General features: G+C 54.7%; 58 protein-coding genes (1 of these 58 running past the window's edge). 16 read left to right on the forward strand and 42 right to left on the reverse strand.

Annotated elements, in window-relative coordinates:
* Positions 1–238: 238 nt before the first annotated feature.
* Genes NA389_RS17025 through xapA form a run of 4 tightly spaced genes read right to left on the reverse strand, consistent with a single transcriptional unit; the run spans position 239 to position 3,536 of the window.
* Positions 239–1,123 (reverse strand): LysR family transcriptional regulator, encoded by an 885-nt coding sequence (locus tag NA389_RS17025; protein ID WP_000438884.1) that lies wholly within the window; start codon positions 1,121–1,123, stop codon positions 239–241.
* 51 nt (positions 1,124–1,174) lie between these two features.
* Positions 1,175–1,333, reverse strand: coding sequence for a XapX domain-containing protein (locus NA389_RS17030; RefSeq protein WP_001667072.1), 159 nt, complete (start codon positions 1,331–1,333; stop codon positions 1,175–1,177).
* A 58-nt stretch (positions 1,334–1,391) separates the two neighbouring features.
* Positions 1,392–2,648: a nucleoside permease gene (locus tag NA389_RS17035; protein ID WP_000513244.1), complete on the reverse strand. Its 1,257-nt coding sequence runs from the start codon at positions 2,646–2,648 to the stop codon at positions 1,392–1,394.
* Positions 2,649–2,702: 54 nt separating this feature from the next.
* A complete protein-coding gene (gene xapA, locus NA389_RS17040) occupies positions 2,703–3,536 on the reverse strand; it encodes a xanthosine phosphorylase (RefSeq protein ID WP_079917073.1) in 834 nt (277 codons plus the stop codon).
* Positions 3,537–3,791: 255 nt separating this feature from the next.
* Between xapA and NA389_RS17045 the strand changes: the two genes are divergently transcribed.
* A complete protein-coding gene (locus NA389_RS17045) occupies positions 3,792–4,553 on the forward strand; it encodes an outer membrane protein OmpK (RefSeq protein ID WP_079917072.1) in 762 nt (253 codons plus the stop codon).
* A 61-nt stretch (positions 4,554–4,614) separates the two neighbouring features.
* Here the strand turns inward: NA389_RS17045 and NA389_RS17050 are convergent, their stop codons facing one another.
* Positions 4,615–5,541, reverse strand: a complete 927-nt coding sequence (locus tag NA389_RS17050; protein ID WP_001109836.1) for a LysR family transcriptional regulator — start codon at positions 5,539–5,541, stop codon at positions 4,615–4,617.
* Between the two features lie 89 nt (positions 5,542–5,630).
* Between NA389_RS17050 and NA389_RS17055 the strand changes: the two genes are divergently transcribed.
* On the forward strand, positions 5,631–6,629 hold the full coding sequence (locus NA389_RS17055; protein WP_000765573.1) for a bile acid:sodium symporter family protein: 999 nt from the start codon (positions 5,631–5,633) through the stop codon (positions 6,627–6,629).
* On the opposite strand, the gene NA389_RS17060 is transcribed toward NA389_RS17055, so the two are convergent.
* The 3 genes from NA389_RS17060 to zipA all read right to left on the reverse strand — a co-directional run bounded on the left by NA389_RS17060 (position 6,626) and on the right by zipA (position 9,919).
* Entirely contained in the window at positions 6,626–6,844 is a 219-nt protein-coding gene (locus NA389_RS17060) for a DUF3820 family protein (RefSeq protein WP_001519708.1), read from the reverse strand. The two genes, NA389_RS17055 and NA389_RS17060, sit on opposite strands and share 4 nt — an antisense overlap.
* A gap of 1 nt (position 6,845) precedes the next feature.
* Positions 6,846–8,861: an NAD-dependent DNA ligase LigA gene (gene ligA / locus NA389_RS17065; protein WP_000433283.1), complete on the reverse strand. Its 2,016-nt coding sequence runs from the start codon at positions 8,859–8,861 to the stop codon at positions 6,846–6,848.
* 71 nt (positions 8,862–8,932) lie between these two features.
* Complete coding sequence (gene zipA / locus NA389_RS17070; protein ID WP_000983114.1) at positions 8,933–9,919, reverse strand: cell division protein ZipA; 987 nt, start codon at positions 9,917–9,919, stop codon at positions 8,933–8,935.
* 231 nt (positions 9,920–10,150) lie between these two features.
* Between zipA and cysZ the strand changes: the two genes are divergently transcribed.
* The 5 genes from cysZ to crr all read left to right on the forward strand — a co-directional run bounded on the left by cysZ (position 10,151) and on the right by crr (position 15,161).
* The gene (gene cysZ / locus NA389_RS17075) at positions 10,151–10,912 is read left to right on the forward strand and encodes a sulfate transporter CysZ (protein ID WP_000255004.1); all 762 of its coding nucleotides are present in this window, start codon (positions 10,151–10,153) and stop codon (positions 10,910–10,912) included.
* 310 nt (positions 10,913–11,222) lie between these two features.
* A complete protein-coding gene (cysK, locus tag NA389_RS17080) occupies positions 11,223–12,194 on the forward strand; it encodes a cysteine synthase A (RefSeq protein WP_000036904.1) in 972 nt (323 codons plus the stop codon).
* Between the two features lie 383 nt (positions 12,195–12,577).
* Positions 12,578–12,835, forward strand: coding sequence for a phosphocarrier protein Hpr (ptsH, locus tag NA389_RS17085; protein ID WP_000487600.1), 258 nt, complete (start codon positions 12,578–12,580; stop codon positions 12,833–12,835).
* Between the two features lie 48 nt (positions 12,836–12,883).
* A complete protein-coding gene (gene ptsI, locus NA389_RS17090; RefSeq protein WP_000623118.1) occupies positions 12,884–14,611 on the forward strand; it encodes a phosphoenolpyruvate-protein phosphotransferase PtsI in 1,728 nt (575 codons plus the stop codon).
* A 40-nt stretch (positions 14,612–14,651) separates the two neighbouring features.
* Positions 14,652–15,161 carry a PTS glucose transporter subunit IIA gene (gene crr / locus NA389_RS17095; RefSeq protein ID WP_000522253.1) on the forward strand — a complete coding sequence of 170 codons (510 nt, stop codon included), beginning with the start codon at positions 14,652–14,654 and terminating at the stop codon, positions 15,159–15,161.
* A 163-nt stretch (positions 15,162–15,324) separates the two neighbouring features.
* Here crr and NA389_RS17100 read toward each other — a convergent pair whose 3' ends face one another.
* Positions 15,325–15,564 carry a hypothetical protein gene (locus NA389_RS17100; RefSeq protein WP_000844541.1) on the reverse strand — a complete coding sequence of 80 codons (240 nt, stop codon included), beginning with the start codon at positions 15,562–15,564 and terminating at the stop codon, positions 15,325–15,327.
* Positions 15,561–16,427 (reverse strand): pyridoxine/pyridoxal/pyridoxamine kinase, encoded by an 867-nt coding sequence (gene pdxK / locus NA389_RS17105; RefSeq protein WP_000529602.1) that lies wholly within the window; start codon positions 16,425–16,427, stop codon positions 15,561–15,563. The genes NA389_RS17100 and pdxK overlap by 4 nt, the downstream gene beginning before the upstream one ends.
* A gap of 82 nt (positions 16,428–16,509) precedes the next feature.
* Here pdxK and ptsJ point away from each other — a divergent pair, with 82 nt between their 5' ends.
* The 3 genes from ptsJ to NA389_RS17120 are packed head-to-tail and all read left to right on the forward strand — an operon-like array spanning position 16,510 to position 18,972.
* Positions 16,510–17,802: a transcriptional regulator PtsJ gene (gene ptsJ / locus NA389_RS17110; protein WP_000565100.1), complete on the forward strand. Its 1,293-nt coding sequence runs from the start codon at positions 16,510–16,512 to the stop codon at positions 17,800–17,802.
* Between the two features lie 14 nt (positions 17,803–17,816).
* A complete protein-coding gene (locus NA389_RS17115; protein ID WP_001263743.1) occupies positions 17,817–18,536 on the forward strand; it encodes a type 1 glutamine amidotransferase in 720 nt (239 codons plus the stop codon).
* 58 nt (positions 18,537–18,594) lie between these two features.
* Complete coding sequence (locus NA389_RS17120) at positions 18,595–18,972, forward strand: YfeK family protein (protein WP_000710731.1); 378 nt, start codon at positions 18,595–18,597, stop codon at positions 18,970–18,972.
* A 32-nt stretch (positions 18,973–19,004) separates the two neighbouring features.
* On the opposite strand, the gene cysM is transcribed toward NA389_RS17120, so the two are convergent.
* The 10 genes from cysM to NA389_RS17170 all read right to left on the reverse strand — a co-directional run bounded on the left by cysM (position 19,005) and on the right by NA389_RS17170 (position 27,523).
* Complete coding sequence (gene cysM / locus NA389_RS17125; protein WP_001093877.1) at positions 19,005–19,916, reverse strand: cysteine synthase CysM; 912 nt, start codon at positions 19,914–19,916, stop codon at positions 19,005–19,007.
* A 120-nt stretch (positions 19,917–20,036) separates the two neighbouring features.
* A complete protein-coding gene (cysA, locus tag NA389_RS17130) occupies positions 20,037–21,131 on the reverse strand; it encodes a sulfate/thiosulfate ABC transporter ATP-binding protein CysA (protein ID WP_000021072.1) in 1,095 nt (364 codons plus the stop codon).
* Positions 21,121–21,996 carry a sulfate/thiosulfate ABC transporter permease CysW gene (gene cysW / locus NA389_RS17135; RefSeq protein WP_000852713.1) on the reverse strand — a complete coding sequence of 292 codons (876 nt, stop codon included), beginning with the start codon at positions 21,994–21,996 and terminating at the stop codon, positions 21,121–21,123. Before cysW ends, cysA begins: the two co-directional genes overlap by 11 nt.
* Positions 21,996–22,829, reverse strand: coding sequence for a sulfate/thiosulfate ABC transporter permease CysT (gene cysT / locus NA389_RS17140; RefSeq protein WP_000881746.1), 834 nt, complete (start codon positions 22,827–22,829; stop codon positions 21,996–21,998). Before cysT ends, cysW begins: the two co-directional genes overlap by 1 nt.
* A complete protein-coding gene (gene cysP / locus NA389_RS17145; protein ID WP_000290270.1) occupies positions 22,829–23,845 on the reverse strand; it encodes a thiosulfate/sulfate ABC transporter substrate-binding protein CysP in 1,017 nt (338 codons plus the stop codon). Before cysP ends, cysT begins: the two co-directional genes overlap by 1 nt.
* Positions 23,846–24,002: 157 nt before the next feature.
* Positions 24,003–24,794 carry an SDR family oxidoreductase UcpA gene (gene ucpA / locus NA389_RS17150; protein WP_000517460.1) on the reverse strand — a complete coding sequence of 264 codons (792 nt, stop codon included), beginning with the start codon at positions 24,792–24,794 and terminating at the stop codon, positions 24,003–24,005.
* A gap of 236 nt (positions 24,795–25,030) precedes the next feature.
* A complete protein-coding gene (gene yfeX, locus NA389_RS17155; protein WP_000084583.1) occupies positions 25,031–25,930 on the reverse strand; it encodes a porphyrinogen peroxidase in 900 nt (299 codons plus the stop codon).
* Positions 25,931–26,024: 94 nt separating this feature from the next.
* Positions 26,025–26,600, reverse strand: coding sequence for an RpoE-regulated lipoprotein (locus NA389_RS17160; RefSeq protein WP_000838967.1), 576 nt, complete (start codon positions 26,598–26,600; stop codon positions 26,025–26,027).
* A 61-nt stretch (positions 26,601–26,661) separates the two neighbouring features.
* Entirely contained in the window at positions 26,662–27,111 is a 450-nt protein-coding gene (locus tag NA389_RS17165; RefSeq protein ID WP_000842940.1) for a DUF2919 domain-containing protein, read from the reverse strand.
* Positions 27,098–27,523, reverse strand: a complete 426-nt coding sequence (locus NA389_RS17170; protein ID WP_000406008.1) for a GNAT family acetyltransferase — start codon at positions 27,521–27,523, stop codon at positions 27,098–27,100. Before NA389_RS17170 ends, NA389_RS17165 begins: the two co-directional genes overlap by 14 nt.
* Before the next feature lie 212 nt (positions 27,524–27,735).
* Here NA389_RS17170 and amiA point away from each other — a divergent pair, with 212 nt between their 5' ends.
* Together amiA and hemF are read left to right on the forward strand one after the other, a co-directional pair.
* The gene (gene amiA, locus NA389_RS17175) at positions 27,736–28,605 is read left to right on the forward strand and encodes an N-acetylmuramoyl-L-alanine amidase AmiA (protein ID WP_000102880.1); all 870 of its coding nucleotides are present in this window, start codon (positions 27,736–27,738) and stop codon (positions 28,603–28,605) included.
* A gap of 2 nt (positions 28,606–28,607) precedes the next feature.
* Positions 28,608–29,507 carry an oxygen-dependent coproporphyrinogen oxidase gene (hemF, locus tag NA389_RS17180; protein ID WP_000801328.1) on the forward strand — a complete coding sequence of 300 codons (900 nt, stop codon included), beginning with the start codon at positions 28,608–28,610 and terminating at the stop codon, positions 29,505–29,507.
* A gap of 99 nt (positions 29,508–29,606) precedes the next feature.
* Here the strand turns inward: hemF and eutR are convergent, their stop codons facing one another.
* The 18 genes from eutR to maeB all read right to left on the reverse strand — a co-directional run bounded on the left by eutR (position 29,607) and on the right by maeB (position 47,094).
* Complete coding sequence (gene eutR, locus NA389_RS17185) at positions 29,607–30,659, reverse strand: HTH-type transcriptional regulator EutR (protein ID WP_000753666.1); 1,053 nt, start codon at positions 30,657–30,659, stop codon at positions 29,607–29,609.
* 47 nt (positions 30,660–30,706) lie between these two features.
* Entirely contained in the window at positions 30,707–31,201 is a 495-nt protein-coding gene (gene eutK, locus NA389_RS17190; RefSeq protein WP_000606266.1) for an ethanolamine utilization microcompartment protein EutK, read from the reverse strand.
* Positions 31,202–31,213: 12 nt separating this feature from the next.
* Entirely contained in the window at positions 31,214–31,873 is a 660-nt protein-coding gene (gene eutL / locus NA389_RS17195; protein ID WP_001111054.1) for an ethanolamine utilization microcompartment protein EutL, read from the reverse strand.
* Between the two features lie 9 nt (positions 31,874–31,882).
* Positions 31,883–32,779 carry an ethanolamine ammonia-lyase subunit EutC gene (eutC, locus tag NA389_RS17200; protein ID WP_000372357.1) on the reverse strand — a complete coding sequence of 299 codons (897 nt, stop codon included), beginning with the start codon at positions 32,777–32,779 and terminating at the stop codon, positions 31,883–31,885.
* Positions 32,780–32,797: 18 nt separating this feature from the next.
* Positions 32,798–34,159: an ethanolamine ammonia-lyase subunit alpha gene (gene eutB, locus NA389_RS17205; protein WP_000769990.1), complete on the reverse strand. Its 1,362-nt coding sequence runs from the start codon at positions 34,157–34,159 to the stop codon at positions 32,798–32,800.
* A gap of 11 nt (positions 34,160–34,170) precedes the next feature.
* The gene (eutA, locus tag NA389_RS17210; protein ID WP_001097518.1) at positions 34,171–35,574 is read right to left on the reverse strand and encodes an ethanolamine ammonia-lyase reactivating factor EutA; all 1,404 of its coding nucleotides are present in this window, start codon (positions 35,572–35,574) and stop codon (positions 34,171–34,173) included.
* Positions 35,571–36,797 (reverse strand): ethanolamine utilization protein EutH, encoded by a 1,227-nt coding sequence (gene eutH / locus NA389_RS17215; protein WP_000512359.1) that lies wholly within the window; start codon positions 36,795–36,797, stop codon positions 35,571–35,573. The genes eutA and eutH overlap by 4 nt, the downstream gene beginning before the upstream one ends.
* A gap of 119 nt (positions 36,798–36,916) precedes the next feature.
* Positions 36,917–38,104: an ethanolamine utilization ethanol dehydrogenase EutG gene (gene eutG, locus NA389_RS17220; RefSeq protein ID WP_001147505.1), complete on the reverse strand. Its 1,188-nt coding sequence runs from the start codon at positions 38,102–38,104 to the stop codon at positions 36,917–36,919.
* On the reverse strand, positions 38,094–38,933 hold the full coding sequence (gene eutJ, locus NA389_RS17225; RefSeq protein ID WP_000929675.1) for an ethanolamine utilization protein EutJ: 840 nt from the start codon (positions 38,931–38,933) through the stop codon (positions 38,094–38,096). Before eutJ ends, eutG begins: the two co-directional genes overlap by 11 nt.
* 10 nt (positions 38,934–38,943) lie before the next feature.
* Positions 38,944–40,347, reverse strand: coding sequence for an aldehyde dehydrogenase family protein (locus NA389_RS17230; RefSeq protein ID WP_001075640.1), 1,404 nt, complete (start codon positions 40,345–40,347; stop codon positions 38,944–38,946).
* A gap of 11 nt (positions 40,348–40,358) precedes the next feature.
* On the reverse strand, positions 40,359–40,646 hold the full coding sequence (gene eutN / locus NA389_RS17235) for an ethanolamine utilization microcompartment protein EutN (protein WP_001522340.1): 288 nt from the start codon (positions 40,644–40,646) through the stop codon (positions 40,359–40,361).
* 112 nt (positions 40,647–40,758) lie between these two features.
* Positions 40,759–41,049, reverse strand: coding sequence for an ethanolamine utilization microcompartment protein EutM (eutM, locus tag NA389_RS17240; protein WP_000387716.1), 291 nt, complete (start codon positions 41,047–41,049; stop codon positions 40,759–40,761).
* Between the two features lie 40 nt (positions 41,050–41,089).
* Positions 41,090–42,106 carry a phosphate acetyltransferase gene (gene pta, locus NA389_RS17245; protein WP_000582940.1) on the reverse strand — a complete coding sequence of 339 codons (1,017 nt, stop codon included), beginning with the start codon at positions 42,104–42,106 and terminating at the stop codon, positions 41,090–41,092.
* A complete protein-coding gene (gene eutT, locus NA389_RS17250; protein WP_000997656.1) occupies positions 42,103–42,906 on the reverse strand; it encodes an ethanolamine utilization cob(I)yrinic acid a,c-diamide adenosyltransferase EutT in 804 nt (267 codons plus the stop codon). The genes pta and eutT overlap by 4 nt, the downstream gene beginning before the upstream one ends.
* Positions 42,903–43,592, reverse strand: a complete 690-nt coding sequence (gene eutQ / locus NA389_RS17255; protein WP_000733867.1) for an ethanolamine utilization acetate kinase EutQ — start codon at positions 43,590–43,592, stop codon at positions 42,903–42,905. Before eutQ ends, eutT begins: the two co-directional genes overlap by 4 nt.
* Positions 43,570–44,049: an ethanolamine utilization acetate kinase EutP gene (gene eutP, locus NA389_RS17260; RefSeq protein ID WP_000820751.1), complete on the reverse strand. Its 480-nt coding sequence runs from the start codon at positions 44,047–44,049 to the stop codon at positions 43,570–43,572. Before eutP ends, eutQ begins: the two co-directional genes overlap by 23 nt.
* 12 nt (positions 44,050–44,061) lie before the next feature.
* Complete coding sequence (eutS, locus tag NA389_RS17265) at positions 44,062–44,397, reverse strand: ethanolamine utilization microcompartment protein EutS (RefSeq protein WP_001031445.1); 336 nt, start codon at positions 44,395–44,397, stop codon at positions 44,062–44,064.
* 417 nt (positions 44,398–44,814) lie between these two features.
* Entirely contained in the window at positions 44,815–47,094 is a 2,280-nt protein-coding gene (maeB, locus tag NA389_RS17270; RefSeq protein WP_000344299.1) for an NADP-dependent oxaloacetate-decarboxylating malate dehydrogenase, read from the reverse strand.
* Between the two features lie 271 nt (positions 47,095–47,365).
* Here maeB and tal point away from each other — a divergent pair, with 271 nt between their 5' ends.
* Positions 47,366–48,316 carry a transaldolase gene (gene tal / locus NA389_RS17275; protein ID WP_001072443.1) on the forward strand — a complete coding sequence of 317 codons (951 nt, stop codon included), beginning with the start codon at positions 47,366–47,368 and terminating at the stop codon, positions 48,314–48,316.
* 19 nt (positions 48,317–48,335) lie between these two features.
* Complete coding sequence (gene tkt, locus NA389_RS17280) at positions 48,336–50,336, forward strand: transketolase (protein WP_000087328.1); 2,001 nt, start codon at positions 48,336–48,338, stop codon at positions 50,334–50,336.
* Positions 50,337–50,398: 62 nt separating this feature from the next.
* Here the strand turns inward: tkt and NA389_RS17285 are convergent, their stop codons facing one another.
* From NA389_RS17285 to nudK, 3 genes are all read right to left on the reverse strand, one after another.
* Positions 50,399–50,629 carry a hypothetical protein gene (locus NA389_RS17285; protein ID WP_000700635.1) on the reverse strand — a complete coding sequence of 77 codons (231 nt, stop codon included), beginning with the start codon at positions 50,627–50,629 and terminating at the stop codon, positions 50,399–50,401.
* A 128-nt stretch (positions 50,630–50,757) separates the two neighbouring features.
* Positions 50,758–51,801 (reverse strand): DUF1176 domain-containing protein, encoded by a 1,044-nt coding sequence (locus NA389_RS17290; RefSeq protein WP_001270668.1) that lies wholly within the window; start codon positions 51,799–51,801, stop codon positions 50,758–50,760.
* A gap of 124 nt (positions 51,802–51,925) precedes the next feature.
* Complete coding sequence (gene nudK, locus NA389_RS17295; protein WP_000084033.1) at positions 51,926–52,501, reverse strand: GDP-mannose pyrophosphatase NudK; 576 nt, start codon at positions 52,499–52,501, stop codon at positions 51,926–51,928.
* A gap of 203 nt (positions 52,502–52,704) precedes the next feature.
* Here nudK and pbp4b point away from each other — a divergent pair, with 203 nt between their 5' ends.
* Complete coding sequence (gene pbp4b / locus NA389_RS17300; protein WP_000673302.1) at positions 52,705–54,003, forward strand: penicillin binding protein PBP4B; 1,299 nt, start codon at positions 52,705–52,707, stop codon at positions 54,001–54,003.
* Between the two features lie 448 nt (positions 54,004–54,451).
* Here pbp4b and aegA read toward each other — a convergent pair whose 3' ends face one another.
* Entirely contained in the window at positions 54,452–56,413 is a 1,962-nt protein-coding gene (aegA, locus tag NA389_RS17305; RefSeq protein WP_001078944.1) for a formate-dependent uric acid utilization protein AegA, read from the reverse strand.
* A 185-nt stretch (positions 56,414–56,598) separates the two neighbouring features.
* Between aegA and narQ the strand changes: the two genes are divergently transcribed.
* Positions 56,599–57,671, forward strand: the 5' portion of a protein-coding gene (gene narQ, locus NA389_RS17310; protein ID WP_000216815.1) for a nitrate/nitrite two-component system sensor histidine kinase NarQ. The gene runs 628 nt beyond the window's last position; the window shows 1,073 of its 1,701 coding nt (coding positions 1–1,073); the start codon lies at positions 56,599–56,601; its stop codon lies beyond the right edge, outside the window.

Consider the following 57,671-nt stretch of genomic DNA (forward strand, 5'->3'; position numbering starts at 1 on the left):
GGTCGTTAGCTCAGTTGGTAGAGCAGTTGACTTTTAATCAATTGGTCGCAGGTTCGAATCCTGCACGACCCACCAATGTAAAAAAGCGCCCTAAAGGCGCTTTTTTGCTATCTGCGATTTATAAGATTCGAACCTGCCGCAAGTTCGGGTCTTGCCTGATGCGCTGCGCTTATCAGGCCTACAGACGACACTGCACACGTAGGCCGGATAAGACGTTAGTCGCCATCCGGCACAGACATCATACCGTCAACGCCGCCACCAGTTTCTCCAGTGCTGGCGTTGCCTGCTGCTGGTCATACACAATATACAAATCCGCCGGAATACGTTCCTCTAACGGACGGAACACCACACCCGGCCAGCTCATTTGCGCATAGCCATCAGCCATCAACGTAATCCCAATCCCCATACTGATCATCGCCAACACCGTTTGCGGCTCAACCACTTCCCGAATAATCATTGGCGAGAAACCCGCCTGTTGGCATACACGTTGTAAAAATCCCCAATCAGAATGCACGGAAGGCAGCGTGACAAAATATTCATTGCGCAACGCCGCCAGCGGCACAGAATCTCTGGATGCCAGATCGTGATCTTCCGGAACTGCAACCATGAATGCAGATTCATGCAAACGTATGCTGGTAAAACCGACTGCCGGTTCGATAGCCATACGCCAGATCCCTGCATCAAGCTCCCGACGCTCTAACAACGCCATTTGCATACCTGGAGACTTTTCGCGAAAAAGTACTTCAACATTGGGGTTTGCTTTCAAAAAGTGACGCATTGCAGGACGCATTCTTCCCCACAGCGCCGTACCAACCACACCCAGTTCAATGCGCCCCGCTTCACCGCGACCAATCTGCTCCACTCGCGCCAGCGCCTGATTTGCATTGGCTAACAAGCGACGTGACTCTTCCATCAAAACTTTCCCGGCATGGGTTAATGCAACGCTGCGGGAATGACGAATAAACAACAATGTACCCAGTTGCTGTTCAAGTTCTTTGATATGGATACTCAAGGGAGGTTGTGACATATTTAACCGGGCAGCAGCCCGGCCAAAATGCAATTCTTCTGCAACAGCGAGGAAATAACGTAATAGCTTTAGATCAATACGATGGGCTCGTTCCATCACTATCGCACTCCAGCAATAAGGGATAACGTCTGGAATTTACCATATTACCTAGTAAAAAATAGATTTAACGACAAGATACCCAATATACATAAATACAATAGATAACACCCTGGGTAAAACATTTGGTGCAGGAATAGGTATACGGCATAAAGTAAAAAATGCGCCAATACCAAATCCAATACCGGAGGAGAGAATAATTTCTTTCATGCTGTGTCCTTGTTCATAAAAATGGACTGGCGAACATCCTCTCGCCAGTCAAATAAAATTAATGTGCTAATGATTTGGTCGACAATTTTTCTGGATGGTGCTGATATTTAAAGAACAATGCAAAAATAACGGCCAATGCCAGAGCGTAGGCGGCAAAGACCAGCCAGATGGTTTGCCAATCTTTTACACCATCAATAGAAAAATAATCCACGGCCATACCGCTTAAAAGAGACCCAATCCACGCCCCCACGCCGTTAACCATGGTCATAAACAGCCCCTGCGCGCTGGCGCGAATACTTGAGTCCACTTCCTGCTCTACAAATACCGACCCTGAGATATTGAAGAAATCAAATGCGCAGCCATAAACAATCATCGACAGCAGCAATAGCACAAAGCCAAACGGGGATGGATCGCCAAAGGCAAAGAAGCCGAAACGCAGCGTCCACGCCAGCATGCTCATCAGCATTACCGTTTTAATACCAAAGCGTTTAAGGAAGAACGGAATGGTGAGGATAAAGCCCACTTCCGCCATCTGCGAAACTGAAAGCAAGATAGAGGGATACTTCACCACAAAACTATCGGCAAACTCAGGATTACGGGCAAAATCATGCAGGAACGGATTACCGAAGACATTGGTAATTTGCAGCACCGCCCCCAACATCATCGCAAACAAAAAGAAGATTGCCATGCGTGGATTTTTAAACAGAACAAAAGCATCCAGTCCGAGCTTACTGGCAAGCGTGGTGTTCGCCTTCTTCTCGGCTACCGGAATTTTCGGTAACGTCAGCGAATACAGGGCCAGCAATAACGATGCGCCAGAAGCGATGTATAATTGCGCACTGCTCAGTTCCAGCCCCATCAGGCTCACCGTCCACATCGCAACAATAAAACCTATTGTGCCGAAAACGCGCACAGGCGGAAATGACGTTACCGGATCCTGACCTGCTTTCGCCAGACAGGAGTACGAAACGCTATTGGATAATGCAATCGTTGGCATATACGCCATCGCATTAACCAACATCACCCAGAACATCGTCTGGGGATCGGTAACGGTGGTGGCGTACAATAACGCCCCCGCGCAAACCAGATGGCAAAGCATATAGGCTCGCTCAGCGCGCAGCCATTTATCAGCAATGATCCCCATAATGCCCGGCATGATAATCGCTGCCAGCCCTTTTGAGCTGTAGACCATACCAACATTCGCGCCGGTAAAATCCAGTGTATTGATCATGTAAGAGCCCAGGGTAACCAGCCAGCTCCCCCAGATAAAATATTGCAAGAACGACATGACTTTTAAGCGGGACGTAATACCCATTTTTTATTCCTTGCCGTGAGATAAAGCCCCAATACGGGGCCGTAGTCATTGTGTTTAGGCCAGCTTACGTAAAAAGCCGCAAATCAGATTTATAAAGTTCTGCCGAGAAAGTTCAGCCGCAGCCAGCGTTTGCGCATGGGAGAGTTTTACATCGCCCAGCCCTTCCGCCAGATTGGTGATCGCTGAGACGGCAACAACTTTGAGACCACAATGACGTGCGCTAATCACCTCAGGGACAACGGACATTCCGACCACATCGCCGCCAATAATCTGCATCATGCGGATTTCTGCCGCCGTTTCGAAATTCGGACCCGGATAAGAAACAAATACGCCTTCAGTGAGGGGGAATCCCTCCTCTGCCGCAACGGACTGAAGCATGGCGCGATAATCTGCGTCATAAGCATTAGCCAGCGAGAAGAAGCGATCGCCATAACGATCATCGTTTGGCCCCACCATCGGCGTACCGGGCATCGTATTAATGTGATCGCTAAGCGCAACCAGGCTACCCGGCCCCACTTCCGGACGCAGAGATCCTGCCGCATTGGTGCAGAACAACACTTCACAGCCCAGTAATTTCAACGTGCGAATGGCATCGGTCATCACCGCCATTCCACGCCCTTCATAAAAATGCCTGCGGCCTTTCATACAGGCCACCGGAATACCCGCCAGATGGCCGAGCACCAGTTCACCAGCATGGCCGTGTACGGTGCTGACGGGAAATCCCGGCAATTTCTCGTAAGAAATGGCTACCGCATCTTCGATTTGGTCCGCCAGAGCACCCAACCCGGAGCCTAAAATAAACGCGACTCGCGGGGTAAATGCCGGTTTATGTGCATGAATAATATCAACACAATACTCAGGATTATGAGAAAAAAGAGCGTGAGGCATAAGTTTCCTTGTTCTATCGGATTTAATTTGACTCCTTTTTATAACGACCATCGCCCCTTGCTGACCAATACACTTTTCACGTGTCATCAATAGCCATTTAATATCGATAGATTTAGATCGCTTCTGTATTAATACAGAGGGAAAACAGTATTGGTTTTTGCTTGCACTTCATATTAACAATATGCCGCTTTCATATTTATAAACTGCCTCTTTTTAATTAACCCATTAATAATTATCGGCATAGGGAAATATGCTATGAAAAAAATCCTTACTCTGACGCTTTCTTCTTTACTCATTATTCCCACACTCATCCATGCGGAATTTAAAGGCGGGTTCGCCGATATCGGCCTCCATTACCTCGACTGGACATCAGACACCACGGAAAAAACCAGTAAAAAATCTCATAAAGATGATTTTGGGTACCTGGAACTGGAAGGCGGAGCGAATTTTAGCTGGGGAGAAATGTACGGTTTTTTAGACTGGGAAAATTTTTACAATGGCCGCCACGCTAAACCCGGCAGCGAACAGCGTTACACCTTTAAAAATACTAACCGTATTTATCTGGGCGATACAGGATTAAACCTCTATCTCCATGCCTACGGGACGTACGGTTCACCTCATCGCGCTAATTTCCATGATGACATGTTTCTCTATGGTTTAGGCTATAACTTCACAGGTAACGGTTACTGGTTTAAACCCTTCTTTGCCAAACGTTATACCGATCAGACCTACTACACAGGCGATAATGGTTATGTATTAGGTTGGGTGGCCGGCTATAGCTTCTCGTTGGGTAGTGAGAATTTCAGCGTAACGAACTGGAATGAGTATGAGTTTGACCGCGATGCGTCCTACGCTGCGGGCAATGGCGGGAAAGATGGCATTAATGGCGCAGTAGCGCTGTGGTGGAATGCGACTCCTCACCTGACCGCAGGAGTACAATATCGTTACGCTGATAATAAGTTAGGAGAATCCTTCCTGCAGGATGGCATTATTTATTCCATCAAATACCTGTTTTAATACACTGCCCTGTCAAAAATGGCAGGGCAAGACCGCACCTCACGCACGGACAGATAGATATTTATAGCTGATACAACGGATCTTTCGCCCTCGCGGCGGTTAATTCGCTGGCCTGGGTACGCACCACGTCCCATAACGCCTGCGCCGCGGTGGATAAAGAACGGTTTTTTCGCCGCGCCAGCATGAGCTGCCTTTCAACTACGGGCGTCAGCCGTTTAACCTGTAAGTGGCTGCCCTGCGGGAGCGGTAACGCCAGCGCGGGCAGCACGCTGATGCCGATTCCCGCTTCCACCATTGGAAAAAGCGTGGCCGGGTGACCAATCTCCTGAACAATATTGGCATCAATCGAAAAGTGGGCCAGCGCCGCATCAATCAGCGGTCGACTGCCGGAAGCATAATCCTGTAAGACCAGCGACGCCTGTTTAAGATCCTGCCAGCTTACCCATTCCTGATGCGCCAGCGGATGATCCTGGCGACACAACAGTAAAAAAGGCTCTGATAAGATGGCTTCACACTGTAAATCCACCGCTGCGCCAGGATCGATAACGATGCCAAAATCCACTTCTCCCTGGCGGATACTCTCCAGCACCCACTGCTGCGGACGATCGTGCAATACAAAATCAATAGCGGGATAACGTGAATTACTTTGGGCAATGCATTGCGGAATAAGATGCGCAGAAATGGTTTGGCTCGCGGCAACGCGCACGGTGCCGGTTAATTGTGTCCCTACTCTGCCTGCATCGCGCAGTATGCTGTTCAGTTCATCAAGCACCCGCTCCAGACGCGTCGCCAGTTGTTGCCCCGCCTCGGTCAGCACCACCTCACGCGTAGTGCGATCCAACAGTCTGACGCCGGTTTGCCGCTCCAGCTCTTTTACGCTATGACTGACCGCAGACTGGCTCAGTCCAATCCTGTCCCCTGCCCGACTAAAACTTTTGGCCTGGGCGACGGTAATAAAAATCCGCAGTTGACGCAGTGAATAGTTCATCGACTAGATTCATATATAGATGCAATAAATCAATTTTATTTCTCAAAGCGAAAAACGCAAAATAGCTGCACCGACTTTCAGGAGTTTTTATGAAACTTTTTCGTATCCTTGACCCTTTCACGCTGACACTTATCACCGTGGTACTACTGGCCTCTTTTTTCCCGGCGGAAGGCGGCTTTGTGCCTGTCGTTGAAGGTATTACGACAGCGGCCATCGCTCTGCTGTTTTTTATGCATGGCGCGAAGCTTTCACGTGAAGCGATCATCGCTGGCGGCAGCCACTGGCGGTTGCATCTGTGGGTCATGTGCAGCACTTTTGTGCTCTTTCCTGTCCTCGGCGTACTGTTTGCCTGGTGGGCGCCTGTCAATGTCGACCCTATGCTCTACAGCGGCTTTCTGTATCTGTGCATTTTGCCCGCCACCGTGCAGTCGGCGATTGCGTTTACTTCACTCGCGGGCGGTAACGTCGCGGCCGCGGTGTGCTCAGCGTCTGCGTCCAGTCTGCTGGGCATTTTCCTGTCGCCGCTGCTGGTCGGTCTGGTAATGAATATTCATGGCGCGCAGGGCAGTCTGGAAGAGGTGGGCAAAATTATGCTGCAACTGCTGCTGCCTTTTGTGCTGGGACACCTGTCTCGCCCGTGGATCGGCAACTGGGTCGCGCGCAACAAAAAGTGGATCGCGAAAACGGATCAGACCTCTATTCTGTTGGTGGTCTACTCGGCGTTCAGCGAAGCGGTGGTCAACGGCATCTGGCACAAAGTCGGCTGGGGATCGCTGCTGTTTATCGTCGTGGTCAGTCTCATACTGTTGGCGATCGTCATCACCATTAACGTCTTTGTCGCCCGTAAATGCGGCTTCAATAAAGCCGACGAAATCACTATTGTTTTCTGCGGTTCGAAAAAAAGCCTGGCCAACGGGATCCCGATGGCCAATATTCTGTTTCCGACGTCAGTGCTGGGTATGATGGTATTACCGCTGATGATCTTCCACCAGATCCAACTGATGGTCTGCGCAGGGCTGGCGCGGCGCTACAAACGCCAGACCGAGAAGTTACAGGCGCAGCAGGAAAGCCGCGCCGCGAAAGCTTAAAGCGGGCGTTTCAGGGGCTGCACCAGTTGCGTCAGCCCCTCGGTTTTAATCAGCAGCGTGATTTGCATCAACTCCCCCAGTTTACCCGCCGGAAATTGATCTTTACGGGCAAACCACAGCAAATACTCTTCCGGAAGGTCGATCAATCGACGTCCCTGATATTTGCCGAACGGCATCACGGTGTTGGCGATTTCAACCAGCTGCTCTTTTTCCATCTCAGGCACCCAGTAAGCGGATCATTTCCGCTTCATCAATGACATTGATGCCCAGTTCCTGCGCTTTGGCCAGTTTGGAACCCGCCGCTTCACCGGCAATCACCAGATCGGTTTTCTTCGATACGCTGCCTGCCACTTTCGCGCCCAGCGCCACTAAACGCGCTTTAGCGTCATCGCGGGACATCTGGCTCAGGCTACCGGTTAGTACCACGGTTTTACCGGCAAACGGGCTATCGATCTCTTGCACATTAATGACTACCGGCGCGGGCCAGTGAACCCCTTCCGCCAGTAGCTGCACAATCACATCACGATTACTCTCTTCGGCAAAAAAGTTAAAGACGTGCGTAGCGACCACAATCCCCACGTCAGGTACTTTCTGCAACTCGTCAATCGTGGCGGCCTGCAGCGCCTCCAGCGTGCCGAAATAAGCTGCCAACCCCGCCGCCGTCGCTTCACCCACTTCACGGATGCCCAGCGCATAGAGAAAACGCGCAAAGGTCGTCGCTTTGGCTTTTTCCAGCGCGTTTACAACATTTTGCGCGGACTTTGGCCCCATTCGGTCCAGGCCGGTCAGTTTACCCGCCGTCAGACGGAACAGATCCGCTGGCGTATGGACATACTCCCTTTCCACCAGTTGGTCGATGATCTTATCGCCCATCCCGTCTACATCCATCGCCCGGCGCGACACAAAATGTTTCAGCGACTCTTTACGCTGCGCGCCGCAAATCAGCCCGCCGGTACAACGGGTAACGGCTTCGCCTTCGACGCGCTCTACGTCCGATCCGCACACCGGACAGTGCGTTGGAAACACAATCGGACGCGTCTCTTCAGGGCGTTCGGACAGAACCACGTTGACCACCTGAGGGATCACATCGCCTGCCCGACGGATAACCACCTTATCGCCAATACGCAAGCCAAGCCGTTCAATTTCATCGGCATTATGCAACGTGGCATTGCTGACCAGCACACCAGCCACCTGAACCGGTTCCAGACGCGCCACCGGCGTAATCGCCCCGGTGCGCCCGACCTGAAACTCAACATCACGCACAAAAGTCATCTGCTCCTGAGCAGGGAATTTAAACGCCACCGCCCAGCGCGGCGCGCGGGCCACAAAGCCCAGCTGTTCCTGCAAAGCCAGCGAGTTGACCTTAATCACCACGCCGTCGATATCAAAACCGAGCGTGGGGCGATCTTTTTCGACGTTGCGATAAAAATCCAGTACCGCCTGGGGAGAATCGCACAGCGTCACGCGATCGCTGACCGGTAACCCCCACGCTTTAAATTGCAGCAAACGTCCCAGATGCGTATCCGGCAACTCGCCGCCTTCCAGAATACCGACGCCGTAGCAGAAAAATGTTAGCGGTCGCTTCGCCGTAATACGCGGATCGAGCTGACGCAACGAGCCCGCCGCCGCGTTACGCGGATTAGCAAACACTTTGCCGCCAGTACGGCGCGCGTCTTCATTGATCTTTTCGAACCCGGCCTGCGGTAAAAATACCTCTCCGCGAACTTCAAGACGCGCCGGAATGTTATCGCCGTGCAGCTTTAACGGAATGGCGCGAATCGTGCGCACGTTTGAAGTGATATCTTCACCGGTGGTGCCGTCGCCACGCGTCGCAGCGCTCACCAGCACGCCGTTTTCATACAGAATGCTGACCGCCAGGCCATCCAGTTTTAGCTCGCAGCACCAGATGACATTTTCCGTGCTTTTTAGACGATCCTGCACTCGCTTGTTAAACGCCAGGAAGCTTTCTTCATCAAATACGTTATCGAGCGACAGCATCGGTACTTCATGGCGAATCTGGTTGAATGCCGTCAGCGGTGCCGCGCCAACGCGCTGCGTGGGCGAATCCGGCGTGATAAGGTCCGGACGTTGCGCCTCCAGCTCTCGCAGTTCCCGCATCAGGCGGTCATATTCGGCGTCGGGAATCTCCGGCGCATCCATCACATGATACAGATATTCATGATGGCGAAGCGTGGTTCGCAGTTCTGTCAGTTGTTGTTCGATTGGTTCCATATCACACCATCAATGATAAAAAACCCCCGACAGGCGGGGGTTACGTTAAAAATGTCACACCTGCGTTAACCTCAGGCGTTAGCGTCCATCACCTCGCGGATGCGGTCCTGATATTCGCGCAGTTTCTGCGGCGTCATCATCCGACGCTGGTCATCCAGCACGACGCCGCCGACCTCATCAGCGATATGCTGCGCGGATTGCAGCATCAGCTTGAAGTTCTGCAGCGCATCGCCGTAAGACGGTACCTGCATAAAGATAGTAACGCCAGGCGTAGTGAAGTCCGTCATTTCAGGATCAAACGTTCCCGGATTGACCATATTCGCGAGGCTGAACAAGGCCGGGCCGCTGCCGTCCGGACTCAAATGACGATGGAAAATATTCATATCGCCAAATTTAAAGCCTGACTGCTGAATACTGTTCAGTAACACTTCACCATTAAGCTCGCTGCCATGATGGGCCGCGACGTTCATAATGATGACCGCCTCTTTACGCTGCGGTTTTTCCACAACCGGCGCTTCTTCCACTACCGGTTCTGCCTCAACCACAGGTTCCGCAGGCTGGAAGGTTTGCGCTGATGGCGGCGGCGCGGGCTGCGCAACAGGCTGCGGCGCTTGCGACGGCGGTGCAGGCTGCTGTTGCGGCGGCTGTACCGGCGGCGCAGATGGCTGAACCTGCTGAGGCTGCGGCGCAGGTTGGACCGGTTGCTGAACCGGCTGTTGCATCGGCGCTTGCGGCTGCGGCGGCGCCGCTGGACGCGGTTGCGCAGACGCATAAGGCGGCTGGTACTGGTGTTGCGGCGACTGACGAGGGGCATCATGCTCCTGCGGCTGGCCGGGGGCATGATTTACGCGGTGAACACGAACTTCACCCACGCCTTCGTCTTCTTCGACATCGTCGTCATACGAGTCGTCGTCGCGTTTTGATTTCATGCGTTTTAGTGGACGATCGCGGAACATAGAAGATCGTTCTTTACGGCTGGTCCAGAAACCATGTACCAGTAAAGCGATTATGGCGATCGCGCCAACAATGATTAATATCAGACGCAAATCCTGCATCATTATATTCTCTGTTGTTCTAACACCTTGCCACCACGGCAAACATTTACTCACTAAGAGTATTTGCCGATTACGTCAAGTGCAAGTGTACTGTTGGCTTTCGCAGCATAAAGATGAAGGAAAATGTACTTTTTGCTGTTTTTTCGAACATTTCCGAACTATCCACCGTCTGATAACCGGGTAAGATATCCCACGTTTACCCAGGGCTTTAAGAAAAAGGAGTATGTCCTGCATATGGTTTCATCATCCACAACCGTACCACATAGCGGCGTCTATTATTTCTCGCAAGGATGGAAGTTAGTCACCCTACCGGGAATCCGCCGCTTTGTTATTTTACCTTTGCTGGTCAACATTGTGCTGATGGGCGGCGCATTTTGGTGGCTGTTTACCCAGCTTGACGCCTGGATACCTTCGTTGATGAGTCATGTGCCGGACTGGCTGCAATGGCTGAGCTATCTGCTGTGGCCGATTGCGGTTATCTCTGTTCTGCTGGTCTTTGGCTATTTTTTCTCTACCCTCGCCAACTGGATCGCCGCGCCGTTTAACGGCCTTTTAGCCGAACAGCTTGAGGCGCGGTTAACCGGCGCCACGCCGCCAGATACCGGCATACTCGGCATCATGAAAGATGTACCGCGCATTATGAAACGTGAATGGCAAAAGCTGGCGTGGTATCTGCCGCGCGCTATTGTGCTGCTGGTTCTCTATTTTATTCCTGGCATTGGCCAAACCATCGCGCCGGTGCTGTGGTTTTTGTTCAGCGCCTGGATGCTGGCGATCCAGTATTGCGACTACCCGTTTGATAACCACAAAGTGCCGTTTAAAACGATGCGCGCCGCGTTGCGCACGCAGAAGGTGGCGAATATGCAATTTGGCGCGCTCACCAGCCTCTTTACGATGATTCCGGTGCTTAACCTGTTCATTATGCCTGTCGCCGTCTGTGGCGCGACGGCAATGTGGGTTGATTGCTGGCGTGCTAAACACGCGTTATGGAAATAACGTAAAATGTATAAATAAGAGATGGCTTAGAGCCTATCCCACCAGGCGTTATTGGCGCAGCCAGTTTGGACACGGACAGCGCGCAAAAACCGGAGCGTACACGTAGTACGTGAGGATTTTGAGCACTGCCCAGGACCAAAATGGCAAGTAAAATAGCCCTAATGGGATAGGCTCTTATGCTGTCTCTTATTCCATACTGATAACCATTATTTCCCATCAGCATATAGATATGCGAAATCTTTACTTCCCCATATCTGGCTGGAAGGTATGCTGGGAAGGTATCCCAATTTCATACAGTTAAGGACAGGCCATGAGTAAGATTTATGAAGATAACTCGCTGACTATCGGTCATACGCCGCTGGTTCGACTGAACCGTATCGGTAATGGACGCATTCTGGCGAAGGTGGAGTCGCGCAACCCGAGCTTCAGCGTCAAGTGCCGTATCGGCGCCAATATGATTTGGGATGCCGAAAAGCGTGGCGTACTGAAACCTGGCGTGGAACTGGTGGAGCCGACCAGCGGCAATACCGGTATTGCGCTGGCGTATGTCGCCGCCGCGCGCGGTTACAAACTCACCCTGACCATGCCGGAGACCATGAGCATTGAACGCCGCAAGCTGCTCAAAGCATTAGGCGCGAATCTGGTGCTGACCGAAGGGGCGAAAGGGATGAAAGGCGCTATTCAGAAAGCCGAAGAAATTGTCGCCAGCGATCCGCAAAAATATCTCCTGCTCCAGCAGTTCAGCAACCCTGCCAACCCGGAAATCCATGAAAAAACCACCGGCCCGGAAATCTGGGAAGACACCGATGGTCAGGTGGATGTGTTTATCTCCGGCGTCGGTACTGGCGGTACGTTAACCGGCGTCACGCGTTATATCAAAGGGACGAAGGGTAAAACCGATCTTATCACCGTTGCGGTAGAACCCACTGACTCCCCGGTTATCGCCCAGGCGCTGGCTGGTGAAGAGATCAAACCAGGCCCGCATAAAATTCAGGGCATCGGCGCAGGCTTCATCCCGGGCAACCTGGATCTGAAACTGATTGATAAAGTGGTTGGCATCACCAATGAAGAAGCTATTTCTACCGCGCGCCGTCTGATGGAAGAGGAAGGTATTCTGGCAGGAATTTCTTCCGGCGCCGCGGTTGCTGCAGCGCTTAAGCTGCAGGAAGATGAAAGCTTTACCAATAAGAATATTGTGGTTATCCTACCTTCATCGGGTGAGCGTTATCTGAGCACCGCGTTGTTCGCCGATCTCTTTACTGAGAAAGAACTGCAACAGTGATGCCAGCATGTTAAAAACGCGTAAAAAAGCACCTTTTTGGGTGCTTTTTTGTGGCCTGCTTCAAACTTTCACCTCACCTGGCATTGATTCACCCTGCCGGAACTGGTATTTAACCAGACTAATTATTTTGATGCGCGAAATTAATCGTTACAGGAAAAGCGTTAGCTGAATCGATTTTATGATTTGGTTCAAATCTTCCTTTCGCGGCATAATGTTTAATGACGAGCGAAACGTCAGCGGCCATAAGTTGCCAGCAACGGATTGCGTAGAACACCTTTTGTGTCGCGTCCCGTTTACGCCGGCGCTAACAATACAGGCTAAAGTTGAGCCGCCAGGCTAGACTTTAGTTCCACAACACTAAACCTATAAGTTGGGGAAATACAATGTTCCAGCAAGAAGTTACCATTACCGCTCCGAACGGTCTGCACACCCGCCCTGCTGCTCAGTTTGTTAAAGAAGCAAAAGGCTTCACTTCTGAGATTACTGTGACTTCCAACGGCAAAAGCGCCAGCGCGAAAAGCCTGTTTAAACTGCAGACTCTGGGCCTGACTCAAGGCACCGTCGTCACCATCTCCGCAGAAGGTGAAGATGAGCAGAAAGCGGTTGAACATCTGGTCAAACTGATGGCGGAACTCGAGTAAGTTTTTTTCCGGGTTCTTTTAAAAATCAGTCACAAGTAAGGTAGGGTTATGATTTCAGGCATTTTAGCATCCCCGGGTATCGCTTTCGGCAAAGCACTGCTGCTGAAAGAAGACGAAATCGTCATTGACCGGAAAAAAATTTCTGCCGACAAGGTTGATCAGGAAGTTGAACGTTTTCTGAGCGGTCGTGCCAAGGCATCTGCGCAACTGGAAGCGATCAAGACGAAAGCTGGTGAAACGTTCGGTGAAGAAAAAGAAGCCATCTTTGAAGGGCATATTATGCTGCTCGAAGATGAGGAGCTGGAGCAGGAAATCATAGCCCTGATTAAAGATAAGCACATGACGGCTGACGCAGCCGCACATGAAGTTATCGAAGGTCAGGCCACTGCCCTGGAAGAACTGGATGATGAATACCTGAAAGAGCGCGCGGCTGACGTACGTGATATCGGTAAGCGCCTGCTGCGCAACATCCTGGGTCTGGCCATTATCGATCTGAGCGCGATTCAGGAAGAAGTTATCCTGGTTGCCGCTGACCTGACGCCATCAGAAACTGCACAGCTGAACCTGCAGAAAGTGCTGGGCTTCATCACCGACGCGGGCGGACGCACGTCTCATACCTCCATCATGGCGCGTTCTCTGGAACTGCCAGCGATCGTAGGTACCGGTAGCGTCACCTCTCAGGTGAAAAACGGCGACTATCTGATTCTGGATGCCGTAAACAACCAGGTTTACGTCAACCCGACCAACGATGTTATTGAGCAACTGCGCGCCGTCCAGGAGCAGGTTGCGACCGAGAAAGCGGAACTCGCAAAACTGAAAGATCTGCCGGCAATCACGCTGGATGGACATCAGGTCGAAGTTTGCGCCAACATCGGTACCGTTCGCGACGTTGAAGGCGCTGAGCGCAACGGCGCGGAAGGCGTTGGTCTGTATCGTACTGAATTCCTGTTCATGGATCGCGACGCGCTGCCGACGGAAGAAGAGCAGTTTGCCGCCTATAAAGCGGTCGCTGAAGCATGTGGCTCGCAGGCGGTTATCGTCCGTACCATGGACATTGGCGGCGACAAAGAGCTGCCGTACATGAACTTCCCGAAAGAAGAGAACCCGTTCCTGGGCTGGCGCGCCGTGCGTATCGCCATGGATCGCAAAGAGATCCTGCGTGACCAGGTTCGCGCGATTCTGCGTGCCTCCGCTTTCGGTAAATTGCGCATTATGTTCCCGATGATCATCTCTGTTGAAGAAGTTCGCGCGCTGCGCAAAGAGATTGAAATCTACAAACAGGAACTGCGTGACGAAGGTAAAGCATTTGACGAAAGCATTGAGATTGGCGTGATGGTGGAAACACCGGCTGCGGCGACAATTGCGCGTCATTTAGCCAAAGAAGTTGATTTCTTTAGTATCGGCACCAATGATTTAACGCAGTACACCCTGGCAGTTGACCGTGGTAATGATATGATTTCACACCTTTACCAGCCAATGTCACCGTCCGTACTGAACTTGATCAAGCAAGTTATTGATGCTTCTCATGCAGAAGGTAAATGGACTGGCATGTGTGGTGAGCTTGCAGGCGACGAACGTGCTACACTTCTGTTGCTGGGGATGGGTCTGGACGAATTCTCTATGAGCGCCATTTCTATCCCGCGCATTAAGAAGATTATCCGTAACACGAACTTCGAAGATGCGAAGGTGTTAGCAGAGCAGGCTCTTGCTCAACCGACAACGGACGAGTTAATGACGCTGGTTAACAAGTTCATTGAAGAAAAAACAATCTGCTAATCCACGAGATGCGGCCCAATTTACTGCTTAGGAGAAGATCATGGGTTTGTTCGATAAACTAAAATCTCTGGTTTCTGATGATAAGAAAGACACCGGAACTATTGAGATTGTTGCCCCGCTCTCTGGCGAGATCGTCAACATCGAAGACGTGCCGGATGTAGTTTTTGCTGAAAAAATCGTTGGTGATGGCATCGCTATCAAACCAACCGGTAACAAAATGGTCGCCCCTGTTGACGGTACCATCGGCAAAATCTTTGAAACCAACCATGCGTTCTCTATCGAATCCGATAGCGGCATTGAGCTGTTCGTTCACTTCGGTATCGACACCGTTGAGCTGAAAGGCGAAGGCTTCAAGCGTATTGCTGAAGAAGGTCAGCGCGTGAAAGTTGGCGATCCGGTCATCGAGTTCGATCTGCCGTTGCTGGAAGAAAAAGCCAAGTCTACCCTGACTCCGGTTGTTATCTCCAACATGGATGAAATCAAAGAACTGATCAAACTGTCCGGTAGCGTGACCGTGGGTGAAACTCCGGTTATCCGCATTAAGAAGTAATTCTTGCCGCAGTGAAGAATGGCGCCTTTGGGCGCCATTTTTTTTGCCTGTAGGCCGGATAAGGCGCTTGCGCCGCCATCCGGCGATGGTGCGGCGCACTGCCTGATGGCGCTACGCTTATCAGGCCTACAAGGTTGCGAACATTTCAGCGCCAATCCACGGGTTACAACTGCGAGGTCACCGGGCGAAAGCACTTCTCGCGCATCAGGATCTTCATCCCATCCGGGCCACTCTCCAGCATCCTGCGTTCGGAATCGGACACTTGCAACTCGCACTGATAGCCGCCAGTGATACCAAACATCGCCCGCGCTACGCAAATATCTTCCAGCGCGTCCAGCCCGCTCGTTTCAAAATGCCCCACGATACGTCCCTGCTGGCGAACTACCAGCCGATAACTCTTCATCGCGCCTCCCCTGCCGGCGGCAGAATTAACTCATCACAGCCACACTGCTGTGTCCAGGTCATCACCTCCAGCACGCGCTGCGCCGCATCTTTTGCCGCGGTCGTCAGTTTTTTTCCCTGCACAATACCGCTGACCAGCTCGGCGCAGAAGAGATCTCCCGTCCCTTTTAATTCCGTCGCCACCCGCGGGTGGGCAAAGACCTCCACGACCTGCGCGGTAACGACGGCAACCGTTATGGTCTCCAGAGATTCGCCCGGCGCGCTGGTGATAACCACCCATTTCAGCGTATCGGAAAGCAGCGATTGCGCCGCCGCCACCGCCTCTTCCAGCGTGCGACACGGTTTACCACTCAGCATCTCCAGCTCAAATACGTTCGGCGTTAGCCCCTGCGCCTGCGGCAACAAATGTGTGCGATAAGCCTTCGGAATTTCCGCCTGCACATACATTCCACTGTCGGTATCGCCAATGACCGGATCAACAAGAATACACACCTCCGGATGCGAAGCCCGGATCGCCATTAGCCACTTCGAAAGCAAGACAATTTGGTCTGCGCTGCCCATGTAACCGGTGGTAATCGCTTTTAATTCACGTAGCGCATCGCGCTCATTCAACGCCGTAAGGTAGCCTGCAAACCACTCGGCGGGAATAATGCCGCCATAAAAGGTTTTATAGTGCGGCGTATTGCTGAACAGCACCGTCGGGACAGCCGCCACGCGTAATCCCTGCGCTTTAATGGCCGGAACAGCGATGCTGTTGCCTACGCTGCCGTACACGACCTGTGACTGGACGGCGACGATATCGGTCTGTAACGCCCGATGGTTGTCGTCGAAGAGCACTGACTGAATATCACTCTCTTGTCCCATAAAATTTTCCTCTCGCTGGACAGCAGGCTACCGCCTCATTATCATTGTCATATGCTAAAATTCATTTTGTCATAGGTCAATAATGATCGACGGAAAAACCGCTAACGAAATTTTTGACAGTATCCGTCAACACATTATTGCCGGCACGTTACGGGCAGAGGATTCGCTCCCGCCGGTACGGGAGCTGGCAAACGAATTAAAGGTGAACCGCAATACCGTCGCAGCGGCGTATAAACGGCTGATAACGGCGGGACTGGCGCAAAGTTTAGGCCGCAATGGGACGGTGATTAAAGGCAGTCCGTCTCCCGTAGCGCTGGAAGGCGGCGATCCGCATACGCCTCTGCACGACCTTTCCGGCGGCAATCCCGATCCGCAGCGTCTGCCTGACCTCAGCCATTATTTTGCCCGTCTCAACCACACGCCGCATCTCTACGGCGATGCGCCCGTTTCCCCTGAACTACACGCCTGGGCGGCGCGCTGGCTACGGGATGCCACTCCCGTCGCAGGCGAAATTGATATCACCAGCGGAGCTATCGACGCTATCGAAAGACTGCTTTGCGCGCATCTGCTGCCGGGCGACAGCGTCGCGGTGGAAGATCCCTGTTTTTTAAGCAGTATCAATATGCTGCGCTATGCCGGTTTTAGCGCCAGCCCGGTCAGCGTAGATAGCGAAGGAATGCAGCCTGAAAAGCTGGAGCAGGCGCTAAATCAGGGCGCGCGGGCAGTGATCTTAACGCCGCGCGCGCATAACCCTACCGGCTGTAGTCTGAGCGCTCGCCGTGCCGCTGCGCTGCAAAATATACTGGCGCGTTACCCTCAGGTACTGGTCATTATCGACGATCACTTCGCCTTGCTTTCTTCGTCGCCCTGGCAGCCGGTTATTGCGCAGACAACGCAACACTGGGCGGTGATACGCTCCGTTTCCAAAGCCCTCGGCCCCGATTTACGTCTTGCTATTGTCGCCAGCGACAGCACGACCTCGGCAAAACTTCGGCTGCGGCTAAATGCCGGTAGTCAGTGGGTCAGCCATCTGTTACAGGATCTGGTCTACGCCTGCCTGACCGACCCTGAGTATCAGCACAGGCTGGCGCAAACGCGGCTGTTTTACGCCGCCCGGCAACAAAAACTGGCCTGCGCCCTACAGCAATATGGCATCGCCATTTCTCCCGGCGACGGCGTGAATGCCTGGCTCCCGCTGGACACCCATAGCCAGGCTACCGCGTTTACGCTGGCAAAATCCGGCTGGCTGGTACGTGAGGGAGAAGCCTTTGGCGTAAGCGCGCCGTCTCACGGTCTACGTATCACGCTGTCGACATTAAATGACAGCGAGATCAACACGCTGGCGGCTGATATCCATCAGGCGCTAAATCGCTAACAGGAGAAAATAACGTGCGAGTTCATTTTGTTGTCCATGAGTCGTTTGAATCCGCTGGCGCTTATCTGAAATGGGCTGAAGATCGCGGTTATGCCATTTCATGGTCGCGCGTCTATGTCGGAGAAGCGCTACCGCCCAATGCCGATGAGTTCGATATGCTCGTGGTATTTGGCGGTCCGCAGTCGCCGCGTACCACCCGCGAAGAGTGCCCGTACTTTGACTCTCGCGCCGAACAGCACTTAATTAATCAGGCGATTACGGCCCGGCGAATGGTTATCGGCATTTGTCTTGGTTCGCAGCTCATTGGCGAGGCGCTGGGCGCCGCTGTGTGCCAAAGTCCGGAAAAAGAGATTGGTCACTACCCTATTACGCTCACTGAAGCCGGTCTGCGGCATCCGCTTATCGCCCACTTTGGCTCCCCGTTAACCGTCGGCCACTGGCACAACGATATGCCAGGACTCACCGATCAGGCGACCGTGCTGGCTGAAAGTGCCGGCTGTCCACGTCAGATAGTGCAGTACGGCAATTTTGTCTACGGCTTCCAGTGTCATATGGAATTTACCGTCGAGGCGGTTGAAGGATTAATCCAACATTCGCAACAGGAGTTGGCCGACGCGCAAGGGAAGCGTTTTATCCGCTCGGTCGCCGAGATGCGCGCATGGGATTACCAGCAGATGAATGAAAAGCTGTGGCGTTTTCTGGATGAACTCACGCTGGCGCACTCACAGAAATAACCACACCAGGAGTGCAGCTTATTACCCGGCTAACGGTCTGAGGTGCAGTGATTCTCGCATGAAAAAGGATTTTACCATGAAGAAAATTGTCTGCGCCGTCGTTGCGCTCCTGCTGACCCTACCCGCCTGGGCGAAGCTAAACGCCCACGAAGAAGCGCGCATTAACGCCATGCTTAATGCGCTGGCGCAGAAAAAGGATCTGACATTCGTTCGTAACGGTGATGCGCATAACTGCGAGGAAGCCGTATCGCACCTGCGCTTAAAACTGGGTAACACGCGCAATCGTATCGACACCGCCGAACAGTTTATCGATAAAGTCGCGTCGTCGTCGTCCATCACCGGAAAACCCTATATCGTTAAAATTCCTGGTAAAAGCGATGAAAACGCGCAGCCTTATTTACATGCGCTTATTGCGGAAACGGATAAAACGCTATAACACACGGGTGCCATACGACGATGGCACCTCGTTTAAATCCCCGCCCCCTGGCTGAAATGCTCTTCACCAAACACGCCGGTAGACAAGTAACGGTCGCCGCGATCGCAGATGATCGCCACCACTATCGCACCGGGCGTGGCTCGTGCGACGCGTAACGCACCCGCTACCGCGCCGCCGGAACTCACGCCGCAGAAAATCCCTTCACGCACCGCCAGTTCACGCATGGTGTTTTCGGCATCATTCTGATGAATATCCAGCACCTCATCCACCAGCGAAGCGTTAAATATGCCCGGCATATATTCCGCAGGCCAGCGGCGAATTCCCGGAATACTGCTGCCCTCTTCCGGCTGCAGGCCAACGATAGTGACCGGCTTTTCCTGCTCGCGCAGAAAACGCGACACGCCGGTAATGGTGCCGGTCGTGCCCATGCTGGAGACAAAATGCGTTACCCGCCCCTGCGTTTGCCGCCAGATTTCCGGGCCGGTGGTCGTGTAGTGGGCGTAGGGATTATCAGGATTATTAAACTGATCGAGCAGTTTACCTTCTCTGCGCTCAGACATAGCGAGCGCTAAATCGCGCGCCCCTTCCATTCCCTGCTCTTTAGTGACCAGAATCAGCTCCGCGCCATAGGCCCGCATTGCCGCCCGACGCTCCTGGCTCATGTTGTCTGGCATCAACAGCTTCATGCGATAACCTTTCAGCGCGGCGATCATCGCCAGCGCAATGCCAGTGTTGCCGCTGGTCGCTTCAATCAGGACATCGCCCGGTTTAATTTCCCCGCGCTTTTCCGCCTCGACAATCATCGATAGCGCCGCGCGATCTTTCACCGATCCTGCTGGATTATTGCCTTCCAGCTTGACCCAGATTTCACTGCCGTTATCCGGCGCCAGACGTTGTAATTTGACCAGTGGCGTATTGCCGATGGTTTGTTCTAATGTATTCACGTTTTCAGCTCAATAAAAATGCCGGGTGGCGCTGTGCTTACCCGGCCTACAAAATCACGATATACGCTGTAGGCCCGGTAAGCGAAGCGCCACCGGGCGATAACTATGCAAATTAACCTATCAGGCAGACTCCGCAAGAGCAAGCGCCTCATGGGGCTCAATACGCTGGTCGCCATGATAGAGACGTGCGTTCTGTAAGCCGACAAACAAACGCTCGCCGCGCTGCGGGACGTCGTCACCCGCCATCACCACCGTCAGCGGATCGTGATACCACCCCAGCGGCTGCACCACTAGCTGTGTATAATGACCTTTCGGGCTGGCCTCAATGACCTGTACTGGTAGCGGAGAATCCAGGCTGGTGCGGCGGCTAATATCCACCTCCCACGGACGCAGGAACAGATCGACCGGCCCCTGGTACGCGGGCGTATAACCCAGCGGCCAGCGATGCGCGCCAACGTGAAACTGCCCGCCGCGGACGGTGCCTGTCAGGCGGTTCACCTCGCCCATAAACTCCAGTACGAAGCGGGTTGCCGGTTCACGCCACACTCGATCCGGCGCATCAGCCTGTTCGATATTGCCCTGACTCATCACCACCACCCGATCCGCCACTTCCGTCGCTTCTTCCTGATCGTGGGTGACAAAGACGCTGGTGAATTTCAGTTCTTCATGTAGCTGGCGCAACCAGCGACGTAACTCTTTACGTACCTGGGCATCCAGCGCGCCAAAGGGTTCATCCAGCAGTAGAATTTGCGGTTCCACGGCAAGCGCGCGCGCCAGCGCCACGCGCTGTTTTTGTCCGCCGGAAAGCTGGGCGGGGAAACGATCCGCGAGGTGCGCCAGTTGCACCATCTCCAGCAATTGCGTCACTTTCGTTTTAATCGCCGCCGCAGTTGGGCGGTCGCGTCGCGGCAGCACCGTCAGACCAAAAGCAATGTTGTCAAACACCGTCATATGGCGAAACAGCGCATAGTGCTGAAACACAAAACCGACTTTACGCTCACGCGCGTGCAGGCGGCTAACGTCCGTACCGTGGAAACGAATATGGCCGCTGGACTGATGTTCCAGCCCGGCAATAATGCGCAGCAGCGTCGTTTTGCCGGAACCTGACGGCCCCAACAAGGCAACCATCTGGCCGGAAGGAATATCCAGCGAGATATCATTCAGTACCTGAGTACGACCAAACGATTTCTTAATTCTGGCGATCTCAATGCTCATGATTTTCCTCCTGTTGCGCGCGTTTTTCCTGATTCTCCAGACGCCATTGCAACATGCTCTTCAAAAACAGGGTAATAATCGCCATTAGCGTCAACAATGCGGCGGCGGTAAAGGAGCCGACGGTGTTGTAGTCCTGCTCCAGTAATTCAATCTGTAACGGTAGCGATAACGTTTCGCCGCGAATCGAGCCGGACACCACCGACACCGCGCCAAACTCGCCAATCGCGCGGGCGTTGGTTAATACCACGCCGTAGAGTAGCGCCCAGCGAATATTCGGCAACGTCACGCGGCGAAACATTTGCCAGCCGGATGCGCCCAGTAAAATCGCCGCCTCATCTTCCTGACTGCCCTGGCTGAGCATCACTGGCACCAGTTCGCGCACCACAAACGGACAGGTGACAAAAATAGTGACCAGTACCATCCCCGGCCAGGAGAACATCATTTGCAAATTATGCTCATCCAGCCAGCCGCCCAACGGGCCGTTGGAGCCATAAAACAGCAGATAAACCAGACCGGCCACCACCGGCGAGACGGCAAAGGGAATATCCAGCAGGGTCAGCAGTAGCTGACGTCCGGGGAAGTTAAAGCGCGTCACCAGCCACGCCAGCAGAATGCCGAACACCAGATTCACCGGCACTGCGATCAAGGCAATCAACACCGTCAGCCAGATAGCGTGCAGCATGTCCGGATCGGCCAGATTTTGCAGTACCGGCATTAACCCTTTGCTGAACGCCTGCACGAAGATGTAAATCATCGGCACCAGCAGGATAAACGCCGAAACCAGCATCCCGACGCCAATCAGAAACCATTTTCCCCAGTTAATGCGGGAGACGTCGTATCGCTTCAATTGAGTCACTTCCGCCATTAATGACCTACCACACGTCGACCAAAGCGACTTTGCAGAGTGTTAATTGAGAACAGCAGCAGCAGTGATGCCGCAAGGATCACCGAGGCAATGGCGCTGGCGGCGGGGTAATCAAACTCCTGCAAACGCACAAAAATCATCAGCGAGGTCACTTCTGTTTTCCAGGCGATATTTCCGGCGATAAAAATCACCGCGCCAAACTCGCCCAGGCTACGGGTAAAAGAGAGCGCCACGCCGGCAATCAGCGCAGGCGACAGCTCAGGCAGCACGACTTTGCGAAAACTTTGCAGGCGGGTGGCCCCCAGCGTTTGTGCCGCTTCTTCATATTCCGGCCCCAGCTCTTCCAGTACCGGCTGGACGGTTCGTACCACAAATGGAATGCTGGTAAAGGCCATCGCTACCGCAATACCGAGCCAGGTATAGGTCACTTTGATATCAAACTGCGCAAGAAACTGACCGTAGAAACCGTTCACTGAGAACAGCGAGGCCAGCGTTAACCCCGCCACCGCTGTCGGCAGCGCAAACGGCAGATCCATCAGCGCATCCAGTAACGTGCGCCCTGGAAAACGGTAGCGGGTTAAAATCCACGCCATCAGCAGGCCAAACACGCCGTTAAAAATCGACGCCACAAATGCCGCCAGCAGCGTCACTTTATAAGCAGCCACCACCTGTGGGTTGGTCACGACATCCCAGTATTGCGACCAGCTCATCTGTGAGAGCTGCATCACCAGCGCGCTCAACGGCAACAGCAGGATCAGGCAGACAAACAGCAAACTGGTGCCGAGGCTTAACGTAAAGCCGGGCAGCACGCGTCGGGAAGAAACGGCAAGCATTACTTACGCCCCGCCGCCAACAGTTTGTCCAGCTCGCCGCCGCTGGCAAAGTGCGTTTTCATCACTTCCGGCCAGGAACCAAACTTGTCTTCCACGCGGAACAGTTCGGTCTGCGGGAATTTATCTGCTTGCTTGCCCATGATTTCCGGGTTATTCACGCGGTAGTAGTAATGGGTGATGATGGTCTGCGCCTGCGGGCTATACAGCCAGTTCAGGTAAGCTTTGGCGGCTTTTTCTGTGCCGTTGGCCTTCACGTTTTTATCCACCCAGGCAACCGGGAATTCAGCAAGAATGTTCGTTTTCGGGATCACCACTTCAAATCCCTGGGCTTCATATTGTTTGCGGATGTTGTTCACTTCCGATTCAAAACTAATCAGCACATCGCCCAGACCACGCTCGGCAAAGGTAGTCGTAGCGCCGCGACCGCCGGTATCAAACACTTCGACGTTTTTCAGGAACTGGGTCATAAACTGTTCGGTTTTGGCTTTATCGCCGCCGTCCGCGTTATCCGCCGCGCCCCATGCCGCCAGATACGTGTAACGGGCGTTGCCGGAGGTTTTCGGGTTAGGGAAAATCAGCTTCACGTCGGAACGTACAAGATCGCTCCAGTCGTGAATATTTTTCGGGTTCCCCTTGCGCACCAGGAAGCCCATCGTGGAATAGAATGGCGAACTGTTGTTCGGCAGACGGCTTTGCCAGTCGGCAGGGATCAGTTTGCCTTTATCATGAAGAATCTGTACGTCGGTCACCTGATTGTAGGTCACGACGTCTGCCTTCAGCCCCTGCAAAATCGCCAGCGCCTGTTTTGATGACCCGGCATGAGACTGCTTAATCGTCAGCTTATCGCCGCCGTTATCCTTCGCCCATTGTTGCTCAAACGGCGGGTTAAGGGCGGCAAACAGCTCGCGGGAGACATCGTATGAGCTGTTCAGCAGCTCCGTTGCCTGCGCCTGCCCTGCCAGTAACAGCATTGCTGCCAGCGTCAGGGGTCTCTTTTTCAGTAAGTTAACGGCCATTGCGCACCCTTATAAATTTAATGACTTTCTTATGGTCATCATATTTATAACCAGCGCTAAAGGAGTAACGGTTTTATATACCGTTTGATGATTTGAAAGTTGAAAAGGGAATAAGAGAATCCCTCCCCACGCGGCGCGGGGAGGAGACCGGCATCAATCAGACGCCTACGCTCACGCTTTCAGGCAGGGTACTGCCGCCATCAATGACGTTTTGCGTTCCGGTAAGATAGCTGGACTCATCGGAAGCCAGAAATGCCGCCAGTTCCCCTACTTCCAGCGGATCGGCAAGGCGGCGTAGCGGAATGGCTTTTGCCATTTCCGTTAATACCGATTCCGGATCGTCAGGGTTAGACTGACGGGCAATGCTTTCCGCCATCGGCGTTCTTACATAACCGGGGCAAATGGCATTCACGCGAATACCGGACTGCGCATATTCTACCGCCAGCGATTTGGTTAAACCGACAATGGCGGCTTTTGACAGCGCATAGGCCGTTTCACCCGGGTCCGCCACCATATCTCCCGTGACGGAAGACATCATCACAATGCGGCCATCTTTACGTTTAATCATCTCCGGCAGGACGGCTTTGGTGACGTTCCAGACACCTTTAATATTAATATCAATGTGGAAATCGCGATCTTCTTCACTCATATCGAGGAAGTTGCCCAGACGGCACACGCCAGCGTTATTCACCAAAATATCAATTCTACCTTCAGTCTCTTTGGCGCGCGCAACCGCCGCCTGCACCGAAGCAAAATCTCTGACGTCAGCCTTAACGGCAGTACAGCGATGCCCGCGCCCGCCCAGCTCATCCGCCAGCTTTTCAATCTCATCGGAGATATCCAGCAAGATTAAGTTCGCGCCGTGGCGTGCGAATACGCGAGCGATCCCTTCGCCAATGCCCTGCGATGCGCCCGTAATCAATGCTGTCTTGCCCGTGAGTTTACCCATTTTCAATGTCTCCTTTTGAATATGGAGTCTTACACTCCATTAACACTGAAAATACAGTAATAACAAATAAGTGCTGAGGAATAGCTCACTAATTCAGGTAAATATTAGGTAAAAAAATCCCCGCGGAGGCGGGGATGGGCATTTTTATGCTGTTCTGCCTGATGGCGCGGCGCTTATCAGGCCTACCAATCGTAGGTCGAATAAAGCGTTTGCGCTGCCATCCGACAGGATTTTACTTATAGCGCTAACAGGCGATCCAGCGACGGCGCAAAATAGTAGCCGCCAGTCACCGGCTTGGTGAAGCGCAGCATCGCGTCGCGTTTACCGTCGGTATCGCCGAACATACTCAGAAGCTGCTGTTCGATATTGTGCAGACGTGCGCAGTAAGCGCAGAAATAGAGACCATGAGTACCGCTGGCGGTACCGTATGGCAGGCTCTGGCGCACAATCTTCAGCCCTTTGCCATCTTCTTTGAGATCCACGCGGCTAAGGTGAGACGTTGCCGGACGCGCATCGCCGTCAATCTCTTCATTGGCTTCTTTGGTACGCCCGATCATCATCTCCTGATCGTGGATACTCATCCGGTTAAGTTGCTTGAGATTGTGTTCCCAACGCTGCACGAACACATAACTGCCGCCGGCATCCACGCCATCTTTGATCACCGCCACTTCACGACGCGTCTCTTCGCCCGCTGGGTTCTCTGTCCCGTCGACAAAGCCGCTCAGATCGCGTTCTTCCACCCAACGGAAGCCGTGAACTTCTTCTTTCACGTCGATACAGTCGCCGAAGGCTTCCATCGCCGCCTGGGCAACAGAAAAATTCACATCGTGGCGCAGGGAAAGGATATGGATCAGCACGTCATACTGCGTGGCCGGCGCCAGCCCTTTACCATAAGGAATAAAATCTTTCAGTTCTTCCGCCCCGACGCCGCCGCTCAGGGCGCGCCAGGTGTTGTTGCCAAACGCCACAACGGCCCCAAGATGGGCGTCCGGAAATTTGACTTCGAAGGTCGCCAGTTTATCGGCAAATGTTCTGCTGGCCGCGCGCAGGGCGTCCAGGTCGCCTTTTACATTGGCTTCAATCCAAATTGCCGCACGGCAATGTTCCGGCAAAATGCCACTTTGAACCTGAGACATGATTCCTCCTGAAAATGAGAATGCCACGCAGTCGTGGCATTAATGGAGGCTATTTTACCTTGTTTTTAAGCGAAGCGGTTTGTTCAGGCGCAAATTAACGACGCCAAATAATTTTGCGCACGTCCCAGTTTTTTAAGATGTCATCAGGAGGCATTAAGCCTTCCGGTCCGCTCCACTCGCCGGAGAAAACATAGCTAATATGCTGACTTCCCTCGGCTTTACATTCGACGCTGGTATGGCTATCGCTGGAAACCGGCTCGCAGTGACCAAACGCTTTGCTGTAAAGGTCGCTAAACGGCGTACCAATTTTGCCCCCCGCGGCGGTTGGGATATCGCTGTCCAGCACATCAATACGGCTCACGGTTCCCTGCTCGCCGTTGATCACCATCGCGACATTGTCGCCCTTCATCGCTTCGAAAAAGCGCACCACGTTACCGTTATCGGTTTTCATACCGCTACGCAGGCGATAATCGCCATCTAATGCCTCTGCAATAGCCGGCTCTTCCAGCGGCGTGGCGGCGGTCAACGCTCCCACGCCTTGCTCAGTAACTTCTGTCGAGGAACCAAACCAGTTCCATGGATTTGCGGCAGACCAGTTGACCGAGGAGAGCGTCGAGCAGCCGGTCAGCGCCAGCGGCAGTGCGAGTAAAGTCAAACGCAGCGATTTCATCTCACTTCCTTTCTTTTATTAATTAACGTTGGTTGGAGTGCGGGTTCGCCAAAAAGTGCCGTTATTCTTTCTCAAGGGAAAAACAGGCACGCAAACGTTGATTGGTTAACAGCCAGATCAGCGCGACGATGTCCGCCAGCAGCAGCGCCAGCCCGACGCCGTTGACCGGGTCGCCACCCAGCCACATCACCGGCAGCCAGCACAACGACACCAGTTGAGCGAGGATCAGGAGTCCGCGCAGCCAGCGCCACACACCAGGAACCGCTTCACGCCGCCCGCTGAGTAAAAACGCCACTACCGCCGGAACGCCGGGCAACAGCCCCAGCCAAAAATTGTCATGGTCGGGATAAAAAAAGTTTAACAAAGTATTACCCTGTCCACGGGATGAACCGGCAATGACAAAGAGTACCCAGGCGCGCGCCTGAAGTAGCAGTACGCACCAGAACAGAAACGGCAGGCGTAAACGTCCGTGTACATCATAATCGGCTGGATGAAACTCAGTACTCTTCATCTTCAATCAGGCGTTTACCCAAACTTAGGGCGTCAGAATGCTCATACCCCAGACGTTCATACATGCCCAGCACAACGTCGTTATCATCACGCACCATAATTTGGATTTTCGGACACCCGCGGGCGATGAGTTTTTTTTCCAGCCGGTTAAGCAACGCATTCGCAATGCCGCGCCCGCGGAACTCCGGGTGAACGCCCAGGTAATACGCCGAGCCGCGATGCCCGTCATAACCGCCCATTACCGTACCGACAACTTCGCCGCTAACTTCCGCAACGAGGAACAAGCTGACATCGTGATTCACCTTGCGTTCAATATCCATTTCAGGATCGTTCCATGGACGCAGCAGGTCGCAACGCTCCCAGAGGGTAATCACCTCTTCGAAATCTTCCTGGCGAAAAACGCGTATTTCCATGGTATTCGTTGCCTTTTCGGGTGGAAAAACCAAGATTATGGCGCAAACATCTGATTCAGCCAATATCTGACGCGATGTAGCGGAAAAAATGGCATAATGGCGATGTGTCACGTATTGAAATGAAAAGTAAAACAATTCTCATCACCAACCGTCGTAACGGATTACGCGATACGATATAACATCTTGAACTTAATTTTCACAACTCAGGCCGTATGAGCACTTTTAAACTCCTAAAAACTCTCACATCGCGCCGCCAGGTACTCAAAACAGGTCTGGCGGCCCTGACGCTGTCAGGTATGTCGCACGCAATAGCCAAAGAAGAAACGCTAAAAACCAGTAATGGTCACAGCAAACCCAAAACCAAAAAAACCGGCAGTAAACGGCTGGTGATGCTCGACCCCGGACACGGCGGCATCGATACCGGCGCGATTGGCCGCAACGGTTCTCAGGAAAAACACGTCGTGCTGGCAATTGCCAAAAACGTGCGCGCTATTTTGCGAAATCACGGAATCGATGCGCGTTTAACCCGGACAGGGGATACCTTTATTCCGCTGTACGATCGGGTGGAAATCGCCCATAAGCACGGCGCGGATCTGTTTATGTCCATTCATGCCGATGGTTTTACCAACCCGAAAGCGGCGGGCGCTTCCGTTTTTGCGCTTTCCAACCGCGGGGCCAGTAGCGCCATGGCGAAGTATCTCTCCGAGCGTGAAAACCGCGCGGACGAAGTGGCGGGTAAAAAAGCCACTGACCGGGATCATCTATTACAACAAGTTTTGTTTGATCTGGTGCAAACCGATACGATTAAAAACAGTCTGACGCTGGGTTCGCATATTCTCAAGAAAATCAAACCTATACATAAATTACACAGCCGCACTACCGAACAAGCGGCTTTCGTGGTGCTAAAATCACCGTCAATTCCGTCGGTACTGGTCGAAACCTCGTTTATTACCAATCCGGAAGAAGAACGCCTGCTGGGCACGACGGCGTTTCGCCAGAAAATCGCTACGGCGATCGCCAACGGCATCATCAGTTATTTTCACTGGTTTGATAACCAGAAAGCACACACGAAGAAACGGTAATCATGAAACCCGATGCACATCACGTAAAACAGTTTCTGCTACGCCTGCAGGATGATATTTGCCAAAAGTTATCCGCTGTGGATGGCGCAAACTTTGTCGAAGATAGCTGGCGACGCGAAGCGGGCGGCGGCGGACGCAGCCGGGTATTACGCAACGGCGGGATTTTCGAACAGGCGGGCGTTAATTTCTCTCACGTTCACGGCGATGCGATGCCCGCGTCCGCCACCGCGCATCGGCCAGAGCTGGCCGGGCGTAGCTTTGAAGCGATGGGCGTATCGCTGGTGGTGCATCCGCACAATCCGTATATTCCCACCAGCCATGCTAACGTGCGCTTTTTTATTGCCGAAAAACCGGGCGCCGATCCGGTGTGGTGGTTTGGCGGCGGGTTCGATTTAACCCCCTACTACGGCTTTGAAGAGGATGCCGTTCACTGGCATCGCACCGCCCGCGACCTGTGCCAGCCGTTTGGCGACGATGTGTATCCGCGCTATAAAAAGTGGTGCGACGACTACTTTTTCCTCAAGCATCGTAACGAGCAGCGCGGTATCGGCGGCCTGTTTTTTGACGATTTGAATACGCCGGATTTCGACCACTGCTTCGACTTTATGCAGGCGGTCGGTAACGGCTACACCGAGGCGTATTTACCAATTGTCGAACGACGCAAAGCGATGGTCTGGGGAGAGCGGGAGCGTAATTTTCAACTTTATCGCCGCGGGCGCTACGTGGAGTTCAACCTGGTGTGGGACAGAGGCACCCTGTTTGGTCTGCAAACCGGCGGGCGCACTGAATCTATCCTGATGTCGATGCCGCCGCTGGTGCGCTGGGAGTACGACTGGCAGCCAGAAGCGGGTAGCCCGGAAGCGGCGCTGAGCGAGTTTATTCAGGTACGCGACTGGGTGTAATTGCCTGATAGCGCTACGCTTATCAGGCCTACAACCACAACGGCACCGCCCCGTAGGCCGGATAAGACGCAAAGCGTCGCATCCGGCACAATAATGCCATCAAGCCCATTGCCGCATCCGTTGATGCAGCGTCAACGACGGTTTTTCGGCAAATAATTGCTGATAATCGGTGGCAAATTGCCCCAGATGCCAGAATCCCCACTGCATCGCGGCATCTTTGACCGTGGTGCTCTGCGACCACGGGCTAATCAGTTCCCGGCGTACCGCGTTTAAGCGAATACGTTTCAGCCACGCATTGGGGCCAATGCCCAAAATGGCGTGAAACGCATTTTGCAGCGTGCGGCGGCTAACGTGTAGCTGGTTACATAAGTCGAGCACTGTCAGCGGCTCCGACATATTTTCCAGCACATATTCCCGCGCCCGCGACAGTAGCCTACGATATCCCTGATGGCTGATGCTCTCGGCGCTATGAATCGGCTTCGCCTCTTCCAGCATCGTGCCCATCGCCAGCAACAAATTATCACTCAAGACCTTACGCACCGCAGGTTGATGCAGGGTTTCAGGACTCTCGCTAAAGGTGGCCAGCGCCTGCTGCACAAAGCCCCACAGCGCCGCTTTATGCTGCTCTTTTACCTCCAGCGCTAACTGGTTACGCAGCATATGCAGCACCCTTTCCGGGTTATGCAAAAACGTGGCCTGACGGGAAATAACATCTTCCGAGATAACGACGCCCAGAATGGTGTAATCATCCGGCGTGCTCAGTTCAAACTCGGTGCCTCCCGGTCGGGTGGCAATCTCGGCGCTGCCGAGCCCCTGCGCGCCGATAAATCCCTGTTCGCCGCGCGTCGCCGGAATACCAAACCAGAAAGAGTTTGGCCAAACCAGACACGACTGACGCAGCGCCAGGCCGGTGTATTCACGGAACACCTGAATCTCATCAAGCAGGATTTCCGTGAACTCGCCATGAAATTTACCCGGGTGTAACTGATCGTAGATCTGCTGCCAGGCGGTGATAGTCAGAGCATGTTCATAGACATCCGTCGTCCGTCGCTGATGAACATTGTCCACCTCGACTCTGGGCGTAAGTTTAACGTCTTCGGGTAACGCTTCATGATAAAGATGGTGCAAATTCGCTGTACGGGTCTTTTTCATGATCTTCTATGCCGGACGCCCGCCAGGACGCCCGGCCCTCCGACAGATTAATTTTTGATGCGATAGCGACTACTGCGTTTACGCAACGCTCCGTCAGAAAAGAGTTGTTCCAGCACGTTTCTGGCCTGCTCCAGCGGCCAGCCAAAATGCGCGGCAACCTCTCCCGCCGTCATTCCCTGGCGTACTGATGCCAGCAGCGCCAGTAACGCTTCAGCGAACTCAGGCGTTGCGGGTACCTGGGGCGCTTTCTCAGTCGGCGTTGTCGCACGCGCAAACCCGCCAATCAGCCACTGGGTGTCCTCTTCCGGACGACCAATTTCTTTGCGGCTAATCACACGGCCTGTGCGCTGCGCGGCGGCGCTTCCGGCATCCAGCGCCGCACGACACGCCGCCAGATCGCCCTCCACCACCAGCGTTAACCTGCCAGGGTCGAGCACTTGATGACTGAGCAAACGCACGTTGGCCGCTTTCAGCATGGCATCCGCCGCATCGACGGCGGCGACCATTCCGTCCACTTCCAGTAATCCCAGGGCATTGATCATTGGCAGCCTCCGTTACGCACGCTGGACAGGGTTACGGGCGATATCCAGCACGGCGTCGGTAAAGGCATTGCAGGCGGCTTTACACGCGGCCTGGCTTCCCGTTAAGAACGCGGCCGAATAGTTGGTTTCCGACGGCGGCGGCACGTAAGTCACCAGCTGAACGTCAGCGGCTTTCATCGCCGCGTCAATGCCGAATGTCGCTTCCAGCGGCGGCGCCACCAGATAGGCCATTGGATCGCCCAGCGCGATACCTGCGGTAGACGAGAGGTACGAGCCGGTACGCGAAACCACATGCGCCAGGAACGCGGTATTTTCCGCATCGTTCGCCCACTGGAACGCCGCGCCGTTTTCAATGCTGGCGACCATCGCATCCAGACCGGCGCGCACTTCCGCCGGGTTCGGTCCGCCCAGCATAATCAACACCTCACCGGCGGTCGGCGACGGCCCGTGAGCCGCCCCGGCATAGAGGGAGCGACCATAGACCACTTCCACCATCGCCTGTTTTGTCGCTTCATCAGCGGCAATATAGGTCACATCATCAGAATCTGCCGTGATGAGTCCGAGGCTACGGATATGTGGCGGTAATTTAAGTTCCCGCGCAAAGCCGTCATTCACGGAGGCAATCACGCGCATGGCAGTCACTGAAGGTCGAATCAAATCTAATGCAGGCATGATGTCTCCTTAACGGGTCATGTTGATGCCGGACGCTTTCTGCTCCAGCATCCGTTTGGCCAAATCCACAATCACGGCGGCGGCTTCTACTGGCGGCGTCCCCCCCTGATGAATGTTTGAAATACAGGTTCTGTCGGCCTCGACGGTGGTCGCCACGCGCGGGGAATAGACGGCGTAGCAGGAGAGGCTTTCCGACTGCCCCAGCCCCGGACGTTCGCCCACCAGCAGGATGACGACCTTCGCGCCGAGAATTTCGCCAATCTGATCTTCAATCTTCACGCGGCCATAGCGCACAAAGAACGGCGTGCCGACGTTCAGCCCGGCCTGCTTCAGACCGGCAAGCAGCGGCGGCAGGATCTCTTCATAGTTGGCGGTGATCGCATCCGTAGAGAGGCCATCGGAGACCACTACCTGCACATCCGGGTTCATCACGCACTGTGACTTCAGCGCGTCAATGGCTTCCGGACTCAGGCGACGCCCCATATCCGGGCGCGTCAGGTACAGGTTTTTGTCGCTGATCTCCGAACGCACTTCCAGCAGCCCTTGCGCTTTTACCCACTCTTCCGGCACTTCTTTGAGCACGGTATCTTTCGAACGGGAGTGATCCGCCAGGAAGCGCAACAGCGCCTGGGTGCGCGGACGCGGCCCGGCACGACCCGTACAGACGCGTGCCGCAGTACTGCGACGCAGTTCGGTCAGCACGTCCGCACGATGCGGGTTCTCGACGCCAATCCAGGCTTTTGCCTCCGCAGAACCTAAATCCAGCGCGCAGCTTTCGGCCACCGTCGGCACGGCGCACTGCGGCTTTGCGCCTTCCTGCGTTGACGGCGCGACGGGCTGCGGTACGTCCTGTCCCATTGACGCCATCACGCTACGTACAATTTCTTCAATCTGTTTTTGATCCATGGTGTTATCCCCGCGTCATCAGAAGAACAGTGACGGATCGCCCGCCCGTTTGGTCAGACGACCGTTTGCCATAATGCCCATCGTTTCCAGCCAGCGTTCAAACTCCGGCGATGGCCGTAAATTCAGCAACTGACGGACGGTGGCGGTATCGTGGAAAGCGGTGGTCTGGTAGTTGAGCATGATGTCGTCGCCGAGCGGCATCCCCATGATGTAGTTACAGCCGGCAGTGGCGAGCAGAATCATCAGGTTTTCGTTAAGGTTCTGGTCGGCGTCGGCATGGTTGGTATAGCAGCAGTCGCAGCCCATCGAGATGCCGCTCAGCTTGCCCATAAAGTGATCTTCGAGACCGGCGCGGATAATCTGCCTGTCGTTGTAGAGATACTCCGGCCCGATAAAGCCCACGACGGTGTTCACCAGGAACGGATCGTAGTGGCGCGCCAGCCCGTAGTTACGCGCTTCCATCGTCACCTGGTCGGCACCAAAGTTCGCGCCAGCAGAGAGCGCAGACCCTTGCCCGGTTTCAAAGTACAGGCAGTTTTCCCCGGCGATGCGGTTGAACTCCGCCCCCACAGCCCGCGCTTCGTCGAGCATCGCCAGCTCGACGCCGAACTCTTTTAAGCCCTTCTCGCTGCCGCAAATGCTCTGGAAAATCAGTCCGCCCGGCGCGCCACGACGAATCGCTTCGATCTGGGTGGTGACGTGCGCCAGCACACAGCCCTGGGTCGGAATATTGAATTTATCGATAACGCCGTAAACGGTGTCGAGCACGCGGGTCAGGTTCTCCACGTCATCGGTCACCGGGTTAACGCCGATCACCGCATCGCCCGCGCCGAAAGAAAGCCCTTCGTAGATTTGCGCGGCGATACTCTGCACATCGTCACGGGTATCGTTCGGCTGCAAACGGCAGCTAAAGGTGCCCGGAATACCGATGGTGGTATTGGCTTTTTTGATCACCGGCATTTTCTTGCCGCCGTAGATCAGGTCAGCGTTGGAGCAGATTTTCGCTACTGCCGCCACCACTTCGGAGGTCAGCCCTTTGCGGGTAAACGCGATGTCGTCCACGGAGGTTTCATCGCTCAGCACGTATTCACGCAGTTCGCTGATGCTCCAGTTTTTAATCCGGTTATAGGCCGTTTCGTTGACGTCGTCCTGAATCAGGCGCGTCACGCAGTCCTCTTCATAGGCAATCACCGGATTGTTGCGGATATCCGCCACCGTCATTTCCGACAGTACCTGTTTTGCCGCTACGCGCTCCTGCGAACTTGCCGCGGCAACCCCGGCCAGCACATCCCCCGAACGCAGTTCGTTGGCTTTAGCCAGTACCTCTTTTACATCCTTAAACTGATAAACATTGCCGAACAATGTGGTCTTTAGTTTCATAAGTCGTTCCCTCAGGAAGGAAATGCGAGTGATTTCACCGTCACCGGCACAACCGATCCGCCAAAAAGAGGCGTACCAATGTCGATATAGTCTCCCGCCCGCACGACCACCTCATCGATGACCGCCAGCGGAAGTTGCGGTAACTGTGGGCGCAATAACATGCCCAGCGCTTTACCAAAATCCTGCTCGGCCACCACCAGCAGGGGATGTGGATTGGGATAACGCGCGACAAAAGCCGTCAGCGCGTTGATGACCGTGAGTAATGCGGCGTAACGCACCGGGAGCGTGGCGGGAAGCGCCAGCACGTAAGCGTCGGTTTGCGGGTCGAGATCAAGCTGGAGAAGCGCCTGCCGCCAGGCGTTCACCAGATCGGCGTCATCCTGCGGGATCGCCACCGGCAGGTTGCGCAGCGGCAGTTGGACGTCTTCCAGCCAGATAGTACTGCCGGAAAGCGAGAGCGTATGGGCCCCCGCGCCAATCACCGTGGCGCGCACGGTTTGCGCCGGAAACTGCACGTTCATCTCGCGCAGACGCGGGTGCTCATGCAGCGCGGTCGCCAGCAGCGGCCCGATATCAGAAAAGCAGAACGGATCGGCAGGTTGGTTGCGGTAGCATTCACCTACCCCACCGGAAAGGGTAATCACCTCCGGCGTAATATCGGCGGGCAGTAGCCCGGTTTGCATCAGCGATTGCGCCAGCGGCGAGAGCGCGCCAGTGATAACCTCGACGATGAGATCCGCCATCCGCCGCGCCACCTGCCCCAACTGTGCGGCAGCTAAGGCGCGAGCATCAGTACCCGAACCGAACACCTCATCGATAATCATCTGCCCCGGCTGGTGGGCATAAACCACGCGCCCCTGAGCGTCGGTTTCCAGCAGGCGACCACCGACGTTAAGGCAGGCGGTGCCGCTGACTTTTCCCGCGTCAAACAGCGCGTAGTTAGACGTGCCGCCGCCGATATCAATATTCAGCACCCGGCACATCCGCTGCTCAGACAAGCTTTGCGCTCCGGCGCCGTGCCCGGCAATGACTGATTCCAGATGCGGCCCGGCGCTGGCGACCACAAAGTCGCCCAGCGACTGCGAGAGCGCCATGACCGCCGGACGGGCGTTGCGGGTTTTGGCGCTTTCGCCGGTAATAATGATAGCCCCGGAGTCCACCGATTCAGGCGCGATGCCTGCGGCCTGATACTGGGCCAGAATCAGCGCTTTAAGTTCGGCCTCTTTCAGACCGCCCTGCTTATCCACGGGCGTAAAGAAGACCGGGCTTTGCCAGCTAATGTCGCGTTTGATGAATTCGTAGCGCGGCACCTGCGACACCGCCGCACGGTTAACCAACTCCAGGCGCGAGAAGATCACCTGCGTGGTGGTGGTGCCGATATCGATACCGACGCTCAGTAGCTGGCGAGTGTTCACGATTGCGCCTCCGCTTCGGTTTTCACCTGGGCGGCGTCATCTTTCGGCACCAGCATCATCGCCACGCCAATCGCCGTCACACCGCCGATCAGCTTGCCGACAATCATCGGGAAGATCATGGCGTTCATGTTGGCAGCGGCGAAGCCTAAATGGTCGCCCAGCGCGAACGCCGCAGAGACGGCAAATGCGCAGTTAATCACTTTGCCGCGGGTATCCATCTGCTTCATCATGCCGAACATGGGGATATTGTTCGCCAGGGTCGCTACCATGCCTGCCGCCGCAATATTATTTACGTTCAGCAGCTTACCGACATTCATCAACGGTTTTTCAAACCAGCGGGTCAGTAACAGCACCATCGGATACGCGCCGAGCAGCACGCAGGAGATAGAGCCGATCACTTCAATGGCGCGCATCACTTCGCCGGGTTTGTCGCCTGGCGCCATAAAGATCGGGTCGAGTCCCGGAATCAACTCCCAACCCAACAGGAATTTAACCACCGCAGCTGCCAGGCCGATGGTGATCAGCGCCACCAGAAATTTGGCGAAAATCTGGAAACCGTTGATCATTTTTTCCGGGATGAACTTCAGCCCCAGCGCTACCAGCACCGCGACGATCAATACCGGGATCATGTTCATCAGGATCAGCGCGAAGGTAAACTCCACTGGCTGACCATTGATCTGCACGCCTGAGTACATGGCGATCAATCCCCCCGCAATGCAGCCAATGGGAATGGTGACGATACCCGCTAGTACGCCAAGCGCCAGGTAGCGGCGGTCAGACGGTTCGATAATGCCGAGCGCCACCGGAATGGAGAACACAATGGTCGGCCCCATCATCGACCCAAGGATTAACCCTGAGTATAGCCACGCCGCGACATCACCGCCGGCCAGCTCTTTGGCGAGGAAGAATCCGCCCATATCACAGGCCAGCAGCGTACCCGCGAACATGGATGGGTTCGCGCCCAGCATTTCGTATACCGGGATAATAACCGGCCCCAGTACATGCGCCAGCACCGGCGCCAGCGCGGTCATACCGACCATCGCCAGTCCCAGCGCGCCCATCGCCATAAAGCCCTCTTCAAACTGGCCGCCAGACCCCTCGATACTCTTGCCGAATTTACCGAGGAAGCGCGCCGACCCGCCGAACTGCGACAGGATTCTGTCCACGGCGGCAATCAGCATAAAGAACATCATGATGTACATGATGATTTCGTTAATTCCCATAGCCTTTACTCCCTGCCATTTATGATTTGTAGGCCGGATAAGACGTTTACGTCGCCTCCGGCATTAACGCCGTGTTATTGCCGGATGGCGGTGCGAGCACCTTATCCGGCCTACAGGCATTACCCGGCAGCCGCGTACAGATCGATAATCTGTGCCTGTGTGGCGGTGCGTGGGTTACTGCGCAGACAAATATCCTCCAGCGCGGCTTGCGCCCATGCGCTGTAGTGTTCGGGTTTGGCGCCAGCGTCAGCCAGCCGTTTGCTCTGCCCTACTTCGGCAATCAGCTCGCTCACCGCCGCAATCGCATCGCGATCGTCCGATTTCTTATTGGTTAACGCCCGACCGATTTGACTGAAGCGTTCGCGGCATACCATCCGGTTAAAGCCCATGACCGTTGGCAGCAGCATGGCGTTGGCCTGGCCGTGCGGAATATGCAGCGCCGCCCCTGGCTGGTGCGCCATCGCATGACACAGCCCCAGACCAGCGCTGGAAAAGGCCATTCCCGCCATACAGGAGGCCAGCAACATATTTTCACGCGCCGCCAGATCGTGGCCGTAACCCACGGCTTTCGGCAGCGATTTGCCAATCATCGCTATCGCGCCAATCGCCAGGCTGTCGGTAAACGGCGTGGCGTTGAGCGCGCTGTAGGCCTCAATCGCATGAGTCAACGCATCGATACCGGTCATTGCCGTCACGTTTGGCGGAACGCCTTCGGTCACGGCAGCATCAAGAATCGCTACGTCCGGCATTAGTGACGCGTGCGCCAGCACCTGCTTGCGCCCGCTGACCGCGTCGATAATCACCGTCACGTTGGTGGTTTCAGAACCGGTTCCGGCGGTGGTCGGCACCGCAATCAGCGGCAGACGCGGGCGTAATGTACTGCGCTCGGTCATGGCGCTCAGCGTCTGGTCAGGGTTAGTCACCAGCAGGGCGACCGCTTTCGCCGCGTCCAGCACCGAACCGCCGCCAAAGGCCACTACGCCGTCGCACGCCGCCTCACGCAGTTGCGCCACCGCCGCGCAGACGTCGGTGATGCACGGCTCGCCTGGCGGACACGGCCAGACCGTCATCGCCACGCCCTTCATCGCCAGGCTACGTGCCAGCGGCGCGGTCATTCCCGCCTGATGCAGGAAGCTGTCGACCATCACAAACAGATGGCTTACGCCTCGCGCTTGCGCTTCCTGGCCGCAGGCGCCGAGCGCCCCAAGTCCGCACAGCGTGACCGGCGGTACGCTGAACGTTTTCACCCGTTGCAGATTCAGGGTGTCGAATGCCTGAAACAGCGCCGTCTGTAGTTCAGCTTGCATAGAGTCCCTCCGCTTTCGCTCTCCCGCTGTTGGCTATCGCCAGCGGGGTCATAAACAGGCTGTGCTGCGGTAAATGCACCTGTAACTCCGGGAAACGCTGGCGAAATAACGCCTCCACGCCCGGCTGCATACAGGAACCGCCCGCCAGCCATAAATCAGCAATTCCTTGCCCTTCAATGTGGCGAGCAACGATTTCCGCCATTTTTTCGTACACCGGCTTCACTACCGGCCAAATCTCCTGCGCATTGCTGCGCTTGTACTGTTCCGCCTCTTCCAGGGGAATACGGCGGTTGCCCGCCAGCGTCAGGGAGATATGGTGCCCGCCAGTGGCTTCATCGGCGGAGTAAGTCACCTTGCCCTGTTTGACGATGGCAATGCCGGTAGTACCGCCGCCAATATCCACCACGCCTGCATTATCAAGCGCCAGCAGATCCGCCACCGCCGTCGGCTCATCCAGTACGTGGCTGACTTCTAACCCAGCAGACTCCAGCACGTTGATCGAAATACGCGGGTCGGTGCCTGGCGGGAACGAGGTCGCCGCGTGGGTAAAGCGGCAGCCGAGCTGCTGTTCAAGGGTGTCGAGATGGCGGCGCACGAGGGTGACGGCGCCGAAGAAATCCCAGACGATGCCGTCACGCACAACGTCGGCCCAGTCAAGGCACACCGCCACCGGCTGGGCGTTGCCGTCGACCACCATCGACACCACGTCGCAGGTGCCCAAATCGACGCCCAGCCACAGCGGTGTATCGCTGGCGGCGGGCGTCTGGTTACACAGGGCCGCCGCTTTTTGCAGTCTTGGGGTGAGCCAGAGTTGTTCGTCGTGCGCCATGAGTCATCCCTTATACAATGCGAAACGCATCCACCAGCACGCATCGACGCAGCCGCACAAAGGTACGCGCGCTGGTCACCCCTTCGCCGGTTGGCGTAGTGATAGTCATGGTGGTCCAGCCTTCTCCGCCCAATCCAAGCCCGGCAATGCACGGCCCGTTTTTGACGAAAATGCTGGTGTCGATGGCGTTCGCCATCTGGTTCATGTTGTCGATATTGCGCGAGTGCATCGCCGCCGTATGGTGGCAACCGCCTTCAAGCTGAACCGCCAGGGCGATGGCTTCTTCGACGTTGGCGACCCGCACCACCGGCAGTACCGGCATCATCATTTCAGTGACAGCAAACGGATGGTTAGCGGGCGTTTCCACAAACAGCAGGCGCGTTTGATCCGGGACGTTCAGGCCGATGGCTGCGGCGATCTTGCCCGCGTCACGACCGACCCAGTCACGGCTGACGGTGCCTTTGCCGCGCTCATCAATATTCTTCAGCAGCACCGGCTGGAGCTGTTCGGCCTGAGCGGCGGTCAGTTTCACCGCATGTTGACCTTCCATCAGACGCATCAGCTCGTCGGCGACGCTATCCACCACAATCAGCACTTTTTCGTCGGCGCAGATGATGTTGTTATCAAACGACGCGCCTTTGACGATGGATTGTGCAGCGCGCGGCAGGTCGGCGGTCTCATCCACCACCACCGGGGGATTGCCGGCACCAGCGGCAATCAGGCGTTTATTAGTATGTTTGCGCGCCGCGTCCACCACCGCTTCGCCGCCAGTCACCACCAGCAGGCCAATACCGGGATACTTGAACAGCCGCTGGGCGGTTTCGATATCCGGGTTCGCCACGGTGACCAGCAAATTTTCCGGGCCACCGGCGGCGACCACCGCCTGATTGAGGAGGGTGATTGCCCGCTGAGAGACCTTTTTCGCCGCCGGATGCGGAGCAAACACAACGCTGTTGCCTGCGGCAATCAGGCTGATGGCGTTATTAATCACCGTCGCCGCCGGATTGGTGGACGGCGTGACCGAGGCCACCACGCCCCACGGCGCATTTTCAATCAGCGTCAGGCCGTTATCGCCGGTCAGCACCTGCGGAGATAAACACTCGACGCCCGGCGTGCCGCGCGCCTGCGCCACGTTTTTAGCAAATTTATCGTCAACGCGTCCCATGCCGGTTTCGCTGACGGCAAGTTCCGCTAATTCTCGGGCGTGTTTTTCGCCCGCTTCGCGAATGGCATGAATGGCAAGCTGGCGCATCGCCACGCTCTTCAGCCCCTGCTGGGCCCGTTTTGCTGCCGCCACTGCGTCATCCAGGGAGGCAAAAACGCCCATCTCATGAACAGTACTGGCCGGCTGGCTGCTGTCTTTCATTTTCAGCAGTACCGCTTTCACCACCTGTTCAATATCCTGTTGATTCATGATGTTCAGTCCTATTTATGGAAAACCACTTTCCCGCCAGCCACCACTTCATCGACGATGCCAATGACGCACAGATCGACCGGTGATAATTCGCTGCGATGCGCCTGGCGTGCGGAACTGCCGCTGACCAGCAGTACCCACTCTCCGGTTCCCGCCCCGATACTGTCGATAGCGACGGCACACTGCCCGTCGGGGTTGCCCTGGGCATCGATCATTTCCACCATCAGCAATTTGTCATGCGCCAGTCCCTGATGGCGGACGGTACATACGATTTGTCCTGTGACGACTGCCAGTTTCATATCCGCCTCCATGGATTGCCCGTTGGGTCGTAGGCCTTGAATCTGCGCACCATCAGGCAATGGCGCGCATTCATGCCGGATGGCGACGCTGCGCGTCTTATCCGGCCTACCATCAAATGTTGCTGTCGCCTTTGAAGCTGATCGGGAACACTTCTTCCAGATCGCCGTGCGGGCGTGGAATCACGTGTACGGAGACCAGCTCGCCAATGCGCTGCGCCGCAGCGGCGCCAGCATCGGTTGCGGCTTTGCACGCCGCCACGTCGCCACGTACCATGGCCGTACACAGGCCACCGCCAATCTGCTTCACGCCGACCAGCTTCACGCGTGCGGCTTTTACCATCGCATCTGAGGCCTCAATCAGCGCAACCAGGCCCCGGGTTTCAATCATTCCTAATGCTTCCATCGTGTTTTCCTCTCATTAAAGGGGTCCAGAACGGGACCGTTCATTCAACCAGTGTGTGTAAGCTGCGTTCGCGGCTCACGTCAGCCTGGCGCGGCACGGCTGCCACCAACGCCAGTTCGATAATTTCCTGCACGCTACAGCCTCGGGAGAGGTCGTGAAGCGGCGCGGCAAGCCCCTGAATTAGCGGCCCAACAGCGCGATAGCCTCCCAGACGCTGAGCGATTTTGTAGCCAATATTGCCCGCCTCCAGCGACGGGAAAATCATCACGTTGGCGCGGCCTTGCAGCGGGCTGTCAGGCGCTTTTTGCGCGGCGACCTCCGGTACGAAAGCGGCGTCAAACTGCAATTCACCGTCCACAAGCAGTTGCGGCGCACGTTCGCGAACGAGCTCTGTCGCCTGCTGCACGTTGGCAACATTGGGGTGACGGGCGCTGCCGTTGCTTGAAAATGACAGCATCGCCACGTGCGGCTCTTCGCCGGTAATGGCCCGCCAGGTGTCGGCGCTGGCGATAGCGATATCCGCCAGCTGCGCCGCCGTCGGCTGCGGCACTACGCTGCAATCGGCGAACCCTAATGCCCGACCGGCATACTGCGGCAGCATCAGGAAAATAGACGACAATGTTTTGCATCCGGGTTGCAGGCCAATCACCCGCAGCCCTGCGCGCAGCACATTCGCCGTTGACGACAGGTTGCCTGCGATACACACATCAGCCTCACCGGCGCTCACCATGGCGGCAGCGAACATTAGCGGGTCGCTAAGCTTTTCCACTGCGTCCGGCGGCGTTTTTTCTCCGGCACGGGCAAGCCAGCGTTGCGCAAAACGCTGGCGCATACTCAGGTTGCTGTGTGGGTCGATGACCTGAATGCCATCCATCGCCATACGATGACTCAGGGCAAACTGACGCAGCGCAAACGGACTGGCGACCAGAACGGGGCGAGCCAGACCGCACTGTTGCAGGTAATGCGCCGCTTTCAGCACGCGTTCGTCCAGCGTATCGGGAAAGACGACTCTGGCGGGGGCACGTACCGCCAGTTCGCGGGCGCGTTCAATGATCATGGCTTCTCTCCCAACCGTTGTTGAATTTGGGCGACCGTCAGCGGATGTTTCGCCACGCTCAAAATCATCATCACGTAAACCGTGCTGGAGAGACGGTTCAGCGCCTGTAAAATGTCCGGGCGCAAGACCTCAAAACTACGGGTAATAAACACTTGTGCGGCGAGGGTTTCCGTTTCACGGACTTTGGTTCGCAGGAGATTAAGCAGCGCCGCATCGCGACCGTGGCTGGCCTCCGGCACCAGGTGATCGTGGTCGAGATAGCGCAGCGGCTGGTGGGAAAGCCGATGCAGCTCATCCTCGTTCAGCCCGACGATAGACTGCGCCGCCAGCGGTTCATCTATAGCGTCGGCGCGCATAATGTTGCCCAGCCGCGACCGGATATCGAAAAGCCACGGCTGCCAGGGTTCCGCCAGTTCGATTTGTAGCCACACGGTCAGCGCGATGGCGCTGTCGAGCGCGGCGCGAAAGCCGAGGCGCGGGTCGCTTTTGGCGACCATTTTGTCCGCCGTCAGATGGGTCAGCGTATCGGGCTTTTTCACCACCGGCTGGCGGCACAGTTCACAGCAGGCCTGTGGGTGCGTATCGCTACTGGTTAAGCCATGTACCGGCTGCGGCTGCTGTTCGTCATCATCAACAAACAGCCGGCCTTGCGGATCCAGAAACTTAATGCGCAGGCGGCGGCTTTCCAGCAGTTCCCGGGCCGAGGGCGTCAGTCGTGCATCAGCGGGCAGATGGATTTCCGATCCTTCGCTGAGCGTATGATTCGCTCTGAGCCACGTTTCGGTGATGAAATCGTTCATACGGATTGCCAGTTCGCAGGCCAGGCGACGTACAGAAAGCGCACGGACGTTGGCGTGCCAAATTCAATGCTGGAGCCTTTAGGGATGAACATCACATCTCCGGCTTTGGCAATCATGGTTTCGCCTTCATGACGTACGTGCAGTTCGCCCTCCAGCACCATGTCGATTTCGTCGTAGTTCAGCGTCCACGGGAAAAAGGCGTTGTCCCACTGCATAAACCCGGCGGCCATGCTGCTGCCGTCCTGCTCTGTAACCAGATCGGTTAAGCCGACGCAGTGCGGTTCGGCGCCGTCGAAGCGGCCAAATTTCACGCTGCTGCCGTCAATGACTTTCACGCCGCCTTTACCCGTGACGGAGGTAAAGCTCGGCTGCATCGTCCCCAGTTCCAGCGACTGCTTTTCCTTGAGCACTTTTTCCATCAACTGCGCCACCAGGCTTTCAGTAAACTGCCCTTCCGGGAGCTGCGCGATGATGGCTTCCCGAATGCGCTGGCTTTCGCTTTTACACGCCTGCGCCGATGTGGATGCCGGGACGGACTCGTCGCATTCGGTAATCGTGAATCCCAGTAGTTCCGCCACTTCGCGAGCCTCCGGGGTAATAATGCTGGCGCGCAGCACTACCGACATCGCCTGTTCGCCGCGGGCGTGGGCCGCACGAATATCGTTAGCTGTGATAAGTTTTTTCACCTGCCTCTTCCTCCTGTTCACTGAGAGCCGCCAGATAATCCACCAACTGCCGCACGCTTTGCGGGTCGTGGCCGTTGAGCTCGAAAATCGGCTCCCGGAATCCAATCTCGCAAAGCAACTGCCGCGTAGCGGCGACGTCGGCATCCGGCATGTCCGTTTTGCTGATAACGGCGATATGTCGTTTACGGGTTCCAACATCCAATAACCCGGCAGGTAAGCGACTTTCTTTATCGTTTGCCGCGTGGACATAAATCAGCGTGTCCACATCCTGCAACGTGGTAATTAAGGCGTGATACCAACGGGGATGGCTAAAATATTCACCCGGCGTATCTATATCGCCATGATCATTAAATTCCACGGCCTGTGTTTTTCTGGCGAGGGAATAATTTCCCCGTAACGCGTTAAAAAGCGTTGTCTTTCCGGCACCGACCGCGCCGACAAAAGCAATACGTTTCATTACCGCCACCAATTAACTTTTTGTTAACTCACACAGGGTAAAGTTTAATAATCGCCCCAGCCCGCTGACCGTCTGTAATAGCGCTTCTTCTACTGCACCGACGGTGCCATAAATCACCAGCGCGCCGCTAAATCTGTCGAGAAAACCGATGTGTACATCCGCAGCCTTCATCGCTAAATCGCCAGCGATCATGGCCGTTTCCCCCGGCGTTAAGGTCATAATGCCAATCGCGCCGGCATCGGGAACGCCGATCTTTTTCGCCAGTTCTTCACCAGGGTGCGCAATGAGATGCGCCAGCGTGACCTGTTTGCCCGGCACAAATTCCTGAATAATGCGTTCTTTATTCATTGCTCACCGTCTCCACTGAAACTGCCGTCATCGTGGCAATTTTTTGTCGGAGTAAATAACAAAATTCGGCAAGGTGATGTAAAAGGTGAGGTAGATCACTAAGAGAAAGAAAATAAAAGTGACTTCTGTCGAAGGTGTTAACGATAAATATCGTGGTGCATCACATTTTCAGGCGTCATTCTGAATTTAAACCTGTTCCGCAATAAATACCCACCGGCTATTCTTTGTATTACTACTATTGATAAAAATAATGCGTATCACTCGATTTGTGCATAGTACAGATTCAGTGAAATAAGTAAGGGTAAGCGCAATAGGTTCCAGAATATCCCCACCCGAGCCTTTCATGCCATAGCGAAGCCCAACGGCGCATAAAAAAAGCGCAGGAGAACCTGCGCCAGAAGAGAGAGTAATGCGTTATTAAAGCGGCGTGGTTTGCGCTTCAACTACCGCTAACGCCACCATATTCACGATACGGCGTACAGAGGCGATCGGCGTTAATACATGTACCGGTTTAGACACGCCCATCAGGACCGGGCCGACCGTGACGCCTTCGGAACTGGAGACGCGTAGTAAGTTGTAACTAATGCGAGCGGCTTCCATATTCGGCATCACCAGAATATTGGCGGCTCCCTTCAGCGGGCTATCCGGCATCCGGTCATTACGAATACTTTCTACCAACGCCGCATCACCGTGCATCTCGCCGTCAATCATCAGATCGGGCGCTCGTTCGCGTACCCGCTCAAGGGTTTCGCGCATTTTGCTGGCGGACAGCGAATTTGAGGAACCAAAGTTAGAGTGCGACAACAGCGCGACTTTCGGCTCAATACCAAAGCGGCGAACGGTTTCCGCCGCCATTACGGCGATCTCCGCCAACTGTTCCGGCGTGGGATCTTCGTTAACATAAGTATCGGCAATAAAAGTGTTGCCGCTTGGCAGCAGTAAGGCGTTCATCGCCCCTGCCGTATGCACGCCGTCACGGTAGCCAAAGACGGCTTTCACGACGCTGAAATGCTCATGGTAGTCGCCGATAGTGCCGCAGATCATCGCATCCGCTTCCCCACGCTGCACCATGATCGCGCCAATGGCCGTATGGTTGCCGATCATCGCACGCTGCGCCTGTTCCTGAGTTACCCCGCGACGCTTCATGATCTGGTAATACTCGCTCCAGTACTCTTTGAAGCGCGGATCGGATTCATTATTCACGATCTCGAAATCAACGCCCGCTTTGATCTGTAGCCCCAGTTTCTGGATACGCATTTCGATCACGCTCGGACGTCCGATCAGGATGGGTTTCGCCAGCCCCAGGGTGATCAACTCCTGGGTTGCGTGCAGCACGCGCGCCTCTTCCCCTTCCGGCAGCACTACACGCTTCGGATCTTTGCGTGCCTGCGAGAAGATCGGCTTCATGAACAGGTTGGTTTTGTAGACAAACTCGGTCAGTTTATCGATATAGGCATCAAAGTCAGCAATCGGGCGCGTCGCCACGCCGGAATCCATTGCCGCTTTCGCGACCGCCGGAGCGATTTTGACAATCAGACGCGGGTCAAACGGTTTCGGAATAATGTATTCCGGCCCAAAGCTCAGGTCCTGATCGCCATAGGCCGAGGCCACCACTTCGCTCTGTTCGGCGTGCGCCAGCTCGGCAATCGCACGGACCGCCGCCAGTTTCATCTCTTCGTTGATCGCCGTCGCGCCGACGTCCAGTGCGCCGCGGAAGATAAACGGGAAGCACAATACGTTGTTCACCTGGTTCGGATAGTCGGAACGACCGGTACAGATGATGGCGTCCGGACGCACTTCTTTCGCCAGCGGCGGCAGGATTTCCGGTTCCGGGTTAGCCAGCGCCAGAATCATTGGCGCGCGGGCCATTTTCTTCACCATCTCCTGAGTCAGCACTTTCGGGCCTGAACAGCCGAGGAAAATATCCGCGCCGTCAATGACCTCATCCAGCGTGCGCTTGCCGCTGTCGTCTACCGCATAGGCCGCTTTGGTCTCCGCCATATTCGGCTCACGGCCTTTGTAAATAACGCCTTTTGAGTCGCACACCACGATGTTGTGCTTTTGCATCCCCAACGCGACCAGCAGGTTCATACAAGCGATTGCCGCCGCCCCTGCGCCGGAAACGACCATCCGCACGTCGGAAATATTTTTCTCTACGACTCGCAGGCCATTAAGAATGGCGGCCGTACTGATGATCGCCGTTCCGTGCTGATCGTCATGGAAAACCGGGATGTTCATGCGCTCGCGCAGTTTCTGTTCAATATAGAAACATTCCGGCGCTTTAATGTCTTCGAGGTTAATGCCGCCAAAGGTCGGCTCCAGCGCCGCGACCACGTTGATAAATTTGTCCGGGTCAAGCTCATCGACTTCAATGTCAAACACATCAATGCCGGCGAATTTTTTAAACAGAACGCCTTTGCCTTCCATGACCGGCTTGCCGGCCAGCGCGCCAATGTTGCCTAACCCCAGCACCGCTGTACCGTTGGAAATGACCGCGACAAGGTTGCCGCGCGCGGTGTATTTGTAGGCTGCCAGCGGATCTTTTTCGATTTCCAGGCAGGGCGCCGCCACGCCTGGCGAGTAAGCCAACGCCAGATCGCGTTGGGTGGCAAGGGGCTTAGTCGGAGAAACCTGAATTTTACCGGGTACCGGAAATTCGTGGAAATCAAGGGCGCTTTGTTTTAACTGCTCATCCATCTTGTTGTTCCTTTCACGTATCGTTCAAAAAGTGACGCGGCCTGGTGCGCCGCACATTATCACCGTACTGCGCAACACAAACTTTGAAGGTCTGCAAACTATCACGACGCGGCGCAAGAGTTTGTTATCAACTTATAACGGCCATGTTACCTGCTTATACCAGCAATACCATGCCTGTCTGCTATGCTTTTTGGTTATGTAGTGTATCAATCTTTCAGAAGTGTGAATCAACACACTCATCTAACACTTTACTTTTCAAGGAGTATTTCCTATGAACCAGCTAGACGGCATCAAACAATTCACTACCGTCGTCGCCGACAGCGGCGACATCGAGTCCATCCGCCACTACCAGCCGCAGGATGCCACGACAAATCCCTCTTTACTGTTGAAAGCCGCCGGGCTTGAGCAGTATGGTCATTTGATTGAAGATGCGATTGCCTGGGGAAAAAAACACGGCGGTACGCAGGAACAGCAAGTTGCAGCAGCCAGCGATAAACTGGCGGTCAATTTTGGCGCGGAAATACTGAAAAGTATTCCCGGTCGCGTCTCCACTGAAGTCGACGCGCGGTTATCATTCGATAAAGAAAAAAGTATCGAGAAAGCGCGCCATCTGGTGGATCTCTACCAGCAGCAGGGTATTGATAAATCGCGCATTCTGATCAAGCTCGCCGCAACCTGGGAAGGTATCCGCGCCGCCGGGCAGCTCGAAAAAGAGGGCATTAATTGCAACCTGACGTTGTTGTTCTCTTTTGCCCAGGCGCGCGCCTGCGCCGAAGCGGGCGTCTATTTGATCTCTCCGTTCGTGGGCCGAATTTACGACTGGTATCAGGCGCGTAGTCCGCTGGAGCCGTATGTCGTGGAGGAAGATCCCGGCGTGAAATCGGTACGCAATATCTACGATTACTTTAAACAGCATCGCTATGAAACCATCGTGATGGGGGCAAGTTTCCGCCGTACTGAGCAAATCCTCGCGCTAACCGGCTGCGATCGACTGACTATCTCCCCTAACCTGCTTAAAGAGCTGAAAGAAAAAGAAGAACCGGTGATCCGTAAACTGGTGCCTTCCTCGCAGATGTTCCACCGTCCTACGCCAATGACGGAAGCGGAGTTCCGCTGGGAACATAATCAGGACGCGATGGCCGTAGAGAAGCTGTCGGAAGGTATCCGTCTTTTTGCCGTTGACCAGCGCAAACTGGAAGACCTGCTTGCCGCCAAACTATAAACCTTGCATGGAGTGATTTATGTCCCGTAAAGACCTTGCCAATGCGATTCGTGCGCTGAGCATGGATGCCGTTCAAAAAGCCAATTCCGGGCACCCCGGCGCGCCGATGGGGATGGCGGATATCGCTGAAGTGCTATGGAACGATTTTCTTAAACATAACCCCACCGATCCAACCTGGTATGACCGTGACCGTTTTATCCTTTCCAACGGTCACGCCTCCATGCTGCTCTATAGTCTGCTGCATTTAACCGGTTATGACCTGCCGCTGGAGGAGTTAAAAAACTTCCGTCAACTGCACTCTAAAACGCCCGGTCACCCGGAGATTGGCTATACGCCCGGCGTTGAAACCACCACCGGGCCGCTGGGCCAGGGGCTGGCGAATGCCGTCGGGCTGGCGATTGCCGAGCGTACGTTAGGCGCACAGTTCAACCGGCCGGACCATGAGATTGTCGACCACTACACCTATGTCTTTATGGGCGACGGCTGTCTGATGGAGGGGATCTCGCATGAGGTGTGTTCGCTGGCTGGTACGCTGGGGCTGGGCAAACTGATCGGCTTTTACGATCACAACGGCATCTCCATTGATGGCGAAACCGAAGGCTGGTTTACCGACGATACCGCCAAACGTTTTGAAGCCTACCACTGGCATGTCGTGCATGACATTGACGGGCACGATCCGGAGGCGGTGAAAAAAGCCATTCTGGAAGCCCAGAGCGTAAAAGACAAACCTTCGCTAATTATCTGTCGGACGGTGATAGGTTTTGGCTCGCCGAATAAAGCCGGGAAGGAGGAGTCGCACGGCGCGGCGCTGGGCGAAGAAGAGGTGGCGTTGACCCGCCAGAAGCTGGGATGGCATCATCCGGCGTTTGAGATCCCAAAAGAAATTTACCGCGCGTGGGATGGCCGTGAAAAAGGTGAGAAAGCGCAGCAGCAGTGGCAGGAAAAGTTTGCTGCTTATGAGAAGGCTTATCCTGAGCTGGCCGCAGAGTTTACCCGCCGGATGAGCGGCGGACTGCCGGAGACATGGGAATCCGCCACGCAAAAATTTATTAACGACTTGCAGGCTAATCCGGCCAAAATCGCCACCCGTAAAGCATCGCAAAATACGCTCAATGCCTACGGTCCCCTGTTGCCGGAACTGTTGGGCGGATCGGCGGATCTGGCGCCGAGCAACCTGACTATCTGGAAAGGTTCGACCTCGTTGAAAGAGGATCCGGCAGGTAATTACATCCACTATGGCGTGCGCGAATTCGGCATGACCGCCATTGCCAACGGCATCGCCCACCACGGCGGCTTTGTACCGTATACCGCCACGTTTCTGATGTTTGTCGAATATGCGCGTAACGCGGCGCGTATGGCGGCCTTAATGAAAGCCCGGCAGATTATGGTCTATACCCACGACTCCATCGGTTTGGGCGAAGATGGCCCGACGCACCAGGCCGTGGAACAACTGGCGGGCCTGCGCTTAACGCCTAACTTCAGCACCTGGCGTCCCTGCGATCAGGTTGAGGCGGCGGTCGGCTGGAAGCTGGCCATTGAACGTCAGCACGGGCCGACGGCGTTGATTCTCTCGCGGCAGAATCTGGCGCAGGTGGAACGCACGCCGGAACAGGTGAAAGCAATTGCTCGCGGCGGTTATATTCTGAAGGATAGCGGCGGCAAGCCGGATATCATTCTGATCGCTACCGGATCGGAAATGGAAATTACCCTCCAGGCGGCGGAAAAATTGACTGGCGAGGGGCATAACGTTCGCGTGGTGTCGTTGCCTTCAACGGATATTTTCGATGCGCAGGACGAGGCATATCGCGAATCAGTGCTACCGGCGCACGTGACCGCCCGCGTCGCGGTGGAAGCCGGTATAGCCGACTACTGGTATAAATATGTTGGCCTAAAAGGCGCAATTATCGGCATGACGGGATACGGTGAATCCGCCCCGGCTGACAAACTGTTCCCGTATTTTGGCTTTACCGTGGAAAATATTGTAGAAAAAGCCCGCCGGGTGCTGAACATCAAAGGCTAAGGCGAGCGTTAGCAACACAGACTTTGCGCAGTCTGCAGACCTGTTCTGTAGGCTGTGCAAAATTACTTCGTAGACTCAGGCGCATCTGACTGCCCGATGACGACCTCATCAATGGATTTATGGCACATCAGGCAAAAGGCCTTTTTTTTATGCGCCTGCAATGTTGAATCCCACGCCGCTGATCCGCCTTCTTTATTCACTTTTTCTCTTATCGCCGCCAGCCGATCTATTTCATAATAAGCGCTCAGGCAGCCACAATGGGGGCATAATACGGGGCCATTATTTATTTTCATACTATTTCCTGCTGTGGTGAGGCTATCGGGTAAAATAACAATCCTACCGTAACGTAGCAATCTCTATACCATAAATGAAACCTCAATAGGTGTATCCCTATTCTGAAAAGGGGGATAACAACCAGGATTCAACGCGTGATCCACAGCGTAGGCCAGGCATCCGGCCCGTGCCAGTTATCGCAGCTCGGTTCTTCGGCATAACGTACCAGACGAAAACGATCGCCATCATAACGCCAGCGCGTCTGGATACCACAGTCGGTTAACCCCCGCCCTTTCGCCAACGTCACCAGCTCGCGCGTTTTCTCGTCAAAGAAGGCGTTCATCAACTCCATGTCATTACTTTCGACGCCGCGATTAAACGGCAGCCGCAAACGTACGGCGCGCGAGGCGAGCGTTTTTTTGCGTGAAACTACCCAGGCGAGATCAATAGTGTTATAGGCGCCGGCTTCGCAGTTAACAATCAATAACGCTTTATCATCCGTCAACGCGCTGACCTGCGTCTCGCGACGCAGCGGGTCAAGCGAACAGCGAATGCCGTTTACCCGCCATGCTGCGTAGTCCAGCAGATCGTCGCGTTCTTCCTCACTCAGCGGTACGGGCGTTGGATTAATCACGGCGATCCCCTTTAATGCCGGTGCCGGGGGCACGCTGAGCGGCGGTTCGTTTCCTTTTTCAATCCAGGCGGTTTCGCTGCCCACACGTTTTTGTTGCGCGTCGATAAACAGTAATGCCGCTTTTAATCCCGCCAGCGAAAGCGTCTGAACGCCGTTTTTTAAGGTGATAGCTTGCGCATCCTGAATCGTCTGTAAAAATGCGGTGATGGTGGCAGGATCGCCGGTCATGAGATGCCAGGGCGACACGCGCCAGTGTGGACTGTTGAACGAAAGCGGTTTGCCATCCAGCAATAAGCGAGGCGCAATTGCGGCTTCTTTGGCGTCGGGCGGCGCCAAACCGCCGCGGTCGATACGCAGTACCGCATCGGTACGCGCCCCGGCGCTGCGGCTTAATGTCATCACCAGCCCATGATGTTCGCCAGTATTGCGCGCTACGCAAAAATTTTGGTTATTACAGGTGACCTGCCAGTCGGAAAAAGTCCGTTGCGCTGGCGCAGCCCACAGTAGCTGGACCGGCAACAGGCCAAACAGACAAAAAAGAATAACGCGGTAGCGCATGAACGGAACAACCCCAGATTCAGAACAACACAGCTAAGGCGGTATCTTCCTTGCGCGCCTCAGGGTTCTCAATCAGATTTATCGGATTGGTCTTTTTTGTGTAAAGAAATATATTTCTTTTTTTTCAGTCCATTAGATGAGACGTCTGTAAATAGTTAAGCAATAACACGGTCTTACCGTCCCGAATCTCACCTGAGCGCACCATTTCCAGCGCCCGGGAAAACGGCAGTTCAAGCACCTCAATCTCTTCGTCCTCCACGCCGCCGCCGATGCTGGCACGCTCGCTATCATGATATTCGGCAATGAAGAAATGAATCAGCTCCGTGACGCCGCCTGGCGACATATAAAGCTCAAATATCTTGCGTACCTCACCAACGTCATACCCTGTCTCTTCAATGGCCTCTTTACGGATACAGACCTCCGGCTCGTCGTTATCAAGCAGGCCAGCGCAGGTTTCAATTAACATACCGTCTTGATTACCGTTGACCCATGTCGCCACGCGAAACTGGCGAACCAGAAGCACGGTTTTTTTAGTTGAGTTGTAAAGCAGAATGGTTGCGCCATTCCCGCGATCGTAAACCTCACGCTTGTGACGGATAACCTCGCCATTACGACGGGTCAGGTCATAGGTAATGTTGCGCAGAGTAAAATAATTATCAGAAAGAATTTTATCCTTAATAAGCGTAATGGTTTGCGACATGCTGGCTCCAGGGTGTAAAAAGAGCATTAATATTACGCCGTGAGGCCGGTTTTGTCTGCTGAAGGGTTAATCCTTAATGCCAACTGAACGGACGTACAGCCATATTTTTCTGTCACTGCTATGACCATATTCTGCTTCTCCGGGCCGCAGAGTCCATGCTCGCGATATGATTTGACGGCCGGAGTGAGACTGAGGGAATCATCATGAAATTTACTCTCGTTGCGACGGTTCTACTGACGTTTTCCCTTTCAGCTTTTGCCGTTGAATATCCGGTATTGACCACCGCGAGTCCTGATCAGGTGGGGTTTGATAGCCAAAAACTTCACCGACTTGATGGCTGGATTCAAAATCAAATTGATGCCGGATATCCCAGTATTAATCTTCTGGTGATAAAAGATAATCATATTGTTCTACAAAAAGCCTGGGGCTATGCCAAAAAATATGACGGTTCCACGCTGTTAGCCTATCCTATTCGGGCGACCACTAACACGATGTATGACCTGGCTTCAAACACAAAAATGTATGCCACTAACTTTGCATTGCAAAAACTGGTGTATGAAGGAAAAATAGATGTCAATGATTTGGTATCAAAATACATCCCCGGCTTTAAGGATATGCCTGGGGATAAAATAAAAGGCAAAGATAAACTCCGCATTATTGATATTCTTCATCACGTCGCGGGCTTTCCTGCCGACCCACAATATCCTAATAAAAACGTCGCCGGTAAATTATTCTCACAGAGTAAAATCACTACTCTGGAGATGATTAAAAAGACGCCGCTGGAATATCAACCTGGGTCAAAGCATATCTACAGCGACGTGGATTATATGATTCTTGGTTTTATCGTTGAATCGATAACGGCAATGCCATTAGATCGCTACGTCGAAACCACCATTTATAAACCGCTCGGATTAAAACATACCGTCTTTAACCCGCTGATGAAAGGCTTCACGCCGCCGCAAATCGCCGCAACGGAACTACACGGCAATACGCGTGACGGCGTGATTCATTTCCCCAATATTCGCACCAATACACTATGGGGCCAGGTGCATGATGAAAAAGCCTGGTACTCAATGGGCGGCGTTTCAGGACACGCCGGACTGTTTTCTGACACCCATGATATGGCTGTGTTAATGCAAGTCATGCTCAATGGGGGCGGCTACGGTAACGTGAAGCTATTCGACGACAAAACGGTTGCGCAGTTTACTCGCCGCTCGCCAGAAGACGCTACCTTTGGTCTGGGGTGGCGCGTTAACGGCAACGCCTCAATGACCCCCACGTTCGGGGTATTAGCCAGTCCGCAAACGTATGGACATACCGGATGGACCGGAACGCTGACGTCTATCGATCCGGTTAATCATATGGCGATTGTGATTTTAGGTAACAGGCCGCACTCGCCGGTAGCAAATCCTAAAGTGAATCCGAATGTTTTTGTCAGTGGATTATTACCTGCGGCGACGTATGGCTGGATTGTTGACCAGATATATGGTTCCTTAAAATAAAAATTAAGAGCCTATCCCACCAGGCGTTATTGGCGCAGCCAGTTTGGACACGGACAGCGCGCAAAAACCGGAGCGTACACGTAGTACGTGAGGTTTGACTCGCTACGCTCGCCCTTCGGGCCGCCGCAAGCGGCGTTCAAAACGCTAACGCGTTTTGGCGAGCACTGCCCAGGACCAAAATGGCAAGTAAAATAGCCCTAATGGGATAGGCTCTAAGAAGGGATTCTGATAGCGTCCCTTCCTTCAATTTACACTCTATTTTCAATACTAAGATTGGCCTCATCAGGCCTGTTAAACGTCGACCCGACGGGAAAATGTTTATCGCAGGGCGTCCAGCCCTGAGAGCGTCAACATTTCTGCAAACGGAGTAAGGTTAGCCAATAAGTTTAAGATTTTTTATCACTCAATCACTTAACCGTTCCAGGCCTTAACCGGCCTACAAATACGCTTATTTAGCTAACCAGTCGAGTATCCCCTGCGCCGCATGTCGGCCTTCTGCCATCGCCGTCACCACCAGATCGGCGCCGCGCACCGCATCTCCGCCAGCGAAAATTTTCGGGTTGGACGTCTGGTAACGAAACTCGCTCTCGACGCTGGCAGCAATACGTCCCCAGTTATCCACCTTCACGCCATGCGATTCCAGCCACGACATACCATGCGGATGAAAACCAAACGCCATAATGACCGCATCCGCCGGCATCACGAACTCGCTGTCCGGTACAGGTACCGGGCGGCGTCGCCCCTGACCATCCGGTTCGCCAAGCCGCGTACGCAAAAAGCGAATACCGCTGGCGCGCCCGTGCGTATCCAGCACCAACTCAACCGGCTGAACGTTAAATTCAAAGTTCGCGCCCTCTTCACGCGCGTTTTTCACCTCTTTTTTCGACCCCGGCATATTGGCCTCATCGCGGCGATAAGCGCAGGTGACGTTGGCAGCGCCATGACGCAGCGCCGTACGTACGCAGTCCATTGCGGTGTCACCGCCGCCCAGCACAACCACGTTAAGACCCGCAGTATCAATAAACGGCTCGTCAGGCAACGCCGGAAGCCCCATAACCTGTTTGGTATTGGCGATGAGGAATGGCAACGCATCATATACCCCCGGCGCGTCTTCATTCGGTAAATCAGCCTTCATGGAACGATAGGTTCCTACCCCGACAAAGACGGCGTCATAACTCTCCAGCAGCGTCTCCAGAGAAATATCTTTCCCTACTTCGCAGTTAAGCTCGAAACGAATCCCCATCGCGCTGAAGATTTCCCGACGGCGCGCCAGCAGAGATTTATCCAGTTTGAAAGCCGGAATACCAAAGGTGAGTAAACCGCCGATTTCCGGATGGCGATCGTAGACGGTGGCGCTTACGCCATGGCGCGCCAGCACGTCAGCGCAGGCAAGACCTGCCGGCCCCGCGCCGATAATCGCCACGCGCTTATCGCTCTTCTGTACGTCCGACAGGTCGGGACGCCAGCCTTTGCTCAGAGCGCGATCGGAGATATAGCGCTCAATGTTGCCGATGGTAACCGCGCCATACTCATCGCGGAGTGTACACGCGCCTTCGCATAGCCGGTCCTGCGGACAGACGCGCCCGGTAATTTCCGGCAGGCAGTTGGTCTGGTGGGAAAGCTCTACCGCCGCATCAATATCGCCAGCTTTCACCAGTTCGATCCACTGGGGAATATGGTTATGCAGCGGACAGGTCCATTCGCAGATACTGTGTTCCCCGCATGTGAGGCAGCGGGACGCTTCACGCTCGGCCTGCGCGGCGCGAAACGGCAGATAAATTTCCTCAAAGGTGGTTTTACGCGCTTCAATCGCCAGTTTATCCGGTTCGCCGCGCGGCGGCGTCGCCTGCATACGCTCGACTTTGCTGCTTGCTGTCCCACTGTGTTGTGTATCCACGGTATGCCAGGGGCGAATCTCCTGCCGGGCGGTACGCAGCCGTCGCGTTTTAGCCAGACGGGTCAACGAGTCTTCGGTGACCAATTGCAGCGCATCCGCCGGGCAATTTTCCACACAGGCCGGACCCTGTTCACGTCCCTGGCACAGATCGCATTTATGCGCGCTGGCTTTGAACTGGTTTGGCGCGACGGGCGTCAATACCATCTGCATGGTGCCGAATGGGCAGGCGACGACGCAGGATTTACAGCCGATGCACTTCTGCGCATTGACCTGCACGCTGTCGTTAATATGCGCGATCGCGCCGTTCGGACAGCTACGGGCGCAGGGCGCATCTTCGCAATGGTGACATGTGACCGCGCTGCGCTGGTGCTGATGTTTGATGACAGTAATTCGGGGCTGATAGCGCTGTGACGTCAGGACATGGCGCTCATCATTGTGAGCCATTACGCAGGCGACCTCGCAGGCATGGCAGCCCAGACACTGCTGGCTATTGGCCATAATAAAACGATTCATGGCATCCTTCTGTTTTGGTTGTAAAAACCTTATTCTTTATATGAGCATTGTTATTAACTGACGAAGGCGGGGTCGGCAATGTTCATCTGCCCAAGAAGCACAACTATCTGTCCAGAACCTGTGGCAGATCAATTTATTTCAAAGCAAATGCGATTGCGATTCAGCTAAATGCGGGGAGTGCCAGCGTGACGGTTAAACGCCCGGTCTCAGCCAGTCTGGCTAAGGCTTTTTTCTATATTGTGCTGTTGTCTATTCTGTCCACCGGCAGCGCATTACTGACGCTGACCAGCAGTTTACGGGATGCCGAAGCGATCAATATCGCTGGTTCGCTACGAATGCAGAGCTATCGGCTGGGTTACGATCTGCAAAGCCGTAGCCCGCAGATTAATGCGCATCGTCAACTTTTCCAGCACGCGCTCAACTCGCCGGTACTGCAAAATCTCAACGCCTGGTATGTGCCGCAGGCGGTGAAAACTCGCTACGCGCGCCTGCACGCCAACTGGCTGGAGATGAATAGCCGCCTACAGGACGGCGACATTGCCTGGTATCAGACCAATATCAACAATTACGTCGATCAAATTGATCTCTTCGTTCTGGCGTTACAGCATTACGCCGAGCGTAAAGTCATGCTGGTCGTCGCCATATCGCTGGCGGGCGGTATCGGCATATTTACGCTGGTCTTTTTTACCCTACGGCGTATTCGCCAGCAGGTCGTTCGTCCGCTGAATCAACTGGTCACCGCCAGTCAGCGTATTGAACATGGTCAGTTCGCCCCGCTGCCGCTGGATACCAGCTTACCCAATGAGCTGGGATTATTGGCGAAAACGTTTAGTCAGATGTCGAGCGAGCTGCATAAACTTTACCGTTCGCTGGAAGCCTCGGTGGAAGAAAAAACGCACGATCTGCACGAAGCGCATCGCCGCCTGGAGGTGTTATACCAGTGCTCTCAGGCACTGAATACCAGCCAAATCGATGTCCACTGTTTTCGCCATATTTTGCAAATTGTCCGTGAACATGACGCCGCCTGGTATCTGGAGTTAACCGTGGGCGATAACTGGCGGATTAGCGAAGGCACGCAAAGCCCCGACCTGCCGATGCAAATGCTGCCAGTGACGATGCAGGACACGGTCTATGGCGAACTCCACTGGCAAAGCCCCAACGTTAATGCCTCTACGCCGCTGCTGAACAGCGTCTCCACGATGCTGGGGCGTGGTTTGTACTTTAATCAGGCGCAAAAACACTTCCAGCAACTTTTGTT

This window comes from Salmonella sp. NW645 (assembly GCF_051703725.1).
Classification (GTDB): domain Bacteria; phylum Pseudomonadota; class Gammaproteobacteria; order Enterobacterales; family Enterobacteriaceae; genus Salmonella; species Salmonella enterica.

Coding starts and splice junctions, on each gene's coding strand:
- NA389_RS17025 (WP_000438884.1), bottom strand. CDS start 1,123: ATGGAACGAGCCCATCGTATTGATCTAAAGCTATTACGTTATTTCCTC.
- NA389_RS17030 (WP_001667072.1), bottom strand. CDS start 1,333: ATGAAAGAAATTATTCTCTCCTCCGGTATTGGATTTGGTATTGGCGCA.
- NA389_RS17035 (WP_000513244.1), bottom strand. CDS start 2,648: ATGGGTATTACGTCCCGCTTAAAAGTCATGTCGTTCTTGCAATATTTT.
- xapA (WP_079917073.1), bottom strand. CDS start 3,536: ATGCCTCACGCTCTTTTTTCTCATAATCCTGAGTATTGTGTTGATATT.
- NA389_RS17045 (WP_079917072.1), top strand. CDS start 3,792: ATGAAAAAAATCCTTACTCTGACGCTTTCTTCTTTACTCATTATTCCC.
- NA389_RS17050 (WP_001109836.1), bottom strand. CDS start 5,541: ATGAACTATTCACTGCGTCAACTGCGGATTTTTATTACCGTCGCCCAG.
- NA389_RS17055 (WP_000765573.1), top strand. CDS start 5,631: ATGAAACTTTTTCGTATCCTTGACCCTTTCACGCTGACACTTATCACC.
- NA389_RS17060 (WP_001519708.1), bottom strand. CDS start 6,844: ATGGAAAAAGAGCAGCTGGTTGAAATCGCCAACACCGTGATGCCGTTC.
- ligA (WP_000433283.1), bottom strand. CDS start 8,861: ATGGAACCAATCGAACAACAACTGACAGAACTGCGAACCACGCTTCGC.
- zipA (WP_000983114.1), bottom strand. CDS start 9,919: ATGATGCAGGATTTGCGTCTGATATTAATCATTGTTGGCGCGATCGCC.
- cysZ (WP_000255004.1), top strand. CDS start 10,151: ATGGTTTCATCATCCACAACCGTACCACATAGCGGCGTCTATTATTTC.
- cysK (WP_000036904.1), top strand. CDS start 11,223: ATGAGTAAGATTTATGAAGATAACTCGCTGACTATCGGTCATACGCCG.
- ptsH (WP_000487600.1), top strand. CDS start 12,578: ATGTTCCAGCAAGAAGTTACCATTACCGCTCCGAACGGTCTGCACACC.
- ptsI (WP_000623118.1), top strand. CDS start 12,884: ATGATTTCAGGCATTTTAGCATCCCCGGGTATCGCTTTCGGCAAAGCA.
- crr (WP_000522253.1), top strand. CDS start 14,652: ATGGGTTTGTTCGATAAACTAAAATCTCTGGTTTCTGATGATAAGAAA.
- NA389_RS17100 (WP_000844541.1), bottom strand. CDS start 15,564: ATGAAGAGTTATCGGCTGGTAGTTCGCCAGCAGGGACGTATCGTGGGG.
- pdxK (WP_000529602.1), bottom strand. CDS start 16,427: ATGGGACAAGAGAGTGATATTCAGTCAGTGCTCTTCGACGACAACCAT.
- ptsJ (WP_000565100.1), top strand. CDS start 16,510: ATGATCGACGGAAAAACCGCTAACGAAATTTTTGACAGTATCCGTCAA.
- NA389_RS17120 (WP_000710731.1), top strand. CDS start 18,595: ATGAAAAAGGATTTTACCATGAAGAAAATTGTCTGCGCCGTCGTTGCG.
- cysA (WP_000021072.1), bottom strand. CDS start 21,131: ATGAGCATTGAGATCGCCAGAATTAAGAAATCGTTTGGTCGTACTCAG.
- cysW (WP_000852713.1), bottom strand. CDS start 21,996: ATGGCGGAAGTGACTCAATTGAAGCGATACGACGTCTCCCGCATTAAC.
- cysT (WP_000881746.1), bottom strand. CDS start 22,829: ATGCTTGCCGTTTCTTCCCGACGCGTGCTGCCCGGCTTTACGTTAAGC.
- cysP (WP_000290270.1), bottom strand. CDS start 23,845: ATGGCCGTTAACTTACTGAAAAAGAGACCCCTGACGCTGGCAGCAATG.
- ucpA (WP_000517460.1), bottom strand. CDS start 24,794: ATGGGTAAACTCACGGGCAAGACAGCATTGATTACGGGCGCATCGCAG.
- yfeX (WP_000084583.1), bottom strand. CDS start 25,930: ATGTCTCAGGTTCAAAGTGGCATTTTGCCGGAACATTGCCGTGCGGCA.
- NA389_RS17160 (WP_000838967.1), bottom strand. CDS start 26,600: ATGAAATCGCTGCGTTTGACTTTACTCGCACTGCCGCTGGCGCTGACC.
- NA389_RS17165 (WP_000842940.1), bottom strand. CDS start 27,111: ATGAAGAGTACTGAGTTTCATCCAGCCGATTATGATGTACACGGACGT.
- NA389_RS17170 (WP_000406008.1), bottom strand. CDS start 27,523: ATGGAAATACGCGTTTTTCGCCAGGAAGATTTCGAAGAGGTGATTACC.
- amiA (WP_000102880.1), top strand. CDS start 27,736: ATGAGCACTTTTAAACTCCTAAAAACTCTCACATCGCGCCGCCAGGTA.
- hemF (WP_000801328.1), top strand. CDS start 28,608: ATGAAACCCGATGCACATCACGTAAAACAGTTTCTGCTACGCCTGCAG.
- eutR (WP_000753666.1), bottom strand. CDS start 30,659: ATGAAAAAGACCCGTACAGCGAATTTGCACCATCTTTATCATGAAGCG.
- eutK (WP_000606266.1), bottom strand. CDS start 31,201: ATGATCAATGCCCTGGGATTACTGGAAGTGGACGGAATGGTCGCCGCC.
- eutL (WP_001111054.1), bottom strand. CDS start 31,873: ATGCCTGCATTAGATTTGATTCGACCTTCAGTGACTGCCATGCGCGTG.
- eutC (WP_000372357.1), bottom strand. CDS start 32,779: ATGGATCAAAAACAGATTGAAGAAATTGTACGTAGCGTGATGGCGTCA.
- eutB (WP_000769990.1), bottom strand. CDS start 34,159: ATGAAACTAAAGACCACATTGTTCGGCAATGTTTATCAGTTTAAGGAT.
- eutH (WP_000512359.1), bottom strand. CDS start 36,797: ATGGGAATTAACGAAATCATCATGTACATCATGATGTTCTTTATGCTG.
- eutG (WP_001147505.1), bottom strand. CDS start 38,104: ATGCAAGCTGAACTACAGACGGCGCTGTTTCAGGCATTCGACACCCTG.
- eutJ (WP_000929675.1), bottom strand. CDS start 38,933: ATGGCGCACGACGAACAACTCTGGCTCACCCCAAGACTGCAAAAAGCG.
- NA389_RS17230 (WP_001075640.1), bottom strand. CDS start 40,347: ATGAATCAACAGGATATTGAACAGGTGGTGAAAGCGGTACTGCTGAAA.
- eutN (WP_001522340.1), bottom strand. CDS start 40,646: ATGAAACTGGCAGTCGTCACAGGACAAATCGTATGTACCGTCCGCCAT.
- eutM (WP_000387716.1), bottom strand. CDS start 41,049: ATGGAAGCATTAGGAATGATTGAAACCCGGGGCCTGGTTGCGCTGATT.
- pta (WP_000582940.1), bottom strand. CDS start 42,106: ATGATCATTGAACGCGCCCGCGAACTGGCGGTACGTGCCCCCGCCAGA.
- eutT (WP_000997656.1), bottom strand. CDS start 42,906: ATGAACGATTTCATCACCGAAACGTGGCTCAGAGCGAATCATACGCTC.
- eutP (WP_000820751.1), bottom strand. CDS start 44,049: ATGAAACGTATTGCTTTTGTCGGCGCGGTCGGTGCCGGAAAGACAACG.
- eutS (WP_001031445.1), bottom strand. CDS start 44,397: ATGAATAAAGAACGCATTATTCAGGAATTTGTGCCGGGCAAACAGGTC.
- maeB (WP_000344299.1), bottom strand. CDS start 47,094: ATGGATGAGCAGTTAAAACAAAGCGCCCTTGATTTCCACGAATTTCCG.
- tal (WP_001072443.1), top strand. CDS start 47,366: ATGAACCAGCTAGACGGCATCAAACAATTCACTACCGTCGTCGCCGAC.
- tkt (WP_000087328.1), top strand. CDS start 48,336: ATGTCCCGTAAAGACCTTGCCAATGCGATTCGTGCGCTGAGCATGGAT.
- NA389_RS17285 (WP_000700635.1), bottom strand. CDS start 50,629: ATGAAAATAAATAATGGCCCCGTATTATGCCCCCATTGTGGCTGCCTG.
- NA389_RS17290 (WP_001270668.1), bottom strand. CDS start 51,801: ATGCGCTACCGCGTTATTCTTTTTTGTCTGTTTGGCCTGTTGCCGGTC.
- nudK (WP_000084033.1), bottom strand. CDS start 52,501: ATGTCGCAAACCATTACGCTTATTAAGGATAAAATTCTTTCTGATAAT.
- pbp4b (WP_000673302.1), top strand. CDS start 52,705: ATGAAATTTACTCTCGTTGCGACGGTTCTACTGACGTTTTCCCTTTCA.
- aegA (WP_001078944.1), bottom strand. CDS start 56,413: ATGAATCGTTTTATTATGGCCAATAGCCAGCAGTGTCTGGGCTGCCAT.